The sequence below is a fragment of the Vibrio sp. JZG10 genome, from assembly GCF_054064075.1.
Genome location: NZ_JBSUGE010000012.1, coordinates 173,014 through 221,610 on the forward strand (window position 1 = coordinate 173,014; position 48,597 = coordinate 221,610).

The 48,597-nt window shown below is 44.6% G+C and carries 44 protein-coding genes and 1 pseudogene (1 of these 45 only partly in view); 26 read left to right on the forward strand and 19 right to left on the reverse strand.

Going from position 1 to position 48,597, the window contains the following annotated elements:
• The 6 genes from ACWYVB_RS14635 to ACWYVB_RS14660 all read right to left on the reverse strand — a co-directional run.
• Window positions 1–569, reverse strand: partial view of a sigma-54-dependent transcriptional regulator gene (locus ACWYVB_RS14635; RefSeq protein ID WP_161445568.1) — the beginning only. 955 nt of this gene lie to the left of the window's left edge; 569 of the gene's 1,524 nt are visible here — the first part of the coding sequence; the start codon lies at window positions 567–569; its stop codon lies off the left edge, out of view.
• A 276-nt stretch (window positions 570–845) separates the two neighbouring features.
• Window positions 846–1,226 (reverse strand): Hpt domain-containing protein, encoded by a 381-nt coding sequence (locus ACWYVB_RS14640; protein WP_457529313.1) that lies wholly within the window; start codon window positions 1,224–1,226, stop codon window positions 846–848.
• An 11-nt stretch (window positions 1,227–1,237) separates the two neighbouring features.
• Window positions 1,238–1,924 carry an AAA family ATPase gene (locus ACWYVB_RS14645; protein ID WP_457529315.1) on the reverse strand — a complete coding sequence of 229 codons (687 nt, stop codon included), beginning with the start codon at window positions 1,922–1,924 and terminating at the stop codon, window positions 1,238–1,240.
• Window positions 1,924–4,026, reverse strand: coding sequence for an SLBB domain-containing protein (locus tag ACWYVB_RS14650; RefSeq protein ID WP_048626371.1), 2,103 nt, complete (start codon window positions 4,024–4,026; stop codon window positions 1,924–1,926). Before ACWYVB_RS14650 ends, ACWYVB_RS14645 begins: the two co-directional genes overlap by 1 nt.
• Complete coding sequence (locus ACWYVB_RS14655) at window positions 4,023–4,889, reverse strand: OmpA family protein (protein ID WP_046875254.1); 867 nt, start codon at window positions 4,887–4,889, stop codon at window positions 4,023–4,025. The genes ACWYVB_RS14650 and ACWYVB_RS14655 overlap by 4 nt, the downstream gene beginning before the upstream one ends.
• Before the next feature lie 26 nt (window positions 4,890–4,915).
• Window positions 4,916–5,236, reverse strand: a complete 321-nt coding sequence (locus ACWYVB_RS14660; protein ID WP_005394270.1) for an STAS domain-containing protein — start codon at window positions 5,234–5,236, stop codon at window positions 4,916–4,918.
• 424 nt (window positions 5,237–5,660) lie between these two features.
• Between ACWYVB_RS14660 and ACWYVB_RS14665 the strand changes: the two genes are divergently transcribed.
• Window positions 5,661–6,506, forward strand: a complete 846-nt coding sequence (locus ACWYVB_RS14665; protein WP_046875255.1) for a DNA ligase — start codon at window positions 5,661–5,663, stop codon at window positions 6,504–6,506.
• A gap of 12 nt (window positions 6,507–6,518) precedes the next feature.
• Here the strand turns inward: ACWYVB_RS14665 and ACWYVB_RS14670 are convergent, their stop codons facing one another.
• Together ACWYVB_RS14670 and ACWYVB_RS14675 are read right to left on the reverse strand one after the other, a co-directional pair.
• Entirely contained in the window at window positions 6,519–7,520 is a 1,002-nt protein-coding gene (locus ACWYVB_RS14670) for a DUF3080 domain-containing protein (protein ID WP_457529318.1), read from the reverse strand.
• Between the two features lie 133 nt (window positions 7,521–7,653).
• Window positions 7,654–9,024: an MATE family efflux transporter gene (locus ACWYVB_RS14675; RefSeq protein WP_005396222.1), complete on the reverse strand. Its 1,371-nt coding sequence runs from the start codon at window positions 9,022–9,024 to the stop codon at window positions 7,654–7,656.
• Window positions 9,025–9,418: 394 nt separating this feature from the next.
• Between ACWYVB_RS14675 and ACWYVB_RS14680 the strand changes: the two genes are divergently transcribed.
• On the forward strand, window positions 9,419–10,030 hold the full coding sequence (locus ACWYVB_RS14680; protein WP_054867079.1) for a riboflavin synthase: 612 nt from the start codon (window positions 9,419–9,421) through the stop codon (window positions 10,028–10,030).
• A 75-nt stretch (window positions 10,031–10,105) separates the two neighbouring features.
• Here the strand turns inward: ACWYVB_RS14680 and ACWYVB_RS14685 are convergent, their stop codons facing one another.
• Together ACWYVB_RS14685 and ACWYVB_RS14690 are read right to left on the reverse strand one after the other, a co-directional pair.
• On the reverse strand, window positions 10,106–10,300 hold the full coding sequence (locus ACWYVB_RS14685; protein ID WP_005396219.1) for a CPXCG motif-containing cysteine-rich protein: 195 nt from the start codon (window positions 10,298–10,300) through the stop codon (window positions 10,106–10,108).
• Window positions 10,301–10,553: 253 nt separating this feature from the next.
• Entirely contained in the window at window positions 10,554–11,420 is an 867-nt protein-coding gene (locus ACWYVB_RS14690) for a fructosamine kinase family protein (RefSeq protein WP_005396217.1), read from the reverse strand.
• A 224-nt stretch (window positions 11,421–11,644) separates the two neighbouring features.
• Here ACWYVB_RS14690 and ACWYVB_RS14695 point away from each other — a divergent pair, with 224 nt between their 5' ends.
• The 3 genes from ACWYVB_RS14695 to ACWYVB_RS14705 all read left to right on the forward strand — a co-directional run bounded on the left by ACWYVB_RS14695 (window position 11,645) and on the right by ACWYVB_RS14705 (window position 14,116).
• Window positions 11,645–12,619 carry a response regulator gene (locus ACWYVB_RS14695; RefSeq protein ID WP_457529322.1) on the forward strand — a complete coding sequence of 325 codons (975 nt, stop codon included), beginning with the start codon at window positions 11,645–11,647 and terminating at the stop codon, window positions 12,617–12,619.
• Window positions 12,619–13,581, forward strand: coding sequence for a GGDEF domain-containing protein (locus ACWYVB_RS14700; protein ID WP_005396213.1), 963 nt, complete (start codon window positions 12,619–12,621; stop codon window positions 13,579–13,581). The genes ACWYVB_RS14695 and ACWYVB_RS14700 overlap by 1 nt, the downstream gene beginning before the upstream one ends.
• Before the next feature lie 190 nt (window positions 13,582–13,771).
• A complete protein-coding gene (locus ACWYVB_RS14705; RefSeq protein WP_005396212.1) occupies window positions 13,772–14,116 on the forward strand; it encodes a DUF3802 family protein in 345 nt (114 codons plus the stop codon).
• A 44-nt stretch (window positions 14,117–14,160) separates the two neighbouring features.
• On the opposite strand, the gene ACWYVB_RS14710 is transcribed toward ACWYVB_RS14705, so the two are convergent.
• Window positions 14,161–14,655, reverse strand: coding sequence for an NlpC/P60 family protein (locus ACWYVB_RS14710; RefSeq protein WP_005396208.1), 495 nt, complete (start codon window positions 14,653–14,655; stop codon window positions 14,161–14,163).
• A 134-nt stretch (window positions 14,656–14,789) separates the two neighbouring features.
• Here ACWYVB_RS14710 and ACWYVB_RS14715 point away from each other — a divergent pair, with 134 nt between their 5' ends.
• The 4 genes from ACWYVB_RS14715 to ACWYVB_RS14730 all read left to right on the forward strand — a co-directional run bounded on the left by ACWYVB_RS14715 (window position 14,790) and on the right by ACWYVB_RS14730 (window position 18,362).
• The gene (locus ACWYVB_RS14715) at window positions 14,790–16,808 is read left to right on the forward strand and encodes a methyl-accepting chemotaxis protein (RefSeq protein WP_457529324.1); all 2,019 of its coding nucleotides are present in this window, start codon (window positions 14,790–14,792) and stop codon (window positions 16,806–16,808) included.
• A gap of 280 nt (window positions 16,809–17,088) precedes the next feature.
• Entirely contained in the window at window positions 17,089–17,502 is a 414-nt protein-coding gene (locus ACWYVB_RS14720; RefSeq protein WP_457529326.1) for an NUDIX hydrolase, read from the forward strand.
• 201 nt (window positions 17,503–17,703) lie between these two features.
• On the forward strand, window positions 17,704–18,084 hold the full coding sequence (locus tag ACWYVB_RS14725; protein ID WP_457529328.1) for a hypothetical protein: 381 nt from the start codon (window positions 17,704–17,706) through the stop codon (window positions 18,082–18,084).
• 47 nt (window positions 18,085–18,131) lie between these two features.
• Window positions 18,132–18,362, forward strand: coding sequence for a hypothetical protein (locus ACWYVB_RS14730; RefSeq protein ID WP_005396201.1), 231 nt, complete (start codon window positions 18,132–18,134; stop codon window positions 18,360–18,362).
• Window positions 18,363–18,452: 90 nt separating this feature from the next.
• Here the strand turns inward: ACWYVB_RS14730 and ACWYVB_RS14735 are convergent, their stop codons facing one another.
• Window positions 18,453–19,274, reverse strand: a complete 822-nt coding sequence (locus tag ACWYVB_RS14735) for a sterol desaturase family protein (protein ID WP_457529330.1) — start codon at window positions 19,272–19,274, stop codon at window positions 18,453–18,455.
• Window positions 19,275–19,423: 149 nt separating this feature from the next.
• Here ACWYVB_RS14735 and ACWYVB_RS14740 point away from each other — a divergent pair, with 149 nt between their 5' ends.
• Window positions 19,424–20,173 carry a tRNA-uridine aminocarboxypropyltransferase gene (locus tag ACWYVB_RS14740; RefSeq protein ID WP_041853036.1) on the forward strand — a complete coding sequence of 250 codons (750 nt, stop codon included), beginning with the start codon at window positions 19,424–19,426 and terminating at the stop codon, window positions 20,171–20,173.
• Window positions 20,174–20,346: 173 nt separating this feature from the next.
• On the forward strand, window positions 20,347–21,255 hold the full coding sequence (nagK, locus tag ACWYVB_RS14745; protein WP_006742573.1) for an N-acetylglucosamine kinase: 909 nt from the start codon (window positions 20,347–20,349) through the stop codon (window positions 21,253–21,255).
• A gap of 205 nt (window positions 21,256–21,460) precedes the next feature.
• Here nagK and ACWYVB_RS14750 read toward each other — a convergent pair whose 3' ends face one another.
• The 6 genes from ACWYVB_RS14750 to ACWYVB_RS14775 all read right to left on the reverse strand — a co-directional run bounded on the left by ACWYVB_RS14750 (window position 21,461) and on the right by ACWYVB_RS14775 (window position 26,435).
• Complete coding sequence (locus ACWYVB_RS14750) at window positions 21,461–21,727, reverse strand: DUF2960 domain-containing protein (protein WP_005377584.1); 267 nt, start codon at window positions 21,725–21,727, stop codon at window positions 21,461–21,463.
• Between the two features lie 74 nt (window positions 21,728–21,801).
• Window positions 21,802–23,580 carry a bifunctional molybdopterin-guanine dinucleotide biosynthesis adaptor protein MobB/molybdopterin molybdotransferase MoeA gene (locus ACWYVB_RS14755; RefSeq protein ID WP_457529334.1) on the reverse strand — a complete coding sequence of 593 codons (1,779 nt, stop codon included), beginning with the start codon at window positions 23,578–23,580 and terminating at the stop codon, window positions 21,802–21,804.
• A complete protein-coding gene (gene mobA / locus ACWYVB_RS14760) occupies window positions 23,577–24,164 on the reverse strand; it encodes a molybdenum cofactor guanylyltransferase MobA (RefSeq protein ID WP_025534433.1) in 588 nt (195 codons plus the stop codon). Before mobA ends, ACWYVB_RS14755 begins: the two co-directional genes overlap by 4 nt.
• On the reverse strand, window positions 24,142–24,861 hold the full coding sequence (locus ACWYVB_RS14765; RefSeq protein WP_005396189.1) for an energy-coupling factor ABC transporter ATP-binding protein: 720 nt from the start codon (window positions 24,859–24,861) through the stop codon (window positions 24,142–24,144). The genes mobA and ACWYVB_RS14765 overlap by 23 nt, the downstream gene beginning before the upstream one ends.
• A 50-nt stretch (window positions 24,862–24,911) precedes the next feature.
• Entirely contained in the window at window positions 24,912–25,610 is a 699-nt protein-coding gene (locus tag ACWYVB_RS14770; RefSeq protein WP_005396188.1) for an ABC transporter permease, read from the reverse strand.
• Window positions 25,611–25,616: 6 nt separating this feature from the next.
• Window positions 25,617–26,435: a substrate-binding domain-containing protein gene (locus tag ACWYVB_RS14775; protein WP_054867071.1), complete on the reverse strand. Its 819-nt coding sequence runs from the start codon at window positions 26,433–26,435 to the stop codon at window positions 25,617–25,619.
• Between the two features lie 333 nt (window positions 26,436–26,768).
• Between ACWYVB_RS14775 and ACWYVB_RS14780 the strand changes: the two genes are divergently transcribed.
• The 3 genes from ACWYVB_RS14780 (at window position 26,769) to ACWYVB_RS14790 (ending at window position 32,059) form a co-directional block, all read left to right on the forward strand.
• Window positions 26,769–28,220, forward strand: a complete 1,452-nt coding sequence (locus ACWYVB_RS14780; RefSeq protein ID WP_005396186.1) for a sigma-54-dependent transcriptional regulator — start codon at window positions 26,769–26,771, stop codon at window positions 28,218–28,220.
• Window positions 28,210–30,249 (forward strand): sensor histidine kinase, encoded by a 2,040-nt coding sequence (locus tag ACWYVB_RS14785; RefSeq protein ID WP_432596220.1) that lies wholly within the window; start codon window positions 28,210–28,212, stop codon window positions 30,247–30,249. The genes ACWYVB_RS14780 and ACWYVB_RS14785 overlap by 11 nt, the downstream gene beginning before the upstream one ends.
• A 217-nt stretch (window positions 30,250–30,466) precedes the next feature.
• A complete protein-coding gene (locus ACWYVB_RS14790) occupies window positions 30,467–32,059 on the forward strand; it encodes an ABC-F family ATPase (RefSeq protein ID WP_012841837.1) in 1,593 nt (530 codons plus the stop codon).
• A gap of 361 nt (window positions 32,060–32,420) precedes the next feature.
• Here the strand turns inward: ACWYVB_RS14790 and ACWYVB_RS14795 are convergent, their stop codons facing one another.
• Complete coding sequence (locus ACWYVB_RS14795) at window positions 32,421–33,254, reverse strand: formate dehydrogenase accessory sulfurtransferase FdhD (protein ID WP_085344530.1); 834 nt, start codon at window positions 33,252–33,254, stop codon at window positions 32,421–32,423.
• Window positions 33,255–33,568: 314 nt separating this feature from the next.
• Here ACWYVB_RS14795 and ACWYVB_RS14800 point away from each other — a divergent pair, with 314 nt between their 5' ends.
• From ACWYVB_RS14800 to ACWYVB_RS14855, 12 genes and pseudogenes are all read left to right on the forward strand, one after another.
• On the forward strand, window positions 33,569–34,033 hold the full coding sequence (locus ACWYVB_RS14800) for a DUF3305 domain-containing protein (protein WP_005396177.1): 465 nt from the start codon (window positions 33,569–33,571) through the stop codon (window positions 34,031–34,033).
• Window positions 34,023–34,652 carry a DUF3306 domain-containing protein gene (locus ACWYVB_RS14805; RefSeq protein ID WP_457529339.1) on the forward strand — a complete coding sequence of 210 codons (630 nt, stop codon included), beginning with the start codon at window positions 34,023–34,025 and terminating at the stop codon, window positions 34,650–34,652. Before ACWYVB_RS14800 ends, ACWYVB_RS14805 begins: the two co-directional genes overlap by 11 nt.
• 308 nt (window positions 34,653–34,960) lie before the next feature.
• On the forward strand, window positions 34,961–36,622 hold the full coding sequence (locus ACWYVB_RS14810; RefSeq protein WP_074191457.1) for a 4Fe-4S dicluster domain-containing protein: 1,662 nt from the start codon (window positions 34,961–34,963) through the stop codon (window positions 36,620–36,622).
• A 9-nt stretch (window positions 36,623–36,631) separates the two neighbouring features.
• On the forward strand, window positions 36,632–37,258 hold the full coding sequence (locus ACWYVB_RS14815) for a TorD/DmsD family molecular chaperone (protein ID WP_025522121.1): 627 nt from the start codon (window positions 36,632–36,634) through the stop codon (window positions 37,256–37,258).
• 73 nt (window positions 37,259–37,331) lie between these two features.
• Window positions 37,332–37,532, forward strand: coding sequence for a twin-arginine translocation signal domain-containing protein (locus ACWYVB_RS14820; RefSeq protein WP_005396171.1), 201 nt, complete (start codon window positions 37,332–37,334; stop codon window positions 37,530–37,532).
• A gap of 10 nt (window positions 37,533–37,542) precedes the next feature.
• Window positions 37,543–40,398, forward strand: a complete 2,856-nt coding sequence (locus ACWYVB_RS14825; protein ID WP_005396169.1) for a formate dehydrogenase subunit alpha — start codon at window positions 37,543–37,545, stop codon at window positions 40,396–40,398.
• 11 nt (window positions 40,399–40,409) lie between these two features.
• Window positions 40,410–41,018, forward strand: coding sequence for a formate dehydrogenase FDH3 subunit beta (gene fdh3B / locus ACWYVB_RS14830; protein WP_005377536.1), 609 nt, complete (start codon window positions 40,410–40,412; stop codon window positions 41,016–41,018).
• A 14-nt stretch (window positions 41,019–41,032) separates the two neighbouring features.
• On the forward strand, window positions 41,033–42,085 hold the full coding sequence (locus ACWYVB_RS14835; protein ID WP_047008778.1) for a formate dehydrogenase subunit gamma: 1,053 nt from the start codon (window positions 41,033–41,035) through the stop codon (window positions 42,083–42,085).
• Window positions 42,069–42,485 (forward strand): hypothetical protein, encoded by a 417-nt coding sequence (locus tag ACWYVB_RS14840; RefSeq protein ID WP_005396167.1) that lies wholly within the window; start codon window positions 42,069–42,071, stop codon window positions 42,483–42,485. The genes ACWYVB_RS14835 and ACWYVB_RS14840 overlap by 17 nt, the downstream gene beginning before the upstream one ends.
• A gap of 424 nt (window positions 42,486–42,909) precedes the next feature.
• Window positions 42,910–47,307: an RHS repeat-associated core domain-containing protein gene (locus ACWYVB_RS14845; protein WP_457529342.1), complete on the forward strand. Its 4,398-nt coding sequence runs from the start codon at window positions 42,910–42,912 to the stop codon at window positions 47,305–47,307.
• Entirely contained in the window at window positions 47,300–48,202 is a 903-nt protein-coding gene (locus ACWYVB_RS14850; RefSeq protein WP_053350543.1) for an immunity 49 family protein, read from the forward strand. The genes ACWYVB_RS14845 and ACWYVB_RS14850 overlap by 8 nt, the downstream gene beginning before the upstream one ends.
• 66 nt (window positions 48,203–48,268) lie before the next feature.
• Window positions 48,269–48,597, forward strand: a pseudogene (locus ACWYVB_RS14855) (hypothetical protein); the annotation flags it as partial.

Consider the following 48,597-nt stretch of genomic DNA (forward strand, 5'->3'; position numbering starts at 1 on the left):
TTACGGTCGCTCTGACGGTGCACGGCTTCAGCACAGACTTCTTTACCTGTGCCGCTTTCACCCACAATAAAGACACTGGCAGATGTTGGAGCAACGGCATCAATAGTTTTATATACCGCCTGCATTGGGAGACTTGAACCGATAAATCCGTGATAGTTATGGCGATCAAACTTGGACTGAATGTTTTCTACTAAATCTTCCAATTTGGCGCGTTTGAGGTGTAATGCAACAGAAGTTTTTAGGCGATCGGCGTTAATAGGTTTTTCTAAGAAATCTTCCGCACCTTTTTGAATTAGGTTAACGGCTAAGTCTACGCTGCCGTGCGCTGTAGCAATAATAACTGAGGTAGGAATGTCATTCTGGTTTATCCAATCCAATACGTCTTCACCAGACATATCGGGCAGTTTCAAATCGAGAATGATGAGTTGAGGTTTGCTTCTTTCAATAAATTGAATTGCTTCGCGACCTGTTTCAACATGAAAAATGTCATAAGGTTCGTCTTTGACATACTGCTTATAAAGTATGGCTAGTGAAGTAGAGTCTTCTACCAGTAACACCCTTGGTCTCATAGTCCTATCCCAACGTAGTTCGTTTCACTTTTATGATTTTTGTCAGCACTATTATTTGTATTTGGCGTGATGAGCGAGTTATATGACTTAGTGCTCTCTAGTGCTGAATATTCTCAATTTGAGAAAAGCGTTATCTAAGTATTAGCACAAGGTGGGAAATTTGCGAAAAATCCATACTTTTTAATTGATTAAGTTAAATTGTAAATGTCTTAGATGATATCGGCATCGCACTTTAATAAGTGCGATGATTCATAAGATAATTTATCATTGAAACTGTTACTCGAACCCTTGATCTTTTCGCTTTTCTAGCGCGTCAAACGATTCATTGGCCAGCTGGGAGAGAGACTCACAGAGAGCCAATGCTTCTAGTGTTTTTCCTTCCACACAATATTTCTCAATCATTCTTGCTTGTCTGGAAAGCGTTCGGTTACCTAAAGCAAGGGCAGAGCTGCCGAGTGTATGAACTTCGAACTCTAATGTTTGGAGGTCTCTCGCGCTTAATGCTTGCTCTATTTTCTCCATGCGCTCTCGTGACTCTTCAATATAGTGTTCAATCAGCGTAGGGATGATTTCGGCGCACGTATCTTTGATCATTTGCTGGAGAATGTGTTCATCCACCAATTCTTGTTCGACAGTCGGTGTGTTATTTGCAGTCATATTGGCGCTCCCTATAACATAAACAGTTCACTTTTCTTAATTTGTTGAGATATCTTTTCTTTCCACTTTTTGGGTAAAAAGCGTAGCTTGGAAACTTGGCGGATCAACTCATCTTTCAGGCTAGGTGTATGCTTCATATTCAGCACGGAACCAATCAAATTCGCATCGCTAGCATCAAGTAGTTTTTTGGCTTGTTCGAGTTGGGTTGCCGTCGTAGAGCCATAATGTGCGACTAATAAGGTGGCATCACATACGCCCGCAATCACTTGAGGGGCAATATTGCTTCGGTTGACACTCAGAAGTGGAGATGTGTCTATCACGACGCGCTCGTATTGCGTTAACCACTCTGCAATATTGCGCTTCATCATTGTCGGGTCTCGGTACGCCAATTGAGTGCTGGCGAGAGATGGAGCAGGGAGACCGACTAAGGTTTGATGCGTATTTTCTCTTGTGATCAGGTGGCCAACTTTTTCGGCATCATCAAACTCGTGAATGGTGCGATAAGCGGGCTTGAACAGGTTAAGATCCACATACAAAGTATTGTGCCCAGCTAAAACCAGACGCTCTGCTAGAGATGAAGCCACGGAAGTGACGCCGTCTTCAGACTTACAACCCACAACACAAATCGTTTTGTGGCCTTTCTGTTCACTCTGGAGATAAATTTGCTCAATCTCAGCGTGAGTGGCTGGAATAGTCATTACAACGCTCCTATTAACACGATGGTTGTGGTGATTTGTAGAATATCTCTTAATCCGGCTCTCGCTTTTTCAGCAAAGCTTTCGTCTTTATGTGGAATGTAAATAGTGTCGCCTGCACGGATGACTGGTAAATCATAAATGTTGGCGGTTTTGCTAAAGTTCACCAAATCAAATGTTCGAGCTTGGCCCTGACAGCAAGACATGTTGACCACACTGATTTTTTCAAGATACGCATTGTTTGTCGGGCCTCCTGCTTCGGCCAGCAAGTCAAGTACCGTCATGTTGTCATTAAATACATAGCGCCCAGGGTCTCTTACTTCACCTAATACACGCACGGTGGATTCTTTGGAGCGATCCAACCAGTTTTTGTTTTTTTCCGGAATGTAAATGGTATCGCCGGGACGAACGTGGGGCAGAATAGACTCATCGCCCGTTTCAAAGTACATCGACAAATTCAATTTACTCACTTTGGCATAGCCTAGGCCACGGTGCGTCACACGAATATTGTGAATATCGGCATCCATTGTTGGTCCATCGGCGGCAGATAAAATATCCAGAAAGTGCATCTCTTCGGTAAAGCGATAGCGGCCTGGGGCATTGATTTGACCGAAAACATATATCGAGGCATCAGAGCTCTGGCTTACCCATTGCGATTTGTTGTCTGATGGATCGTCAGGTAATGCATGGACTCTTACTACCGTGCCAGCAGAAACTCGGGGCAGATTCGATGTTGGTGAGCCATCTAAAATGTATTGATCTAAATCGAACTGTGTCATTTGACCATTATTGGCGACTTCAATTTTGGTGGTGTCAGCTCTACGTGTTGGGCCGCCAACATGCGCAAGCAGATCAATTAAATCCATTTCGTCTGACCATTCAATACGTCCCGGGCGCACGACTTCTCCCATCACAGCGACCGCTCGACTTGGCGCCACTTTTAGCCATGACTTCTCGTTGAAATCGGTTTTCTCAGGGACGAAAATCGCGTCGCCAGGTCCGACATTCGGTGGTCTAACCGAAGACAGCCCCTCGGTATGCGCGGTTAGGTCGAATTTGATGACCTTACCATCGGCTTTTATGACACGAATTTGGCGAGATTCTGCATAGCGAGTAGGCCCGCCTGCATTGGCGAGAATATCCATGAAGCTAGCGTCTTGCTTTCCTTCATACGCGCCAGGGTGGGCAACTTCACCCATGACATAAACCACATTTGCACCCGCTTTGATTTCTTCTTCCTGTTTTGGAACAAAGATGGTGGCACCCGGTAGGATTTCTGGTAGTAAGCTTTGATCACCCGTATCCAGATACTTTTTTAGATTAAACATGGTTGGGTTGTTATTTGTGATCACGCGAATTTGCTCAACACTAGCATATCGTGTTACGCCGCCAGCTCTCATCACGACATCAACGAGCGTGGTGTTCGGTTTGTAAGAGAATGAGCCGGGAGCATTAACTTCACCAAAGACTTTGATGGCACGAGCGGAGTCTGCGCTATCGCCTGAGTTCGCGAGTTTTGCTGCATCAAATTCTTGCTCAATATTCCCAACGAGTGGAGATGCTGGAACAAACAGTACGTCCAGCGATTCCAATTTCGGGAGCTGGCTATTATCACCAGTATCAAGGAAACGTTTGTAGTCAAACTCGATGTTTTTGTCGCCGCGTTTAACGATCATTTTATCGAGCTGAGCACCAGCGCGAAGGCCGCCAGCTTCGTATACAAACATTTGAATGTTGGAACCTGAAGGTAAGGTATATTCCCCGGGTTTGACCACGTAGCCTTGGACTGACACTAATAACTGTTGTTGTTTGATAAAGACTCGAGCGTTGTTTACGTCACGATACACGGTTTTTAGCGTTTCGATAATCACGTCTTGGAGCTGTTGTTCATTATATCCAGCAACAAATACAGGGCCGACTTCCGGTAAGTTAATACGCCCACGGCGATCGACTTGAAACCCTTTATTTAAAGACGCTTCTCCAGGTAGGTTAATCTGAATTAAATCGCCAACCTTAACAGTATTGTTTCCATCTGCTGACGAAGTAGGTACCCAAGCAACCAAGCACAAAAGAACTAAGGTGATAAATGGTTTCATCGTGTTCATAGCGCACCTCCTACAGATAGATTGCGATTTACTGAGGTATCGCTATCTGAATTAGGGCTAATAACCTCGATGCTTACGCGGCGATTGGTTAAACGCACGGCAGGTGTTTCACCCTCGTAAAGCGGCAGGCTATCTCCCACAGATTTGGTGGTTACGCGTTCTGAAGTGATGCCAAATACAGTCAGGTAACGCTTCACTTGTTCTGCACGCGCTTGAGCGAGTTTCTGGTTGTAATCTGGTGAGCCAGTGACATCGGCATGCCCAGTCACCACAAGAGTTAGGTTAGGGTGGTCACGTAAAATGTAGGCAGCTTCTGCCAAATGTCCCATGTACTTTGGATTAATTTCTGCTGAATCGACAGCAAATTGATTATCAATATTGAGGAGTGCATAAATTTCAGCGACGACGTTCAAATCGCTACGCAATGCTTCAATATCATCGGGTGGCGTACAAGTGGTTTGGCTTAATACATAGTCGAGTTGCTGTTCAAGTTGGTTTAAACGTCGACGCTGAATCACCAGGTCGTTAGCAGCATCGAGTAGAAGTCCGCCTTCTAACTCACGTGCGATTCTGTTTTGCTTCTCAAGTGCTTGCACGACTGCTGCAGGAAAGCACCAGCGTGCGCCTTCTTGAATCAACGCGTCTAGGTGCAGCTTGGTGAGTTGCCAATCAAACCTCAACCCATGCTCTGGACCTAACGGTTCATCGGGCATGACTGGGGAAAACTGATAATTTTCAATTGAGATATCTTGATAGTTTTCCGCCAAGCCACCTTTTCCGTGGTCTGGGTAGTCAAACGACGAACAACCAAACATGCCGACAACAAGACCGCTTACTACATATCGTCGTATAAGATTTACCATGCCAACCTCCGTTTAAACCGGTATTTTTAGTGTCCTTTTGAGTTAACGGGAATAGCATGGTTAATACGAAGCAAGCTCATGATTTCTAAAGGTTGGCCTGATACGTTTTCAATACTCATGCTTCTTTCACGTTCAACTAGACGCTTATATAAGTAAACAATGGCACCAATCCCTGAAGAATCAAGAAATTGGACGTGCTGTAGGTTAATTTCGACTTCTTTGTGATGATTGTCGTGAATTACTTCATCAATGTGATGTTGTGCTTGTCGACAGCCACTTGCGTCTAAGTCACCAAAAAATTCAATGGCTAATTTGTCTTGATTAATTTCTAGTTTGCGTAATTCCATGACTCTATCTCCGTTTGTTTTCTCTACTTGGGTATAGAGCAGGTAACGTGCCAAATTTAAATGCAAATAAAATCAAATGGTTATGATTTTTTGATAATGTCATTCAAATTGAGAAGGAATAGGTTCTCAATTTGAGAATCAAAAACGCATAGACAAACGGCTTGGTTCAGGAGAGATGTCGAATTAATATCGAGCGCTAAAGCAAGAGTCTCATCGAGATTAGGTTGTGACTTGATTTGAGACTCCCCCATCTTATTGTGAACAATGTGTAAATATTAAATGCAAAATCTGTCTAAAGTTTATGATTGTCCTTGCAAATCATTACTTAAGTTGATTGTTCTGAGTCGAAGAATGACTAGTAACAAATAGGTCATCGAGAGGAGTTACGGTTCAATAAAGGCGCTTTTTTGTACAAGGTCTTCTTATGCCATTAAAAATGACATTAATCGCGCTGGCTGTTATGACAGCGTCTTCGCAGCTTCAAGCTGATACTTCTCTCACACCTCCAGTTTCTCTTGCGCAAAGCTATCAAGATGGTATCGATGTATCTGAATACTGGTATAGCGAAAAACTCGACGGCATTCGCGCCTATTGGACCGGACAACATCTCGTGACGAGAAATGGTAACCGAATCTACGCTCCAGATTGGTTTATAGATTCACTACCTGACTATCCGTTAGATGGTGAGCTATGGGCGGGACGAGGCAATTTTCATCTCGTACAACAAACGGTTTTGGATAAAACGCCTGTGGAGTCAGCTTGGCGAAACATTGATTTTATGATCTTTGATATGCCGTATTCTGCTGGTGATTACCGGAAGCGTTATTACAACATCAAAGACTTAGTGCTCGAAGTAGACCAACCTCATATCAAATATGTCGAACACCGAGCGATCCAAAATGAAGCTCACCTGTTTGCGCAATTGGATAAGATTTCAATATCCGATGGTGAAGGGGTGATGCTACGTAAGGTATCAAGTCGTTATCAAGCTGGACGTGGTAGTGATTTACTTAAACTGAAACGATACGCGGATGATGAAGCGCTAGTCGTGGGCTATAAGCCAGGCACGGGGCGTTTATTGGGTATGATGGGGGCGATGTTAGTTCGCTTACCCGATGGTACAGAGTTTTACATTGGTAGTGGGTTTACCGATGAAGTGCGTCGTCAGCCTCCGAAAATAGGTTCAACCGTCACGTTCAGGTACAACGGTTTTACTCATACCGGTAAACCACGTTTTGCCCGATTCTTGCGTGAGAGGCTGAAGGAATAGAGCGCTCTGCACTTACTCGCTGCCAACGGTTACGCCGCACCGCTTGAAGAGACCCTGCCAAAACTGAACGTGGTTTAGGGTTTCTTGTCTAAAGGTTTTGTGTGCTTCTTTTATGCCATATTGATGACCATGAAGTTGCATACGCTTTTCTATCAAGGTGGCACCATCATGAAGTTGCTGATAGGTACTGTCTAAATAGGCTAAGTAAGGTTGCACTTCTTCAACGTAAATAGATTGGAAGACATTTCTTAGGTAGCGGAACTGGGTCACGTCTCGGTTTGGCCCGCACAAAACATTATTCTGATGTTGTTCAAGTAACTGAGTCGTAGCTTTGAGCCAGTGAGAAGCGTTTATCATCGAATAGTAAAGTCGTCCGATTAAACGAGATTTCTCTAGCTCTTCTTGATACTGCACAATCTCAATATCGGGCAGACGTGAAATGGCGCGATGAGGTAAGCCGTACATTTCACTGAAAAGGCGATAGACGTCGTTAATACGTGCAACATCATTTGGTGTTTCTTGAGATAGCCAATCCGACGCCGTTAGCTGCTTTTGCATTGCATCACTCGCGAGTAGCAAGTTGTCAAGATGAGTACCTAAATGCTGCCACTTAGTCGAATAAAGCTCTGTCAATGTAGCGCGTTCTTCATCGCTAAGCGGAAATTCGGATAGACATCGATTCATGACTCGTAACAGTGAAGTTTGGTAATCAAAATCATGAAATGCATCCTGCACCTTACCAAGCTGTGAGTTTTTTTCGGCAAGTAGATTGAATAATCCACACTGGCGTAATTGGTAGCTTTCTAGTAAACCAATCGATAGCCTTGGAAGTGGCTCGAATAAGTCACGTTTTGCAGGTATGGTCACCGTAGGTTGTGATTCGATTGGAAGAGTAGGAGCGTCCAACACATTGGCGACACGTTGGTGATACTTGTCAAACATTGCTCTTTCTGGGTTGAACCAGTTATCGCAACCGTTAAGAAACAAGACTAAAAACAATAAAATAGACCGCACAAATATCCTTTTTATAACTTCGTATTCGTCACCAAAAGAGCAGGCTGAACTGGCTCACAAGCTTGTTATAAGTATACTCAACAGCGTTATTATTCGATCAAAAAAGCCAGCGTGTGCTGGCTTTTTCTTATTATCACTGAACTGAAAAGTTCAATTGCACCTCTGGTTCTTGGCGGTGCATCCAGCGCATTCTTACCCCTAACATAAGTGCGGCAGAAGAAAGGCCGATGATAAAGCCTAGCCAGAAACCTTGCGCTCCCATTGGCTCGACGATCCAGTCTGTGCGGCCAAGGACGTAACCCATTGGTAAACCAAGAATCCAGTAGGCGATAAACGTACGGTTGAAGATGGCTCGCATATCTTTATAGCCACGCAGTGCACCTGCCGCGATTACCTGAACTGCGTCCGTACATTGATAAACAGCAGCAAATACGAGCAGTTGCATCGCTAGAGTGATGACCTCTGGGTTGCTAGTGTAAAGTTCGGCGATCCATTCACGAGACAATACGGTTAATATCGCTGTAAGAACAGATAAACCTAGACCAACCATTATGCCCACTCGTGAAGCAACGCGAGCGCCATCTACGTTTTCTTCGCCAAGTCGATGGCCGACACGAATGCTCACTGCGGCACCGATACTCATTGGAAGCATAAATACCAACGAAGAGAAGTTAATCGCAACCTGATGCGCAGCAACGATGATTGGTCCTAATGGTGATACCAATAATGCAACGACAGCAAATAGTGTCACTTCAAAGAACAGCGCTGCTGCAACAGGAAAGCCGAGTCTGAACAGACGAACTTGCGCTTTCCATTGTGGTCGATGCCATTCACCAAATAAGTTGATGCTTTTAAGTCGATCTGATGTCATCACATAAAGCAATAGTAGGGCAAACATGACCCAGTAAACAATCGTGGTTGCGACACCACAGCCAACACCGCCTAATTCAGGTGCGCCAAACTTGCCATACACGAAAATCCAGTTTAGAGGAATGTTGAGCAGTAAACCGATAAAGCCAATGACCATTGCTGGTTTCGTCAATGACATACCATCCGTAAAGCTTCTAAGCGTTTGAAAAAGCAAGAAAGCAGGCACTGCTAAGATAACAGCATGAATGTATCCCACTGTTTTTTCTGCCATCAGCGTTTCAACATCCATAAATCCGAGAATAAATTGGGTTTGAAGCAGCACTGCAATAATCGGCACACTGATCAACAATGCCAAAACGACGCCTTGTTGAATTTCAAACGGGATTTTTACTCGACGACCAGAGCCATTTAACTGTGCGACAACAGGGACTAACGCCATTAACAAACCCACACCAAATAAAATGGATGGAAGCCAAATACTTGAAGCGACAGAAACCGCAGCCATGTCGGTGGCACTAACGCCTCCGGCCATAACGGTATCAACAAACCCCATACCAGTTTGAGCAACAGATGCGATCAATACCGGGGTCGCCAATTTGATGAGACTTGATGCTTCTTCTTTATAGCGATGCACGAAAAATACTCCAGAGCGGAACAATAAGTTGAAAGAATGAGAGCGCTCGAGGACAAAAGATGTGGTGAACTGATCTGATGGTTGATTTTAGTCACGATAAGGTGAAAAAATGCCTCGGAGAAACTCCGCGCAAATGATAAACAATTGTATGTTTATATTCCATAGTTAGGTTGCGAATAGTGGATAACACTAACTTAATGCTCGCTAAGCTAAGGATACGCTAATACTGAGAGCTGTAATAAATCATGTTAATGTTAGAAGCGTGTATGAGAACAAGGCTCCATTTTTCAATAGGTCGTTGCTCTATAATCTACAGGTTTGATCTCGATACACAGTGCTGTGCTTAAGGCTCTGTCATCGATTGCAGCTTGTATGAAATCAATAGGTAAAAAGAATGTTTACAGGAATAGTTCAGGGTACGGCTAAGGTCGTTAAAATTGATAAAAAAGAACGCTTTCAAACGCATGTTGTCGAGTTAAGCGATGAGCTTTGTAAAGGATTAGAAATAGGGGCATCTGTCGCTCACAATGGCTGCTGCCTGACCGTGACCAATATTAATGGCAACCTTATCAGCTTTGATTTAATGCAAGCGACATTGGCTCTCACCAACTTAGGCGAGCTAGTTGAAGGTGACAGCGTAAACATTGAGCGAGCTGCCAAGTTTGGTGATGAAATTGGCGGACACAGCATGTCTGGCCATATTAGTTTGATGGCTGATATTGTCGAGATCATCGATACGCCTAATAACCGCACGATTTGGTTCCAACTGCCGCAAGAATCAATGAAATATGTGTTAGCGAAAGGCTATATCGGCTTGGATGGTTGTTCTTTGACGATTGGTGAGGTTGAAGCGTGTCGTTTTTCAGTACATCTAATTCCAGAAACCTTGCAACGAACACTCTTTGGAGTAAGACAAGTAGGGGACCGCGTTAATATCGAGTTTGACCCTCAGACTCAGGCCATAGTTGATACTGTTGAGCGAGTTCTCGCAGCAAAACAGCTTTAGAATGATAAAAAGGAGCCAAGCGCTCCTTTTTAATTCAAGTGACTTTGTGTTTCCAACGCTTACATGCTCGAGTTGTTATTCGTAATTGTCATCAATAAACAGTTCGACTTTATCTTGCAGCTCATCTACTCGCATATTTAAGTGAATGGCATGGCAACAAGCTGGGCAATCATCATAAAACTCTTGGTCACCATTACTTGCATCTAGTGTAATGCCGATTGAATGTCCACAATGGGGGCATTTGACATGCCTTTCGGTATAATTTTTCATACAACAACTCCTAATATCGCAGGGCTTTTAAACACTCTATTCTTTAAGGAAGTACAGCCCTTCACTTACTTTGCCTACAAGGAAAATAGGCACAATCCAAAGTTAAGTCTCCTTTGATATTAGGTGGAGTTGTTGCTAATTGAGTCGAAATAAGTATAAAACTTGACCTCAAACTCAACCTTGAGCTTAGGGTCATTTTCTGTAGTGATGTGCCTCGAGGTTTTACATCTTGAAATATGCAGTGGCTTCCAAATTAATAAGAAATAATTTTATTAATAACTTGTTGAGCCTGCTCCAAGTAATGGCCGCCAAATAAATTGCAATGGTTGAGAACATGGTAAAGGTTATAGATATCTTTACGCTCTTGATAACCAGCAGAAAGTGGCATAACAGATTCATAACCTTGATAAAATTCCGGTTGAAATCCACCAAAAAGCTCAGTCATCGCAATATCACACTCCCTGTCACCCCAGTAGCAGGCGGGGTCGTAACAGATAGGGCCACATGCCGTGAGAGCCGCATTCCCATTCCATAAATCGCCATGCAGCAAGGAAGGCTCTGGAGCATGGTTTGCTAGCAGTTGTTTTACGACATCTATAAAGTCGTCGATATCAACTAAAGTGACGCCTTTTTCTTTGAGGAGCTGTAATTGCCATCCTATGCGTTGTTCAGCAAAGAAGACACACCACTTCTTGTGCCACTTATTGGGTTGTAGAGTGGACCCGAGATAGTTATCCGTATCAAAACCAAATTCCTTTTGCTCGCCCCATTGATGAAGGTGAGCTAATTGCTGTCCTAATTTAAAGCTGTTTGGGCCATCTTCTAATGGCTTTGTTGGAAGGTAGTTAAGAATTAGGAATGAGGCATTTTTGGTTTTACCAACCAACACAACCTCTGGAACAAATAGGGTAGATGTCTCACGCAAAAGATGCAGACTTTCTGCCTCAACTTCAAACTTAGACAAAAACTCGCGATCGTTAATTTTCACGAAATAGCGCTGTTCGCCGTCATTGATCATGTAGCTTTCACTGATATCCCCACCAGACAGTCTTACTTTTTCCGTGATCTGGTACTCGAATAATAAAGTATCAGAAAGCTGTTGCGATATTGCTTGCCACATACAAAACCTCGCGAATCTATTTGACCACCAACAGTTTAGGATAAAAAGCAAGGTGTTGGCGCTACGTTGAGCATACTTCGTAAAGAAACCTTCCTCTCAGTGTAGTCAATTTGTATAAATGTGAATCAAATCGCTTATAAGCCTCTGATTTGTCGGCATAGCATATGGAGATGAACGTATACAACAGGTATTATTATTTTTTTGACGTTAGTTCCATTGGTGACATGAAAATACTGATATGTGATGACTCAGCGGTTGCAAGAAAGCTCATTGCGCGCTCCATCGTACAAGATACATCATTGCACCTGATCGAAGCTCAAGATGGGTATGAGGCGCTAAATATTCTTGCGGAGCAAAATATCGATATTTTGTTTCTCGATTTAACGATGCCGATCATGGACGGTTTTGAAGTCCTTGAGTCATTACCTGTTAGTCATTACCAGACTAAAATCGTCATTATTTCTGGAGATGTTCAACAAGAGGCAAAACAGCGCTGCATAGAGCTAGGTGCTCAAGCTTTTATCGCTAAGCCTCTGACAGAAGAGCAGGTGATACCGCTCTATGAACAATTGGGGCTGCACTATGCGTTCAAGCCTAGCCATTCGATTGAGCCTAAAAGCCAGATTTGCGAGGAGTTCTCCTCATTAGCTAAATTCCGCGAGATTGCAAACATTGCACTTGGTAAAGGGGCTGCGATTATGGCAGACCACTTACACGAGTTCATCCAACTTCCTGTTCCACATGTTGGTCCGTTATCCTATGGCGAACTTCATATGACGCTTGTCGACGTTGTTGGGCGTGATGGCTCCGTCGCGGTTGCGCAGAGGTTTGTTGGTGGCGGTATTCATGGTGAAGCTCTGGTGTGTTTACGTGGTAGAGACATCAATCAAATTGGTGAGAAGTTAGGCTATCTGCTTGAGTTTACACCTCATAATGAAATCATTTTGAATATCTCGAACTTACTGGTTTCTTCATTTCTCACATCGTTAGGGGATCAGCTCGACAAGCAATTCTCACTTCGTCAGCCAGGCATTGTGGATACGTTAACGCCTTACTGTGAAGAGCAGGGTGAATTAGGTGAGCTGTTTACTATCGAATACACCTACATGGCAGAAGCGCTCGATTTTGAGTGTGAGGTACTGTTTTTAATTGATAAACCATCCGTAGAAATTATTTATGAAATCATGGAGCTAATCTAATGTCCGATATTACGCTGGACATAGCAGACTTTCATTGGGTCACACAAATTCTCGATACGATGGACTCAGGGCTTATCGTGTTGGATCAAGAGTATAAGGTCTGTGTGTGGAACAGTTTTATGCAGTCATACAGTGGCGTTCTGTCACAAGAAATCCTTGGCCAATGTTTATTTGATCATTTTGAAGAGCTGCCAAAAACTTGGCTAGAAACCAAGATAAAAACCGCCGCCGATCTGGAAACTCGTTCCTTCTCTAGCTGGGAAAATCGGCCGTACCTTTTTAAATTCAACAATTTTTCTCCGGTTTCAAACAGCAGTGATTTCATGTATCAAGACATCGTAATCACCCCGTTAATTGGGCTCTCAGGAGAGGTCAGTCACATTGCTATTCAAGTGAATGATGTCTCTGAAACGGCAAGAAATCGCATTCATTTGAAAGAAACAAATCAACATTTGTCTGAAATCAGTCGCAAAGATGGTTTAACAGGTTTATTTAATCGTGCTTATTGGGAGCAATCGCTGAAAGAAGAGTTTGCTCACCTAAAAGTTATCGACGGACCATGCTCATTAGTAATATTTGATATCGACCACTTTAAAAAAGTGAATGATACCTATGGTCACCCGACGGGAGATGAAGTCATTCGTCGTACTTCTTCGTTATTAAGAAAGACAGCAAGAAGCAGTGATGTGTGCGGTCGTTTTGGCGGAGAAGAGTTTACGGTATTGCTTCCTCATACGAATCAAGAACAAGCTTGCTATTTCGCGGAGCGTTTACGTAAAAGAATTGAGCAAGAGATCGTGAAAGTGGAAGATTTTTTGATTAATTACACGATAAGTATTGGTGTTTGCGAGTATAAACCTTATTTTGAAACTCACACTCAATGGTTAAAGAGTGCCGATGCTGCGTTGTATCGTGCAAAAGAAAACGGTCGTAACCAAACTTGTTTGCATGAAAATGACTGAAATACAAAAAGGTTTGAAGAAACCCTGTATCCGAACGCAGTGAGGCAAAGCGCAATTGTTTGAAAAACATCCAGTTGGTTCGTGAATGTTTGTTAATATGAAATAAGTTAATGAAATTTTCTCGGCATGTCTTACTATTGAAACTATTCCGCTTTCAGCTTCGAAGGCTTGCAATAAACGGAGAAAAACAGTGGTTTTAGAAACCGATGGATATCTCGCTCTTATCGAGCACTTGTCGCTAAATCTAGATATTTTCACGACTGAAATTGGCGACACTGGATCCGAAAGCATCGAAGATGTCGTCACCGATATGGTGGCTTCAAACATCATGGCGATCTTTGAGCAAAACCCAGAGCTTCACTCAAGCGTACGCTTCAAATTACTAAAAGAGGCGGATGCGGTTGTTGAAGATCTTGGTGAGATATTGGCTGGTGTATGGCATAAAAAAGCGACTAATGAACAGATCACGTTCCTTGATGAATACATCGCTTTGGTTAAAAACCTATTCGATACTGCCGTTGCTACTTACGATTGATATTGTTTGATACCAGTCATCTCCAACTCTAAAAGTAAGAAGAGTTACATTGTAACTCTTCTTACTTGCCAAAACTTAGATGCCCAGTATGGGTTGTCGATTCTTGAAATGATCACACCTTTAGACGTTGACGCATGCATGAACTGCTTGTTACCCAAGTAAATCCCTACATGATAGGTCGTCCGTCTTGTCTTAAAAAACACCAAATCTCCTTGTTTGGCGTCCGTCCAATTTAATTCCACACCTTGTTTCGATTGTTGTCTCGTTGTCCTGGGTAACGATAGTTGATAAGCCTCGACAAAGGCTTTTTGCACAAATGCCGAGCAATCAATACCAGATTTTTGTGTGCCGCCTAAGCGATAAGGTGTGCCATGCCATTCTGTATAAAACTGGAACAAGTCAGGGTTATTGTCCAATAACTGATTTGTAGGTGTTGTCACTTGCACTTGCTCGCTAGGTTCAGGCCCCGAAGAGCAGGCGCTTAGTAGCACACTGATTATCAAAGGAAAATATACTCGACGCAAATCACCACCTGTCATCTCTACGACTCACAACTGAAATATTAGTGTCATAACCAATCCATAGTATGGGCTGCAAATCACGGTTTTGTCTCACAAATGTGACGGAATCACTGCAAAACCGATTCAACCTTAAGAAAGAATAAAAATTGATTATGGCAAAGCGAAAACGCTCACGCACATCACTTTCACTGATTCAGGCTGTTAGTGCAACATTTTTAACTATCATAGCTCTTGTTATAGCCCTTTCTGTCTCAAGTTTCAAAGGAATGGAACAGGTAGGAGAGCAATTTGAAGACTTGTCGCAAAAAGCGTTACCAATCGCGATGGCGAACGCAAAGTTAACCAGGAATGTATTGGAGATAGTTAAGCTACTCAACCATGGTATGCAAATTACTGAGCCAAAAGAGTTGTCTCTAATAAAAGAGCAAATCGATTCACTTGCGACTCAAAGTAAAAGTTTGGTTGGAGAAGCTTCTGGTGTTGCTGAGCAACTCTCTAAGGAGTTAGATACAAATTTAGCGCGTTTACATAACATCACGCAGTCCATTTTACTGAAGCAATCTTCAGTGATAAAAATTCAAATGGATATTGATGCAGGGGTTGGTGGGTTCCGCTATGGGCTCAGCTCTATCGGCCCGGAAATGAATCGAATCAGCTCGTTTCTTAGTGCCGAAAATCCTGAATCGAGTGATGCCGCCAACCGATTTATTGCCTCAGCGAGCTCAATGGAAAGCACGTTCTTAGTAATGATGATGCATTCTGAACTGAGCAAAGCCGAAAAAGAATACCGAGAAATGCGTAACCGTATTGCAGGTATTAATCTCGCCTATGAAGATTTCCAGTCTTTACATCCAGAAGTAAGCGAATACGCAAGCCTAACGGCACCGTACGAGATGGTGAAGCAAGGCTTTAGTGAAAAGGGCGTGCTGCGTTTGATCCTCGCCAAACTAGAACAAGGGGAATTGCAACGTTCAGAGTTTAAACAGGCTTCGATTCTTGCGGATGAAACCATGCGGTTGCTTGATCAAATATCACAAGCTGCTGGTGAGTTGATTGCGGATAAAGAGAGTGTGGTCAATGAGACCATTGAGTCAGTGAGTGTTATGATCGTTTTTGCAGCGTGTGTGATTTCTTTCATTATTCTGATCACTTGGTTCAGTCTGAAGTCATGGACAAACCGAGGGTTAAGAAATGTACTAACGCGTCTTTCCGCACTTACCGAACATGACTTCCGTGACAATGCACAAGAGGTTGGTCCTTATGAGCTGAAAGAAGTAGCAAGAAAACTAAACCAAGTGATTGATTCAACAAACAACTCTATCCAAACAGTTACACGTAACTGTGAGACGCTTTATCAGACAGCCGAAGTAAGCCACAGCGCAGCTGAACAAACGAGCGATGGGTTGACGACACAAAATGAAGCGTTGGCGAGCATGATCACGACCATTACGCAACTTGAAGCCTCCATTCGTGAAATAGCAACAGTGACAAATGCCTCGTCACAGGACTCGATGCTTGCTACCCAGCACACTGAAAAAGGCGTTCACGTTGTGGAACAAAACCGTGAACGTTTGGAATCACTTGAAAGCTCTTTGGATATGAATGAGCGATCTATGTTAGAACTAGACCAGCGTGTTAAGCAGATTCGTGAAATGGTCGACATGATCAGTGGTATTGCTGACAACACAAACTTGCTTGCTCTCAACGCAGCAATAGAAGCCGCTCGAGCTGGTGAACAAGGGCGTGGGTTTGCTGTTGTCGCGGATGAAGTCCGCAAACTAGCAAGTGATACTTCTCAACAAACAACGAACATCCGAGCAATGATGAGCGAGCTTATTACTGCCGCAGAGCGTTCGCGCCAAGCAGTCAATGATTCAAGAGAAGAAATGGCCCACGCACTGCAGTCCAGCAATGAAGTGAAATCGACATTCTCTGATATCAACCTCGCGGTTAAGCACATTCAAGAGCGTGTTGAGCAGATCTCTGTTGCCACGGAAGAGCAAGAACGTGCGACGGCAGATGTATCTCAATCCATTACCCATATTTCTGACCTTGGCGAACGTACAAAGCTGCAGCTTGAGTCTATGGTTGAGAGTTCTGAGCAAGTGGCGGAAATTGCAGGGCATCAACAAGCGATGTTGCATAAATACGAGCTACATCAGTCCGCATAAGTGACATGTTTTCATCTTCTAAAAGCAGAACTTCGGTTCTGCTTTTTTGTTGCTTCTACGCCCCCTCTGATTGCTATTCAAATCGCAAAAGTGAGTTATATCGCATCTTGCTCATTTCTTAAGGGCTGAGTTATCACTACGTGGTGTTAATGGTATCTCGGTGAAACAAGATGGCTAGAATGTTGTCCGAGTTCAAAGGAATTGATAATGCAACTTCATGCGATTCCTTTATATCCAGAACAAGCCAAAGCTTTCTGCTTAAACAACGAGGAGTGGTTTTGTGATCGATAAAGTTTGTCCCGTCGTTCTGCGTAAGCAAAATCAAGAGTTCTTACTTTTTAAACATCCGTTGGCGGGTATTCAGCTCGTCAAGGGCACTATTGAGACGTTTGATGAAAGTTACATCACGGCTGCAAAGCGGGAGCTCGCTGAAGAATCTGGAATTACGCACGTTATCTCCGCTCGGTATTTATGCTCATGGGACAGTGGCTTTCAAAATCAAGTATGGCATTTTGTTTTGTGCGAGTGTGCTGACCTAGCGGATTCATGGACGTTTCGTACACAAGACGATGGCGGACATGATTTTGCGTTCTTTTGGCACGATATAGGGAGCGATATTTCCTCACAAGCGCATACCGTTTTTCAGAACGCACTGGAAAAAGTTCGAAAACTGATAGACCAAGGAGCGGTTTGAATGAGACTTCTGTTCTAACATTGGTGTATTTGAGCGAAATGCCAAAGCTAACACTATGCTTCTATCAGGAGCGAATAAATTTATTTCGCACGCCTCACGTACTGTTTAAAGGCACTGTCGATCTCAAAAATGGCTATGAGATTACAAATGTTTAACTGACTTCTATATGCTTTGCGCATTCATTCAGATAAGGAAACGATAATGGATAAATTCGTCGTGTTTCTCTTATGCCTTTTTATGACAGTTGGCGGTGTGGTTCATCTTTATGACAACATTGCTAACGGTTTTTTGCCTTATGATTTTGCGCCACGCTGGTTGAATATTTATTGGAGCGCATTGGGGCTGTTAGACTTACTAGCGGTATATCTATTGGTGAAGCACCGTCGTTCCGGATTAGTGCTTATGCTATTGATTCTGACGACCAATGTTATTTTTAGCTCGCACGCTCACTATACATTAGAAATATTGGAAAACAATGCCGCACTTCAAATGAAAACACTCTTTTTAGGTTTTTCATTCGGCGTATCTATCTGGTTATGGAACGCGCGTAAACATCGACAATCACGCCAGATATTTCGTTAACTTTCACTTTTCATCACTCAATTAAGGATAGTAAACAGGGATTCGTTATGAACGATTTTAAAGACTTGGCCAGTTTCGCTGGTTTCAGCGTACTGACAGGTTTAAGCTTTGGTACCACTTTCTTCAGTCTGGCTTTTCTATACAGCTCAATAGAAGCACAACAAGCAATGAATACTAATGCTTTGGTGTGCACGGTGCTTGGTGTGGTTGGTTTATTTGTTGGTATTACTCAGTTAAACAAAAAACGTCAACTAACGGAGAGTGAATCCATTAGCTAGCATCGTGAGGATGAAGTGGTGTTTAACTGGTTGGTGTTTAGGTTTAGTCTATTCGCTTTGTTTACGCACTTCATCCACAAAAACTTTTCTTCAACTGTTGCGTCTTCTTCGGTTATAGCGAAAAGGTTGCGTTAACAGCTTGTCTAATCGTTGTTCTGCTTCATTCCTAATTTCCGGTATACCAATTACGACATCATCATGGCCAAGCTCAGGCTGAGCTCGATATGTCCCAAAAAGTCGATCCCAAACAGAAAGGAAGAAACCGAAATTCGAGTTGGTTTCTTTTGCTATCACGGAATGATGAACGCGATGCATGTCTGGCGTCACTATGACGTTTCGCAGTTTCTGATCCGCTGATAAAGCCAGTTTTGCATTACTGTGATTAAACATCGCACTGGCATTGAGCACTATTTCGAATACCACGATAGCGATAGGAGAAACGCCTAAGATAAATACAGTGGCAATTTTGACACCCATCGAGATGATGATTTCGATAGGATGAAAACGTGCGCCAGTGGTGACATCAATGTCGAGATCGGCATGGTGCATTCGATGAAGCTTCCACAGTGGCTTTACATAGTGAAAGACCACATGCTGAACGTAAATGACGAAATCAAGCAGAATAACCGCTAGAAGCACGTTTAACCAAGCGGGTAGGGAGAGCAAATTAAATAGTCCCCATTGTTGCTCCTGAGCGATAATTGCAGCTTGAAAGGCGGCGATAGGCATGACTAACGCAACAATCAAGCTATTCACAGCAATCAGTGATAAGTTGTTGACCCAGCGAAACCCGCGTGAAGCGGTAAGTGTTTTTCTCGGCAGTTTGTTTTCCCAAAGGGCACAAAGTAATAATACGCCGAGAAAAAAGCCTAATCTTATCCACGAGGGATCTTGAAACGTCGTTTCTGTCACTGTCATTTCCTTATTTATTACTTTATCTATGACCGAGATAAGGGTGAAATTATTTCAACAAACAGTAAGGTGCTTTGAAGGGCTTATCTTGAGGCGAAACCATAATATCAGTAGAATCGCGCTCTACTTTTTACTTGGCATTACTTACCATGAGAATTCACGCTTTCCACCGTTTATATCAGTACCGACAATCTATCTCAACCAAGCCTTTCAACGCGCGTGGATGTAAAGTGGTTCGTTGCCAATATTGCCAGGTTTCTGAGCAACACTGTTTGTGCGATCTTCAGCCAAACATCAAGGCTAATATTGCATGTATGTTGATTGTTTCTGAAAACGAAGTATTTAAGCCAAGTAATACCGGTCGTCTAATTGCTGATACGATTCAAGAGACTTACGTGTATCAATGGAACCGAACAGAACCGTCTGAGGAGATGCTGGAGCTACTACAGGATGACAACTACCAACCAGTGATTGTATTTCCTGCAGACTATGTGGATGACCCATCTCGTTTAATTGAAGATCTGGAGCCTGCGCGATTAGTAAACGAAGAGGCTCAGAACAAAAAATGGTTGCTGATCTTTATTGATGGTAGCTGGCGTGAGGCACGAAAGATATTCCGTCGTTCTGACTTTCTTAAATCTTTGCCTGTGCTTTCTATTGAGCCAGAATCTCTGTCTGAATACATCATGCGCCGTTCTGAGAATGAGCAGCATCTTTCAACCGCCGAAGTCGCGACGTTAGTTTTGAAACAAGCCGGTGAGAATAAAGCATCGGAATGCCTTCAGTTGTGGTTTGAAGCCTTTAGAGAAACCTACATGTTGACCAAGACCCGAGTCAAAAACGATCCCAACCGACCGCATTTAAAACGTTTCAAAGAGTGGGTGAAAACCGAGAGCTGACTCTAAGGAATGAACTTTTGTTGATGGCATGTTGTTCAACTGGCTGCGGTGAGGGGATAAATCTGCATTCGGTCACGGTTTGCAGGCGTACAGATATGGATAATGCCACTAGTTTATACTTTTGACTCCAGCTATTTTTGGAGTCGTTTAAGCATTTTTTAGGAGAGAAATACATGTATTACGGCTTTGATGTCGGTGGCACTAAAATTGAATTTGGTGCATTTAACGAGAAGCTTGAGCGTGTAGCGACGGAACGTGTACCTACACCAACAGACAACTACGAGCTGCTGGTTGATACCATTGCGGAATTGGTTAACAAATACGATGCAGAGTTTGGTTGCGAAGGCACAATTGGTCTTGGCCTACCAGGCATGGAAGACGCAGACGATGCAACGGTATTAACGGTTAACGTTCCTGCGGCGAAAGGCAAACCGCTGCGCGCGGATCTTGAAGCGAAAATCGGTCGCAGCGTAAAGATTGAAAACGATGCGAACTGTTTTGCGCTATCAGAAGCATGGGACGAAGAGCTTCAAGATGAGCCTTCTGTTCTTGGTTTGATCCTAGGTACTGGCTTTGGTGGCGGTTTTATCTACGATGGTAAAGTTTTCTCTGGCCGTAACCACGTAGCAGGTGAGGTGGGCCATACTCGTTTACCTATCGATGCTTGGTTCCACTTAGGCGAAAACGCACCTCTGTTGGGCTGTGGTTGTGACAAAAAGGGGTGTTTAGACAGTTACCTTTCTGGTCGAGGCTTCGAGCTTCTGTATGCCCATTACTACGGTGAAGAGAAGAAAGCGATCGACATTATTAAAGCGCACGCAGAAGGTGAAGCGAAAGCCGTCGAGCACGTTGAGCGTTTTATGGAGTTGCTGGCTATCTGTTTTGCAAACATCTTTACAGCGACTGACCCACATGTTGTTGTGCTGGGTGGTGGTCTTTCAAACTTCGAATTGATTTATGAAGAGATGCCAAAACGCATCCCTAAACACTTATTGTCTGTGGCTAAGTGTCCTAAGATCATCAAAGCAAAACACGGTGATTCAGGCGGTGTACGCGGTGCTGCGTTCCTAAACATCAAGTAGTGACTGAAACCTTACTCGATATAAAGTAAGAAGAAATCTAAAGCCCCGTTTAGACCATCAAGGTAAAAACGGGGCTTTTTACTTATATATAGAAGTAACTCATATACCCAAGTAACTTCTATATGCTTGGGTATAGAGCACGAACAAAAATAGCATGCATAAAAAAACTCGCGACGAATCGCGAGTTTTCTGTTTACAGCTAAGCTTATTTGTTCTTTTTGCCTACGCCTAGGTTTTCTTTTTGAGCTAGGGTAATTTTGCTAAAGCCTAATTTTCTGAAGTAGTTATCGCGGTAGTTGCGCACCGCTTTAGTGTCAGACACTGCTTCGATTTGTTGCTCCATCTTTAGGAACTCAGTGATATCGATACCTTCTGCTTCGGCAACCGCTTCTTGAATGTTGCGGTGCTGCTGGTATGAGAACGTCAGTTCTTTGTCTTGGTCTTTGTAAGTGTAAAGAATGGTGCGAGCCATAGCTGTCTCTCTGAAAAGGTTTCTGTATTAAACAAAAAGGCCAGACTCGCTGACCTTTGAATTTCTAGTTTGGGCTAGATTCTGCCTTGAAGTGGGATAATTGTCACGCTTTCTCCCGCTTTTACTGTATCAATAGCTGGGGAGATTTCGATCAAACAGTTTGCCTCACTCATTGAGCGCAAAATACCAGAGCCTTGCTTGCCTGTTGTTCGAACGGTTAAACGGCCAGTGTTATCCAGTTCATAGATGCCACGACTAAACTCGGTACGACCTTGTCGAGAGCGAAGATTCTCAATCGCGATGGCATTCACTTTCAGAGGCTTCCAGCCTTGTTCGCCTTGCATCTTACGCAGTGCAGGCTCGACAAAGTTAATGAAAGAGACCATCACGGCAACAGGGTTGCCCGGCAGACCAAAGAACGGCTTGTTGTTGATTTGACCAAACGCTAGTGGACGTCCCGGACGCATGTTGATTCGCCAAAAATCGATTTGACCAAGTTTATCCAAGGCAAGTTTGATGTAATCCGCATCACCAACGGATACGCCACCAGAAGTCATAACCACGTCCGCTTGCGCCGATGCGTTTTCCAACGCTTCAATCATTAACTGTTCGTTGTCTTCCAGAATACCGAAATCCAAGATCTCGCAGCCGAGCTTTTCAAGCACGCCCATGATGGTAAAACGGTTGGAATCGTAGATAGAATTCGCTTTTTGCTCTGTTCCCGGCGCTTGTACTTCGTCACCGGTGGAGAACACGGCAACTTTCAATTTGCGGAACACATTCGCTTCACCAAAACCGAGAGAAGCGATCATGCCCATTTCTGGAGAGGCTAGGCGAGTGCCTGCGGTAAAGACGTCACTGCCGATAGCGAGATCTTCACCTGCTTGACGAACGTTTTGGCCTGCTTTGATATTCGCACCATTAAAGGTGACCTTGTCACCTTCTTGAGAGGCTTGCTCACGCATGACCACTGTGTCGCCGTTAAGTGGTGTTGGTGCGCCGGTCATGATCTTCACCGCTTGACCAACTTCTAGAGACTGATCGTAAGCATGGCCCGCCATCACTTCAGCAACCACTTGGTAGCTATCGCGCTCAATATCATCACTGCGGATGGCATAACCGTCCATCGCGGAGTTGGTGTACTGCGGCACGTTTACTGGTGAAATGATATGTTCCGCGAGAATGCGGCCATAGGCGTTTTCAATCTTGCATGCTTCTATTTCCGAAACCGTGTTCACTAAAGAAAGGATTTTTTCTTGGCCTTGAACCACAGAAAGGAAAGCCGGAGAAAGTGTGTCGCAACATGCGGCGTCTTTCTCTTTAGATTTTGGTGCTTTTGCATCTTGAACGTATTGAAGAACAAATTGAGCGATGGCATCCAAATCATTGATGTTCATTTGTGGCAGCTCAGAGTTCAACTCGCCGCTGTCTGACGCGATAGCGATGATGTTTTCATCGTGAGGGTAAAGCCAAGGTTTACCCACTTCTTCACGGTGCAATTCAATTTTAGGAAACGCGATGTTTTTACAGCCTTCGACCAAAACTACATCGAGCTTGTCTTCATCAAAACGTGTTAATAGGTATTCAAACTCTGCTTCGGCCTCTGGCGTTTCTGTCATTAACGCAAAACGGTTGCGAGAAGCAATCAGCATTTGAGACGCGCCAGCTTTGCGTAAACGGTAGCTGTCTTTACCTGGCTTATCGACATCGAAGTTGTGATGAGCATGTTTTAGCATGCCAATGCGTAAACCTGCTTCAGTCAGCTTTGGCAATAGGGCTTCAAGTAGCGTGGTTTTGCCTGTGCCTGAATAAGCTGCAAAACCAAGTATAGGGATGTTTAGCGTGTGTTTCATGATTCTAATTGTCCAAATTGCGCCAGTTCTTCCGGAGTGTTCAAGTTGACGAAACAGTTTGGTGAGTCGCTAAAGTCAACGTAACTGGTGTTGCACTCTTTGTAGAGCAGAATGATTTTGCGGTCGCCACGTTCTAAAAATGCGGTGAGTTTTGGCAGTACGCGCTTGTGGTAGAGCGTGAAAACAGGTTGCTGATGGTCACCATCATGAGCGACCAAAATATCACTGTCTTCTTTGGCGGCTTGGCAGAAACGCTCGACAAGGTCGGTGTTAATTTGTGGGCTATCGCAAGGTACAAATCCAACCCAGTCAGTTTCAGCATGCATCAAACCCGCGTGAATACCGCCCATAGGTCCAGGGAAATCTTTGAATTGGTCACTAAATACGAAACCAAATTTGCTGTACGCATCTTGGTTTCGGTTGGCATTAATTAAAATGCGTGGTGTTTGTGGAGATAAACGTTCAATAACGTGTTCGATGAGTGGCTTCTGATTTAATTCAATCAGACCTTTATCTTTTCCACCCATACGGCTGGCTTGGCCACCAGCCAAAATGACCCAACTAGTTTGTGTTGGTTGAAGCATATGCATTCTCTTGGGATGTTTCTTTTGGTATGACATACAACAGAGGAGACTCTATCAAAGTCTTGTCTTTAATCCACCACTGTTTTTTACATAAGTCGGTCAGTGCGTTGGTTTGATGGCTTGTCACCACAATACTGGAACCACGATCCAAAAGATCTTTCGCCATCACCACCAACCGTTCAATGGATTCTTGGTCTAAAGACGCACTTGGCTCATCCATCAATAAAATCGACGGTTTTAAGATCCAAGCCCTTGCCATGGCAACGCGCTGTTTTTCACCGCCGGACAACACGGAAATATGTTCGTCCGCTAAGGTTTCTAAACCTACCATGCGTAGTGCGTGAATAACTTGAGCTCGCTTATCTTTTGGTGTGTCTTGTTGATATTTCACGCCATAGACTACGTTCTCATAAACAGTGCCGTCAAAAAGGTAAGGAGACTGATGAAGATAAATCACATCGACACGACCATTGCGACGCGTCAGTCTTTTCAGCCACGTATCTTTTGGCGCAACAACGTCGCCAGTAGAGGGTTTGAGCAAGCCAGCAAGGATTTTGAGTAGGGTAGTTTTGCCCACACCATTGTCACCCTTGAGATAAATGGCATCATTTGGGCCGATGGCTAACTCAGGGATGTGGAAAAGCACACGCTCTTTAAAGCGCATGGATAACTGCTCGGCGGTGATTTTTATAGTCATAATGCGCCTCTACATGGGGTTAATGGTGAGTCGTTTGTTTGCTTCATGTTCTATGTTCTGAGGTAGCCTTTGCCTCTCATGCTTGATAAGAAGAAGTTTAGTGCCAACGCTAAAGATAGTAATACAATTCCTAATGCAACTCCTTGCGCAAAAGCACCTTTGCTGCTTTCCATTGCGATAGCGGTCGGAATATTGCGCGTTACGCCCATAATGTTTCCGCCTACCATCATTGAGCAGCCCACCTCGGTTACGATACGTGAGAACCCTGCAATGATAGCTGCGAGTAGAGGAAAGCGGGTTTCCCAAATCATCGTAGCTGCCACGCGCGGAATGGAGACGCCTAGCGTGATGGCAGTTTCCACAGCGCGACGGTCGCTAGATTGCAATGCACCATGCATCATCGATACCAAAACAGGGAAACAGATCACCATTTGGCCGAAGATCATCGCCTTCTGAGTGAACAGCATTTGCCAATCTCCCCAAGGGCCTGCGCGTGATAGCAACATATACAGCAAAAGGCCAATCACGACTGTAGGAACCGCTTGTAGCGTATTCACGATCGACAGCAAAAACCATTTGCCGCGAAAATCGGTATACGCCAGCACAAAGGACATCAAAATAGCCGGCAATACCACTAAAGATATTGCCGTGATAGAAACACTAAAGGAGACCGCAACGATCTCCCATAGGTCTGCATCAAAATTCACCAGTAAGCGAAGCGCTTCCAGTGTTGTATCAGCAAGATTCATATTGCGTTATTTGCTCTCAGCATTCGCAACAAACAGTTGTTTACCGTTTAGGCGGAAACCATTGATAAGTTCCTGTCCGCGAGGGTTCACCAACCAATCACTGAATGCTTTCGCGCCTTGGTAGTTGATTGTTGGGTAACGCTCAGGATTAACAAGAATAACTTGGTACGGGTTAAACAGTTTTTCATCGCCTTGGAACAGAATTTCTAGATCCAATTTGTTTTGATAAGCCAACCATGTGCCGCGGTCTGTCATGGTGTAGCCTTGCATTTCAGACGCCATGTTCAGAGTTGGGCCCATACCTTGACCTACGCTGCGGTAACCGCCAAAGTTTGGTTCGATTTTAGTTTGAGCCCAGAAGCCCATTTCTTTTTTGTGCGTACCAGAATCATCGCCGCGAGAGATGAACGTTGCGTTTTTGTTTGCGATCTCTTTGAATACATCTAACACGCCTTCGTCATTTTTGATTTTTGCTGGGTCAGCTTTCGGGCCAACAATTACAAAGTCGTTATACATCAGTTTACGAGGTAGAACGCCGTAGCCTTTCTCAACGAATGCGCCTTCGGCTTTTGGTGCGTGTGTCATCACCAAATCTACGTCACCGTTTTCGCCCATTTTTAAGGCCTTGCCAGTACCCGCAGCGATAACATCGACTTTGTAGCCCGTGTCTTTCTCAAATTGTGGAAGCAGGTAATCAAGTAACCCTGAATGGTAAGTACTGGTAGTGGTTGCTAGGCGAACGTGCTCGCCATCTTGAGCGGAAAACGCAGAGTAACTTACAAGCGTGATTGACGTCGCAGCCAGAGTTAGCGCAATTTTTTTCATTTTTATGTGTTCCTTTCCAATGATTCTTTGGCTTTTCTCCCGATGCATTGGGAGAGGCCTCTTGGGCGAGAGCGATTAGTTCAAAGTGCAAGTTGTCTTAGGGTGTTGGAATAACAAACACCAACATCCTGAGATCACTTGAATACGCCCTGTAGCCACCTTATAGCAAACAAGATGCCAACCTTTTACAAGCGAAAAGTGCTCGATTTATGCACTAAATCATGGGGTTATTTGCACAAAAGTTTGCGTTGGTACAAAATGTCGCACTTTTTGTAGGGTATCTCTGTTTAAACTTGGTACACTCTGTCCCATCCGAAGCCATCTGGGGTAAATATGTCTACTCAATCCCATATTAGTACAAACCAACAATATAACGCCTTTTCCGTACTGGTCGTTGATGATGAATTGGGCATGCAAGCCATTTTGAAAAAGGCATTGGGGAAGCTTTTCTCACATGTCGACACTGCTGGCAGCATCGAAGAAGCAGAGCAACTGCGTAATTCTCGACATTATGATCTGATTTTACTGGATATTAATCTGCCGGGGCGCTCTGGGATTGAGTGGGAAGAAGCGTTTGAAGATGACGACAAACGTGCCGATGTGATCTTCATGACGGGCTATGCGGATTTAGAGATTGCTATTCGCGCACTTCAACTTGGTGCTTCTGACTTTATCCTCAAGCCCTTCAACCTTGAGCAGATGCTAAAAGCGGTCAGCCGCTGTATGGATCGCCGTTTGAACGAGCGCATGCAGTACGCCATGAAGCGCGATTACCAACGTCACAATACCTCCGAGATCATCGGTGGTTCAGAAAAAACGCGTCAGCTTAAGCAGCTTATTAACCAGTTTGCACCGTCGCGTGCTTCTGTTTTGGTCGAAGGTGAGTCGGGTACGGGTAAAGAGCTGGTTGCGCGAGGTATTCACCAAGCGAGTGGGCGAACGGGCCCATTTGTGCCAATCAACTGTGGCGCCATTGCGCCAGAGCTACTTGAAAGTGAGTTATTTGGTCATACATCGGGCGCGTTTACCGGTGCAAAAAAATCTCGTGAGGGTTTGTTCCGCGTAGCAAATGGCGGCACCTTGTTCCTCGATGAAATTGGGGAAATGCCACTTGCAATGCAGGCATCATTATTGCGTGTGTTAGAGCAGCGTACTATCCGCCCTGTTGGTTCAGAAAAAGAAATCAGCATTGATGTCCGTATCGTTGCTGCCACCAACCGAAACCTGCAAGAAGAGGTCAACCAAGGCAACTTCCGCAGTGACCTGTATTACCGTTTGAATGTGCTCAAAATCGAAGTGTGTCCGCTGCGAGAGCGCAAAACCGACTTATTTGAGTTAGTGCCATTTTTCAGCAACATGCTGACGCGGGAGCTTGGTATGCCTGCGCCAAAATGGGCGCACGAAGATATGGAAGCGATGAGCGAGTACGATTGGCCAGGCAATATTCGTGAACTGAAAAACTTGATTGAGCGATGCATTTTGCTTGGCAAACCGCCTGCGCATTATTGGCGGGAGCTGAATGGTGGACACTCATTGCCTAATGTGTCGATTACCGTTTCTCATTCTGCTGAACTACCGACGTTTAAAGAAGGTAGAGAGTTCACTGGTGAGGGGTATCCAAACAACTGGACACTTAAAGAAGTCGAAAAAGCACATATAAAACAGGTCGTTAACTTGCACGAAGGCAACAAATCAGCCGCTGCTCGTGACTTAGGCGTGGCGCGTAAGACCTTAGAACGTAAGTATAAAGAATGGGATTCTGAGGATGAGGAATATGCCGACTAACGGCCCACAGCACAAAGGATTGTCGAAATGGACGCACCGTTTTAAAACCATGGTGCGTTATCGCTTATTATTTTTAACCTCCGCACCTATCTTCCTCACTTTGATAGCCCTGATCGGGATTACCATTTATTGGTCCATCCATTATACGTGGCAAAATGCACTGCTTGATGTTTCTGAGCGTCTTGGTGTTGCGAATAACAGCGTAACGTTGTTACAGCAAAAGCAATCGAATTACGTACGTGCGTTTGCTGACTCATACGATTTTCGTATTCGCATCAATCAAGGGATACCGCAAGATGAGCTGCAAAAGTGGGTCACTGAGCAGAAGAAAAGATATGCTTTAGATTTTCTCTCTTTCCAACGCGTCAACTCGATGGAAAACAAATTCCGCTTTATGGATCTCACTAAGCGAGAATCGTTTTTTGATGTACTCAATAAAGATGAACTCGAACGCCTCGATCCTGAACTCGCTAAACGAGCGGAAGTGCCTATTCTTGCTGATGGTGGCATGGAAGCGCGTGGGTTAGTCAGTCGAACCGTGATTCCTGTACATAGCCAAACGAATGATTTGATCGGCTTTCTTGATGGTGGTTTGCTTCTCAATAACAGCACTGTATTGGTAGATCAAATTCGCGACTTAATCTATCTCAGCGATAATGATCGCCTTCGTCCGGTTGGCACGTTGACGGTATTTCTTGATGATTTGCGTGTAAGTACCAACGTTCCTCTAGACAGCGAGCATAGGCTAGGGCGCGCCATAGGCACTCGCGTGAGCGCAGAAGTGTATAACCAAGTACTTTCAAAAGGTGAGCAGTGGGTTGACCGAGCCTATGTGTATGACGCTTGGTATATTACGGCGTATCAACCGATCAAAGACCAATACGACAACGTCATTGGTATGCTTTATACCGGTTACCTAATGTGGCCATTCGTTAAAGCCTACATGACCAACATTGCCGAAATTAGCTTGATTACGGTTATGTTATTGCTGGTTTCCGGCGTGATGGTATATCGCGGTTCTTATGATCTGTTTCGACCGATCGAACGCATCCATAAAGTGGTGAAGCAGGTCCAACAAGGAAAAGAAAAACGGATTGGTCCGTTGGGATTGGATGCCGATCATGAACTCGCACAATTAGCCAGACAGTTTGATGATATGTTAGACGCGCTAGAAGAGCGCAAAATTGAACTGAAGAACTCCGCAGCGCAACTTGAATGCAAAGTTCAAGAGCGCACAGCAAGCCTTAGAGAAAAAACCCAAGATTTAGAGCTGCATATTCAACTGCTCAACCAAACTCGCGACAAACTCGTTGTTCATGAAAAACTGGCAGCACTGGGAGAACTCACCGCGGGGATTGCTCACGAAATTAATAACCCAACCGCCGTGATCCTTGGCAACGTGGAGTTGATCCACTTTGAGTTGGGTGACGATGCAAGTCGAGTACAAGAAGAGATTGATGCTATTCACGCGCAAATCGATCGTATTCGCAATATCACGCGCAGTTTATTGCAATACAGTCGCCAGGGCGGTGTTCAAGATGAAATCACTTGGCAACATGTCAATCCTATCATTGATGAAAGCATCACCTTGGTTAAAACGGGCACCAAGAAACGCGACGTCGAGTTTGTGACTGATCTACAAGCGCATACGTCCGTTGAGATAAACCGTCACCACTTGCTACAAATCTTAGTTAATTTGCAAATGAATGCCATTCACGCAATGAACGGCAAAGGCACGTTAACCGTAGTCAGTGAAGACTGGATTGACGAGGGCGAAGTGAAAGGAGCCGCGATTCATGTTATTGACGAGGGTTGCGGTATTAAGCCAGAAAACTTGAATCGAATCTTCTCACCATTTTACACGACGAAGCGAGAGGGTACTGGATTGGGACTGTCGGTCTCTCAAAGTATCCTCAGCCAAACGGGTGGTGAGCTAAAAGCCGAGTCGGAATGGGGAAAGGGCAGTAAATTCAGTATTTATTTACCTAAAAAAGCCGAGCTGATCCTAGAGGTGACGAATATCGCTTAGTCACTTGTTGTAAGCATTACGGAAGAAAGAGCCAGTTATAATACTGGCTCTTTTTTGTATTCAATGACGCATTTGTGCTTGAGCTTTTTGCTTTGAAGAAGCACTGCGATGGTTTCACTAGCGATGAATTAATAAAAACAACACTTGCAGTATGTAGCATGAACAAGTACCGTTGCCCGGTTTTTCTAAATACACCCCAATTGCTAAGGTAAAGGTTTTGATCTCCACAGCGAATATTACTCAACAATTCGGCGCTAAGCCGCTATTCGAAAACATTTCAGTTAAGTTCGGCGAAGGTAATCGCTACGGCTTAATTGGAGCTAACGGTTGTGGTAAATCAACCTTTATGAAGATCCTCAGCGGCGAGCTTGAGCAAACCAGCGGTAACGTGAGTTACGATCCAAACGAGCGCGTTGCAAAACTAAACCAGGACCAGTTCGCTTACGAAGAATTTACGGTAATCGATACCGTTATCATGGGTCATAAAGAGCTATGGGAAGTGAAGAAAGAGCGTGACCGTATCTACTCACTTGCTGAAATGAGTGAAGAAGACGGCATGAAAGTGGCTGACCTAGAAGTTCAGTTTGCGGAAATGGACGGCTACATGGCAGAAGCCAAAGCGGGCGAGCTTCTTCTTGCGGTGGGTATTCCAATGGAGCAGCACTTCGGCCTAATGAGCGAAGTGGCGCCGGGCTGGAAACTTCGTGTGCTTCTAGCGCAAGTTCTATTCGCAGACCCAGACGTTATGCTGCTTGACGAACCTACCAACAACTTGGACATGGATACGATCCGTTGGTTGGAAGACACGCTAAACGCGCGTAACTGCACGATGATCATCATCTCGCACGACCGCCACTTCCTAAACTCAGTATGTACGCACATGGCTGACTTGGATTACGGTGAACTGCGCATTTACCCAGGTAACTACGATGAGTACATGACAGCAGCTTCTCAAGCTCGTGAACGTCTATTAAACGACAATGCGAAGAAGAAAGCACAAATTGCAGAGCTACAAACGTTCGTTGCACGTTTCTCAGCAAACGCATCGAAAGCAAAACAAGCGACATCTCGTGCTAAGCAAATCGACAAGATCAAACTGGATGAAGTTAAAGCGTCTAGCCGTCAAAACCCATTCATTCGTTTCGAACAGTCGAAAGAGCTGTTCCGTAACGCTCTGATTGTTGAAAACCTAAGCCAAGGTTTCGAAGAGGACTTGTTCTCAGACTTCAATGCAATTTTTGAAGTGGGTGAGCGCGTTGCGATCATCGGTGAGAACGGTGTGGGTAAAACAACACTTCTAAACACGCTTGCTGGTGTGCTTGAACCGCGCGCGGGTGAGTACAAATGGTCTGAAAACTCAAATATCGGTTACTACGCGCAAGACCACGCGCATGACTTTGCAGAAGACATGAACCTAACGGATTGGATGGGTCAATGGCGTCAAGAAGGTGATGACGAGCAAGTCGTTCGTGGTTTCCTTGGTCGTATGCTGTTTGGTCAAGACGACATTAAGAAGTCAGTAAAAGTACTGTCTGGTGGTGAGCAAGGTCGTATGCTGCTTGGTAAGCTGATGATGCACAAGCCAAACATGCTGCTAATGGACGAACCTACCAACCACATGGATATGGAATCGATTGAATCTTTGAACACCGCGCTTGAGCAATACAAAGGCACGTTGTTCTTCGTCTCTCACGACCGTGTATTCGTAGACTCGCTAGCAACGCGTATTATCGAAATCCGCGATGGCAAGATCACGGACTTCAAAGGCACGTACTCTGAGTTCCTAAAATCTCGTGGCGTTGACGCGTAATTACTCGCGAAGCGTTTAAAAAGCAAAAGCCTCGCTATTTAGCGAGGCTTTTTATATTGGTCTTAATCCTTAAATTGACCGGTTATATACGCATATATGCCGACGACACCAAATGTAATGATCATTGAGAGCATGATGCCACTGGGCGTGAGCAAAAAATTCCACAGTTGGTCATTGTCCATAGTTCACATCCTTTGTGAATGAGCTGTAGTTAGCATCAATTAAAGCAAGCGTTGTATTGCTACAACACATGTTGCTATTTCTGACTTATATCGTTTAATTAAGCCTTCATAACGTGATGATTTACTTATCCCAATTGTTATAAGTTTACACGAATCGACGGTTTTGTATTATTTTCTCGTTAACGAGATGCACTTTCGCCTTTCACATCAAACTCAATCTTGTCGGCTCCGGTAAATACTTGGAAGCGTAAACCTTTTGCTCGCGCAATCGTCGTAATGCCAAATTGTTTCGCAAGATCTAACCCCATTTGAGTAACGCCAGAGCGAGAAAGCAGAACAGGAATGCCCATTTGGGCCACTTTAATCACCATCTCTGAAGTAAGGCGACCAGTTGTGTAGAAAATTTTATCTTCACCTGTTTCTTCTTTGAGCCACATCTCACCTGCAAGCGTATCTACTGCGTTGTGACGGCCGACATCTTCCACAAATGACAATACCTCATTGCCTTTGCAAACCGCACAGCCATGCACCGCGCCCGCTTTTTTGTAGGTGTCGTTGTAATGAGTCAACGCTTCTAGTGCGGAGTAGATTTCTGATTGCTTAAGCGGAACTTGAGGCACTTGGTAGCTTTCAAGCTGCTTCATCACGTTGCCATACATGGTGCCTTGACCACAGCCAGATGTGACGGTTTTCTTTTTCAGAGCGCCTTCTAAATGTTCGGTATTTTCTTTAGTAATCACTGCTGCGGAATGCGTTTCCCAGTCAATAATGACGGATTCAATCGCTGCTGGATCAGACAGGAAGCTTTGGTTTTTCAAATAACCTAGTACTAACGCTTCTGGACGCGAACCTAGCGTCATGAGCGTGACCACTTCTTTCCAGTTCAGCATGACCGTAAGAGGGCGCTCGCATGCGATTTGCTTTGTCAGTTTTTCGCCGTACTCGTCGTACACGTCGACTTCAATGGTTTGCAGGGGATTTTCACTGGTTTTAATAATATTTGGTTTCAGCACAGTCGTGTCCTAGTGATTAAGAGCGTTAGGTTGCTACGCATTTAGCTTGCTAAGTGGTTAGCAAAGCAAATCTTGTTCCAAAATAGCGGTTCCCATAAAAATTGCGAGGTTTTATGTCAACAATGCATTAAAACTGCGATATCGCAGTAATGACACATCAATAAATTTGAGTTTCAACTACTTTGGTACTTGAGTATAGCGCTGTGTATAGGATTGATTTGGCGCGGTTATTGCTTTGTAGCGATGAAATGGTTAAAGCCAAGGTCAAAATGTCCTGTGAGTTTTCAGACCAAAATAGAAAAACTGGGTGAGTTATGTCGGATAAGAAAGATTTCGAGAACAATTACGAGAAGACTGAAGACGCATGGCCAATTGGCGTAGAGCTTGTTGAGCATGAGATCAGTACAGGGATTTGGGTGACAACCCAATGGCAGTTGACGGGATTTGCGCTAAATCCGACGGAAGAGACTCCAGATGTTTGTCTGTTGCAATTGCACAAAGACGAGCGTACAGACTACCGCTTTAACTTAAGCTCTCAGCAACCTAAACTTTTTTTAGTGATGGATAACGTTGAGTCTGGTGAAAAACCAGCGATACAGCTACTAACGGCTTCACAATCTGTCGCGGCGCAATATATGGATGGCGACAACCTTGTACTATCCAACGATATGCCGTTAGCCGTTCAGGCTTGGATGGAAGCCTTCATCGGTCGCCACGGTGAGTTGTTAGAAGTAAGACGTAAGAAACGCAAAGGAGCGGGCAGAGCAAATGGCAACTAGTTTTTTAAGCCGTTGGTCGAAACGTAAATTAGAAGAACCTTCCCAACATGATGAAGAGATCACGCCGATAGCAGAGACGGAGCAATCCGAAGATTGTGTCACAGCGCTTTCAAACGCTGACGAAAGCTCAGACGCTTTGAACATCAACGAGGTTAGTCAGTCACCAGACATTACCGCGAGTGTAGAGACTGAAAAGCCCGAAGAAATGTCTGTGGCGCAACTGCTGGTTTCTGAAGCTTCAGAAAGTGTTAAGAAAGCCGCGCTGCGCAAAATGTTCTTGTCCGAAGAATTTAACGTGCGTGATGGCCTAGACGATTACGATGATGATTACAGTAACTTAAAGTCACTTTCTAAAGACGTCGCAGAGACGCTGCGTGATTGGATTAAAGAAAAAGTGGAAGAAGAACCAGACGCTGAAACGGCGCAAGGATCTGAACTTAACGCTGACGATATCGCATCTGAGGTGGTTGAAGACTCAGAACTAAACGCCGGAAAAAGTGCCGGAATTACCCAAGATGAAAATGAACTGTATATAAATACAGTATCTAGTGAAAGTGATACTTTTGCTGAGGAATCACCGCCTAAAGAGGTGAGACAAAATATACCACACAAAGAATAGGTACATTTTGACTAAACACTCAATGAACCGGCTGGGACAAAATGTCTCAACCGGTTTTTTTATCCATACTATTTGTCGGTAAAACATCTAAGTGATTGAATTTTAGTTGATATTTTATTGGCATGACATTTGCTATTTGTTGCTCAATACCAATCTGGTTGAAGTTAGTACGGACGCACTGCGTAGTATTCATCGCCTATAGATGGCGGAATAAGAATGCTCATTGATAAGTTAATCAGCAGAATCTCCGGCGCTAACTACACTAAGAGATGGAAAAGACTATCCATGTTCATAAATGGAATTGAGCAATGCTGAAACAATTATTAGAACAAGCAACTTCCAATAACGGTAAAGCGAGGCTGTACGCTTTCGAAAATACCGTAGAGTTGACCAATCTTATTCCACCAACCGTAAGCTATGAAAGCGGCGGTAATACTTTGATTGTGGGTCCAACGGCAATCATCGAAAGTGCGGCAGCGCAATTGTCGCAAATGAACAGCCTAACGCTGCTTTCTACCGATGGCGAAAAGGGAACAAATCCCGAGCTTTACTACGCCAATTCGGTTCAGGTTTCAGGGTTCTTAGGTACGTTTGAAGTTCTCATTGAAAATCATGGTTCGACCAACAATCTTGCCAAGGTCGCGATCAATAGCGATTGTTTCGATATCGTACTCGATCTTTGCCTAAACAGCTGCATGTCGGAAGAAGTACCAGTACCGGGCTACTACCCAGTTGGTCGTGGCTATCCGAAACTGGCTGAGGCGTTGGAAGAAATTCCAACCTTGATGGGGACGTTCGATAAACCGAAATTCTTCCGTTTAGATACCGATCTATGTGCACACAGCTCTCGTGGCGTAAAAGGTTGCGAACGTTGTGTGGATGCTTGTCCGGCAGGGGCACTATCGAGTGAAGGCAGCGACAAAACGGGCCATCGCATCGAGATCAACCCATACCTATGTCAAGGCGTGGGTACTTGTGCTACAGCGTGTCCGACAGAAGCTATTCATTACGCATTGCCAAACCCCGAAGATACGCAAAAGTTTATTGAACGTACGCTAGCCAACTATGAGCAAGCGGGTGGTTTAGATCCTATCGTATTGATTTGTAGTTCTCGCCACGAGAGTTACAACGTGATGGCACTAAAAGCACTGCCAGATAATGTGATTCCAATTGTGGTGGAAGAACTGCCTTCGGTTGGTATAGATACTTGGTTCGCCGCGCTTGTGAACGGTGCTACTCAGGTGCTATTTGCGGCTTCGCGTTTTATGCCTCAAACCATTATTCGTGTGCTTAATAGCGAAGTAGGTATTGCTCAAGAGTTGCTCGACCAGCTTGGTATCGCCAAAGAAACCATCGACATTCTGTATCTAGAATCACTACGTGAAGGTGCTCCGACACTTTGTACCGAGTCTTTTGATTTGGCATTAGGTGATTTGCAAGGTAACAAACGTCAGCGTCTATTTACGGCGTTGGATGCGTTGTCATCATCGCGTATTCCAGTTGAGAACATTGTTGAACTGCCAGCAAACGCACCTTACGGCACGGTCTCTTGTGAAAGCAAAGATTGTACGTTGTGCATGAGCTGTGTGGCGGTGTGTCCAACACGTGCATTGCATACGGATGGTCAATCTCCGTCGCTTAAATTCGTCGAGCAAGACTGCATTCAATGTGGGCTGTGCGAGAAAGCGTGTCCAGAGAAAGTGCTGACGCTTACTCCTCGTATGAACTGGGTGAAAGAAGAACGCCAGAAAGCGGTTGTGATTCATGAAGAAAAGGCAGCCGAGTGCATTCGCTGTCACAAGCCTTTTGCTCCGCAATCGATGATCGACATGCTGCAAAACAAGCTTCGTGGTCATTCTCATTTCTCTGATGAAGCTGCCATTAATCGCATCGCCATGTGTGAAGACTGTCGTGTGATCGACATGTTTGAATCGATGGCTGCAGATCCAATGAATCAATTGAAATACTAGGAGCTCGCAGTGGATACACAACAAGAACAAACACTGAGAACAGACATTTATCTCGTTCTATCCGCACTTTTTCGTAGTGCGCCAAGTGATGAAATGCTGGCGTTCCTGAAATCGCTAGAAATTGAACCGTCTGAGAGCGCGATGCAAAAAGCTTGGCTCGCACTGCAACAAGCCGCGAACGAAGCGCAACGAGAAGCGTTAGACGAAGAATATCAAGATCTGTTTATTGGCATCGGCCGTGGTGAAGTCGTGCCATTCGGATCTTGGCATCGTACGGGCTCGATGATGGAAAAACCATTAGCGGAAATTCGTCGCGATTTGGAACTTTTAGGCATCGAACGAGAAGAGAACGTGAAAGAGCCTGAAGACCATATTTCTGCACTGTGCGAAGTGATGGCAATGCTGACGGGTGAAGAGGAAGAACTTCAACAAGCGGTGTTTAACAAACACATCGCCCCTTGGTTCCAATCTTTTACGCGCCAACTAGAGAACGCAGAAAGCGTGAACTTCTACAAGCCGGCTGCACAGCTTTGCGATGCATTTTTAACGTTAGAGCAAGTGCGCTTTAGCGTGAACACCAAAAGCAGTAAGAGCAAATTAAAAATTGATGTGAAAAACGTCACTGATTACGAGTAATCGAGCAGTACTTGGTCATATCGATAGAGAGGCATGAGTCTCCAAAGATCTACCGTAAGGTAAGGAAGCAATGATGAAAGATAATAAAGAAATAAACACAAGCCGTAGGGATCTCCTAAAAGGCTTCACAACCGCTGCCGTTGCTGGTGCTGTTGTTGCGGGAACCACAAAAGTGGCCGTTGCTTCAGAAACGGTTGAGCCTTCTGAAAAAGACGTGAAGAAGAAAGGGTATCGTGAAACTCAACACATTCGCGATTACTACGACACACTTTAGGAGATAACGGATGAAACTTGTCAAACGCTCCGACAGTGTGAGCAAAGAAACGAACCAGCTTGGCGTATCTCGTCGTGCATTCATGAAAAACACTTCGCTTGCCGCTGGTGGCGCAGTGGTTGGTGCTAGTCTATTCGCACCGGGAATGATGAAAAAAGCGCAAGCAAAATCAGTCGATCCAGAAGCGAAAACAGAAGTAAAACGTACTATCTGTTCTCACTGTTCAGTGGGTTGTGGTATTTACGCAGAAGTTCAAAATGGTGTTTGGACGGGTCAAGAGCCTGCATTCGACCACCCATTTAACGCCGGTGGTCACTGTGCAAAAGGCGCAGCACTACGTGAACATGGCCACGGTGAGCGCCGTCTTAAATACCCAATGAAGCTTGAAAACGGTAAGTGGAAAAAGCTTTCTTGGGATCAAGCGATCGAAGAAATCGGTAACAAGGTGATGGACATCCGCAAAGAGTCTGGCCCTGATTCGGTTTACTTCTTGGGAAGCGCAAAGCACAGCAACGAACAAGCGTACTTGTTCCGCAAAATGGCATCACTTTGGGGCACTAACAACGTTGACCACCAAGCGCGTATTTGTCACTCAACAACAGTGGCGGGTGTAGCGAACACTTGGGGTTACGGTGCGATGACCAACTCTTTCAATGACATGCACAACTGTAAGTCGATGTTGTTCATTGGTTCAAACCCAGCTGAAGCTCACCCAGTCGCGATGCAGCACATTCTGATCGCGAAGGAGAAGAACAACTGTAAGATCGTCGTAGCGGATCCTCGTCGTACACGTACGGCAGCAAAATCGGATCACTATGTATCACTTCGTCCTGGTTCTGACGTAGCATTCATTTGGGGTGTGTTGTGGCACATCTTCGAAAACCAATGGGAAGATAAAGAGTTCATCCGTCAACGTGTATTCGGTATGGATGAAATCCGTGCTGAAGTAGCGAAGTGGACGCCAGCAGAAGTTGAGCGTGTAACAGGCGTAAGCGAAGAAGACGTTTACCAAACAGCAAAACTGCTTTCTGAAAATCGCCCAGGCTGTATCGTTTGGTGTATGGGTGGTACTCAGCATACTACCGGTAACAACAACACACGTGCTTACTGTGTGCTTGAGCTAGCACTTGGTAACATTGGTAAATCAGGCGGCGGCGCAAACATCTTCCGTGGTCACGATAACGTACAAGGCGCAACCGACCTTGGCGTACTTTCTGACACGCTACCGGGCTACTACGGCCTTTCTGAAGGCGCTTGGCGTCATTGGTCAAAAGTGTGGGAAATCGATTACGAATGGATTAAAGGTCGTTTCGATGACAACGCTTATAGCGGTCAGAAACCAATGCACAGTGCAGGTATTCCTGTATCCCGTTGGGTTGATGGTGTACTGGAAAACAAAGACAACATTCGTCAACGCGAAAACATCCGTGCAATGTTCTACTGGGGACACGCAGTGAACTCTCAAACACGTGGTGTTGAGATGAAAAAAGCGATGCAGAAGCTGGACATGATGGTGATCGTGGACCCATACCCAACTGTTGCTGCGGTAATGAACGACCGTACCGACGGCGTTTACCTGCTTCCTGCAACAACGCAGTTTGAAACATACGGCAGTGTTACCGCTTCTAACCGCTCTCTACAATGGCGTGATCAGGTGATTGAACCTTTGTTCGAATCAAAACCAGACCACGAAATCATGTACCTGCTTTCGAAGAAACTGGGCTATTCAGATCTTCTGTTCAAAAACATCCGTGTTGAAAACAACCAGCCGGTGATTGAAGACCTAACGCGTGAATTCAACAAAGGCATGTGGACGATTGGTTACACAGGCCAAAGCCCAGAGCGTTTGAAAGCGCACCAACAAAACTGGCATACGTTCCACAAAACCACATTGGAAGCGGAAGGTGGCCCTGTCAACGGTGAAACCTACGGTCTACCTTGGCCATGTTGGGGTACACCGGAAATGAAACACCCAGGCACACATATTCTGTACGATACGTCTAAGACGGTTGCAGAAGGTGGCGGTAACTTCCGTACGCGCTTTGGTGTGGAATTCGAAGGCAAGAGCCTTCTTGCAGAAGACAGCTACTCGAAAGGCTGTGAAATCAAAGACGGTTACCCAGAATTCACTGACAAGTTGCTGAAACAACTTGGTTGGTGGGACGATCTAACTGCTGAAGAGAAAGCAGCAGCAGAGGGTAAAAACTGGAAGACTGACCTTTCTGGCGGTATTCAGCGTGTCGCGATCAAGCACGGTTGTATTCCATTTGGTAACGCGAAAGCGCGTGCGATTGTTTGGACGTTCCCAGACCGCGTACCACTGCATCGTGAACCACTGTACACACCACGTCGTGACCTTGTAACGGATTACCCAACTTGGGACGACAAAGATGCCATCTTCCGTGTTCCTACGTTGTATAAATCAATTCAAGAGCAAGACAAATCGGGCGAGTACCCAATCGTTCTGACTTCAGGTCGTCTGGTTGAATACGAAGGTGGCGGTGAAGAGACGCGTTCAAACCCTTGGCTTGCCGAGCTTCAACAAGAAATGTTTGTTGAAGTGAACCCGAAAGACGCGAACGATCTTGGCTTCAGAGATGGTGATGATGTTTGGGTTGAAGGTGCAGAGAAGGGACGAATCAAGGTGAAAGCGATGGTAACACGTCGTGTGAAACCTGGCTTGGCGTTCATTCCGTTCCACTTTGGCGGTAAGTTCGAAGGTGAAGACCTACGTCCTAAATACCCAGAAGGTACACAGCCTTACGTTGTTGGCGAATCGGCTAACACGGCAACCACTTACGGTTACGACCCGGTTACCTTGATGCAGGAAACCAAAGTAACCCTATGTAACATTCGTAAAGCGTAAGGAGTCTGACAATGGCACGAATGAAATTTCTATGTGACACCAAGCGCTGTATCGAGTGTAACGGCTGTGTTACTGCATGTAAGAACGAAAACGACGATGCGCTTGAATGGGGCATTCAGCGTCGCCGCGTGGTAACACTAAACGACGGTGAAGCTGGTGAAAACTCTATCTCTGTTGCTTGTATGCACTGTACCGATGCGCCTTGTATGGCAGTTTGTCCAGCTGATTGTTTCGAACATACCGAAGACGGCATCGTTCTTCACAATAAAGATCTGTGTATCGGTTGTGGTTACTGTTTGTTTGCTTGTCCGTTTGGCGCACCTCAGTTCCCTAAACAAGAAGCGTTTGGCGAACGTGGCAAAATGGATAAATGTACTTTCTGCGCGGGCGGCCCAGAAACAGAGCCAGGCTCTGAGGAAGAACGTCAAAAATACGGTGCGAACCGTATCGCAGAAGGCAAGTTACCGATGTGTGCATCGCTCTGTTCAACCAAAGCACTGCTTGCGGGTGACGCAGAGAAAGTCTCTGACATTTTCCGTCAACGTGTGGTAGAACGCGGCGCGAAAAACGCAGGTTGGACAGACGGAAACGATCTTTCTTACGATGCGACGAAAAGCTAAGTAAGGAGAGGCACATGTTAAACACGCTTAAACGTGCGTCTCTAGCAATGCTGTCAATGATGACAGCATTGCTGCTGACTTTCGCAATGCCTGCTTCAGCAGAGGAACAATCTTCTAAAGTTATTCAACAGGAGATCACGCAACTCGCCGGGGCAGACTATTGGCGCGAAGTCAGAGAGGGGCAAGAAGGCTACACCACGTCTCAATCGCCAGAACATGGCGTATTGATCAGTAAACCTGGTGAGACTTGGTACATTCTAAAAGAGAAATGGATGTCTCCCGCTGGTGCTGTCGCGATTTTCGGCAGTATTGCAATGGTAATCATGGCTTACGTACTCGTTGGCCCTTTAATGCTTAGCAAGCCGCGTACTGGCAGAAAGATGAAACGTTGGTCTCGTTTAGACCGCGCGCTTCACTGGAGTATGGCGTTTACATTCTTAACGTTGGCATTCAGTGGTTTGATGCTGGTTTACGGTAAGCACTTCTTAAAACCGTACGTTCCTACTGAGTTCTGGGGCTTTATCGTCATGTTGGCGAAGCAGTACCACAATTACATGGGACCATTGTTCTTCATTTTGCTGATGCTCGTGCTCTTTAAATGGTGGCGCAAGTCGATTCCAAACATGACTGATGTTCGTTGGTTCATGAAAATGGGCGGTATGGTTGGTAAACACAAAGGCACACATCCGTCAGCTGGTTTCTCAAACGGTGGCGAGAAGGCAATCTATTGGTTATTGATCTTCTTTGGTGCTATCGCGGCAGTGAGTGGCTTAGTTCTAGATTTTCCTATCTTTGGCCAAACTCGCCGTGACATGGAGCTTTCTAACTTAGTTCACGCGATTTCGGCACTGATTCTAATCTGTGGCTTTATCTTCCACATCTATATTGGTCTATTTGGTATGGAAGGTGCGTTAGAAGGCATGGTGACTGGTGAAGTTGACGAGACATGGGCGAAAGAACACCACGATCTTTGGTATGAAGAAGTGAAGTCCAAAGAAGCGATGGGCGAAACAGATACGGCACAAACGGAAGCAAAAGGAGCGAAAGCGAATGAACAAACCTCATAACGGGATTTGGGTTGCGTACATCCTGAGCTGTCTGACCCCGTTTACGTTTCTGATCTCAGGCGTTATCGCAATTATCTATGCTGGTTACCGATTAGATAAGGGAGAAGACAGCGACGTAGTGATTTCTCATTACTACGGTTTAATTCGTACCTTCTTTCTCTACCTGACGTTTTTTGTTGTGTTGATCGTCACCGTCGCGACTTCTAACGGTGTACTCGTTGGCGTGAGTGATTATTGGTTGCATAGTACTTTGCTTGAAACCATCGCTTACTTTATTCCTTGGATAGGGATGGTGTTTGCTGCATTAGCCATCTTGGTGTGGTTTATGCGAATGTTTCAAGGGATGCAACAACTGCGCAATAACCAACCACACAGACCATCGACAGGTCCAAACCTTTAATCAGTATTCTTTAAGCAAAACCGCCGTAATAGGCGGTTTTTTTTGTTGCTGTCATGTCTCAAATATGAAGCGCTGAGTCCCACAGGTGATACTTGATGCAACTTATTGAGTGAATTTACGTAACTGGGCAGAAAATCATAGTTAAGTAAGAAACATGTAAAAAAATCGCGTCGCGATGAGACATTAGTCTCACTCACGCTATTGTTCATTTACTCAGGATTCATCGTCCCGTTAAAGTACGCTGCGCTCAGAAATTCAAAGAGTTGCATACGTGAAAATTGCCATCAATACATTCAGTCTACGCATACAGAGGAATCTCTATCGGAGGATGTTTGATTAAGGCATCTTGCTCTCACAAATAAAAAGAGCGAAACGAGCATTAACTGATGCGGCAAGGTAAGAAAAGGACAAACACGTTACGGCTATGATCCCTCAATTCGTCATTCCTATCACGAATCGCTTTGGCGAAAGCTATCACTTCTCAGGTCAGTTACTTACTAGCGGCGAACCTAAAACATTCGTGACCAAACAAGAGGCAATAGAGTTTCTTGAGAGCTTTGGTGAGCTTGACCTTCGCTCTGTCGAAGACTTGTTCTATTTGATTGGTCAATTCAAGCCAAACATACCTGACGGTGAGCTTACTTCCCAACACTATAATTCAACGTTTGCCAATGCTTTGGTGAACGGTGACTTGCATGTCGCTCGAATTGTACCGACCGGAGAAAACTACGCACTCTCGTCAGCGGTTACGCCTCCACCGACTCAAAATACCGTCAATGCAAAACCATCGAAGGGAAAGGGGAAGTCGAATAAAAAGAGTGGAAGAAGTGCCGCATCTGCTAAGCCTCAACAACAAAGTAGCGAAAAACATGAGAAAGCCGGTGATCCTGTATCACTTGTGACGGGTGAAGAAATTCTCGAACTCTATGATATCGAGCTACAACAAGGTACTACTTGGCAGCGTACTTACCGCTCATCGCAGTCGGATGTAAATCATGGAATGGGCTTTGGTTGGCGACATGCATTTCAGTTTGAATTGCACGAGAAGACCGACGAGAAAGACAATGTTATCGCTTGGAAGTTTGTTGACGATAAGGCAGATATCACAGAATTTGAGCCAGTAGATATTGGAGCGACAAGTTACCAGATATACGCTGGTGCGAGCTGTTATTTCCTAAATTCAGCAACTCGGATCGTGACGCTCGCTAATGGGCATCAATATCGATTTGAACAGAAAGATGATCGTTGGCTTGTTAAACAAGTCAGAAATGGCACGTTTTCAACGTTTCAACTGCAGTATTCTCGAAACCATCGATTGATCGAGATTGCATATAACAAGCGTCCGGTTCTTGAATGTCAATATGATAAGCAAGGACGCCTTGTAGAGCTGCTTAATGCAAAGTCGCAAAAAGTTCTGACAACTTATACCTATGATGAGCACGATGATTTGGTCAGTGCAACCAATCATTTGGGCTTGAAGGAACAGTACCAATACCGCGGCCATTTAATTGTTAAGCGTGTACGACCAACTGGCTTTACTCATTATTTTGAATGGGATGGCGAAGGTGCTAACGCGAAATGCATCAGGAACGTTGGGGACGCAGGAATTTATGACTATCGCTTCCATTATCAGGGAAATCATTCTTCTTATTCTGACTCGTTAGATCATCAATGGTCTTTCTTGCATGACGAGCAGGGTAACTTGCTCGAGAAAATAAGCCCCACAGGTAAAACTTGGCGATGGCAATATGATGAATTAGGACGAAAAGCACAAGCTATCTATCCTGATCAGTCAACGGTCAATTATCAATATAATCAGCATGGTCAATTAGTTTCTAAGTTTCATTCCTCTGGCAAAGAAGTTCAATATGGTTATGACGGCTTAGGTAAGTTAGTTAAAACGGTTTCACCTGACGGGGATATCGAGAAGGCTTACTACAATAGCCTCGGTCAAAGAGTTTGGGATACCGATCAGTTCGGCTGTGTCACGGAATATGATTACGATAAACACGGTCAAGTCGTCAAAAAAGAGTCTGAAGATGGTAAGAAAAGTCAGTGGTGGTGGGATGAACAACAAAGACTTATCGCGAATGAAATAGACGGTACATTACTTCGTTACAGCTACAACGAAGAAGATCTAGTGAATGGCGTCGCTTATCCCGACGGGTGTATTGCTCAACTCGCTTATGATCAATTTGGCAGGCGTACATCAGTTCGTTATTTTAACGACGAAGACAAAGTCGGTTATAGCGAAGAATATTCTTACGATGAGCACAGCCGTGTTGCTCAGATTCGAACGCCAGCAGGCATTACCTCGTATCAGTGGGGAGCACTCGCGCAACAAGAAGCAGTCATCTTCCCCGATGGCAGCCATATTTCTTATGAATACGATCAACAACGTAACCTGACTAAATTAGTTCGGAGTGACGGCTTAGAATTCGAATTCCTGTATGACGATGAAGGCCAGCTATCAGGAACTGTCGGGTTTGATAATCTACACAGCCAATTTGATTATGACGATATGGGGCGGATCCATCGTAAGCAAGTCGCCGATAGGACTGTGCTGTACCGATATGACGCTGCGGGTTATCTCAAGCACGTCAAAGCAGGAAATGGTCGCAGTATTGTAGAGAACCACTTCAATTATACGTTTGGTGGGCGACTTACTTTCGCATCCAATCGCCATCAAACATTGCAATACCAATACTCTTCATTCGGGCATTTAACAAAGCGCATTCAAGGTCAGTTTGAGATAGCGCAGGAGTTTAACAGAGTTGGCCAACGCGTATCTCAGGTACTGCCAGATAATACGGAGCTGAACTTCTCTTACGATCGATATGGGCGTTTTTCAGCGATTCGGTTTGGAAACCTAGATTTACCTCAAATCAAATTTCATTACGATGAAATGGGACGAGTTTCCCAAATTGAAACGGCACATTTTAATGAGCGCATCATTTATGATGGTGTTGGTCGTTTGGTTGAACAACATTGGCCGGATAGAGAGAAAAAGTACGTTTACAATGCGCAAAACCGTATTTCATCAATCATTGATAATACGGCAGGAGCAACGCACTATCAGTACGATACCTTAGGGCAACTGAAACGAGTCAATGCTTCCGGAGAAGTGATTAAGTTTGAATACGATAGTTTTGGCAATCCTACTTTACCATCTTCAGAGGTATTCGCTGATCGTATTGAAGTACACGATAATGTCCGGTTCAAATATGACGCGCAAGGAAACCAGACAAAACGTGAAGGGCAAGGACACGTTCAGACTCGCGTATTTGATGCGTTAAATCAGCTCATTGAAGTTCACACCGACGATGGCATCAGTCAATATGAATATGATGCTCTAGGGCGCAGAACGAAGAAAATTACACAAAAAGGCGTTACAGAGTTCTTGTGGGAAGGAGAACGTTTAATTGGTGAACGCTCTTCAGGTGCTTTCCGCTGGTACCTATATCAACCAGAAACCTACACGCCAGTGGCACTGCTAGAAAATGACGTTATTTATTGGTACCAGTGCGAGCAAGTTGGTAAACCAGAGCGACTGATCGATTGCGAAGGGAATGTTGTATGGAGTGCCAGCTATGATGCTCACGGCTTTGCTCATGTACATATTGAAAAAGTAGTAAATCCATTGCGTTTTCAAGGACAGTACTTCGATCAAGAAACCAACTTACATTACAACCTCGCTCGGTATTACGACCCTAAGCTAGGACGTTTTATCCAACAAGATCCGATATCTATTGCTGGTGGTATTAATCATTACCAATATGCAGTCAACCCTATCCAGTGGATTGACCCAACAGGCTTCTTGTGTGAAGAAGGGCTAAAACGCTTACAACAAATGCTGGCTGAGTATCAGGCGCAAAACAACGTTCCCCAAGAGGTTTGCGATCAGATTTTAGAAGCAGCAAAAGAGTCATCTGTCGGAGAAGGTGGCGTTCGCTCGCAAGTCAAAATCCGAAAACCCAATGGTAAAAACAATATTCGATATGAATACGATTTAGACCATATTGATTGCGAGAAGAACGAGATTACTTTTTATCGCCACATTAATCATTCTGACGGAAGCAAACATGAAGTGCAGTACGTAGTCGGGATAGAAGAGTTTGTTAATGCTCACGTGTTTGATTCAGAGAAGGTCGGTGGCGATAAGACCTGCACCATCTTCACCGAGGACCTAGTGCTGAATAAAGCGGATTACAAGGATAACTCAGAATTCGAATTCAATATTAAGGATGAGGATGAGAAATACAAACTTTCTGAAGAATGCAAACAAAAGGTTGATGAGTGTTTAGCAGAACGTCAAAAGGCAATGGATGCGCGTAGCGGCGAAGAAGGGCATAACGCCCAAATTGCTAAAATTAACCAGCAGTCAGCAAAAATTGGTGAGTTGGTCGCGGATGACTTTGTTCGGAATATACGCCCTAATGCTAAGTTGATCCATCCCAAAGACCTTGCAACTTCGGGATCGAAACCAGGTGATTTCGATATGGTGTACCTCTCAGATGATCCTGAAGAAATCATCATCGTCGAGGCTAAGGGTGGCAGCAGCCCGCTCGGCAGTCGTAAAATTGGAAATATGGCATATCAGCAAGGGACAACTGAATATACAGCAGCAATTATTGGTGAGATGTCTAAGCAAGAACAAGGTACAACGGAAAAGATTGCTGCAAATCACATCAAATCCGCTATCAAAGATGATATTCCGATTCGTTATATTCATACACAAGCAGAAATATCTTCAGATGGTAAAGTCTCGAAAATTAAAGCGAAAGAATTTGATATAGACATGGGAGAATTTGGAAATGTTTGATGCCAAGGAATTAAAAAAGATTGAGCGATTGGCTCATATTAGTCTAACTCAAGCGGCAATAGATGCTTACAGAGAAGAAGTAAAAGAGAACTTAGATAAACGAAAAAGGCGCATTGCGATAAAAAGAGAAAACTTGGTTTATTTGAGTGATGATGTGTCTGAGCAAATTCGCCTGTATACATGGTTACCTCCATTAAATGATGATGAGAGAACCGGCACACTATGTCTATATGAAGCATCATTAATGCGTGCATTTTATCATCAGCTCGCCATGAGACCTGACGAGCCTCAAAGTATTCAATTACCTGGATACCCGGAAGTAACCTGGAAAGGTGAAGGTATTTTAAAAACGGGGTGTTTACACCCTAACCGATGGCTTGATGCTTATTTCACTTCGGTGATCGTGCGTGACAGGCCAAGTATGGACGTATTGGCGAGCTTTCCGATTTCTCTGATGAAACAAAGTTCTACGAAGGCTGGTGAGCTTTCTTACATGCTGGTGGATGTGATTCAGTCATTCCACAACCGCACATCGGATTACCCCGATAAGCTAGTCGCAGCAATGGACGCTGCAGTTGCTCAGGGTGATGACTGGGCATTAGAAATCGCCATGGGCATTTTAGAAACCTTTGCCGCCCTGACAACCGATATTGATTATGACTTTGAAGAGGTACTCATTAAGAACCTGCAGTTCCAGGAGCAATATCAAATGCGCTTGGATGCTCCTAAAAAATTGATTTCAATCGAAACCTTCATCTCTTTCCCTCTGCTTGGCATGGCTTGTATGTGGTACGACAAAGGTAACTGTTTATCTGTTGAAACCGGTTGGCTTCCTCCTTATCTCGTTGAAGGGCGTTGGCTAGAAGATGTAAAAGTAGGGAAGATCACACGATAAATTATCATTTATATAGAAATTCAGTATATAAGCCACCTTTCACGAGGTGGCTTATATGTTTACCGATATTCAATCAACCCCATCCAGTGGATTGACCCAACAGGTTTTCTTTGTGAAGAAGGGCTAAAACGCTTGCAGAAAATGCTGGCTGAGTATCAGGCGCAAAACAACGTTCCCCAAGAGGTTTGCGATCAGATTTTAGAAGCAGCAAAAGAGTCATCTGTCGGAGAAGATGGCGTTCGTTCGCAAGTCAAAATCCGAAAACCCAAAGGTAAAAACAATATTCGATATGAATACGATTTAGACCATATTGATTGTGAGAGAAACGAGATTACTTTTTATCGTCATATCAATCATTCAGATGGCAGCAGACACGAAGTGCAGTATGTTGTTGG

What these genes read in the sequence shown, in the direction of transcription:
- ACWYVB_RS14640 (WP_457529313.1), bottom strand. Translation starts at nt 1,226, where the DNA reads ATGACTGCAAATAACACACCGACTGTCGAACAAGAATTGGTGGATGAA.
- ACWYVB_RS14645 (WP_457529315.1), bottom strand. Translation starts at nt 1,924, where the DNA reads ATGACTATTCCAGCCACTCACGCTGAGATTGAGCAAATTTATCTCCAG.
- ACWYVB_RS14650 (WP_048626371.1), bottom strand. Translation starts at nt 4,026, where the DNA reads ATGAACACGATGAAACCATTTATCACCTTAGTTCTTTTGTGCTTGGTT.
- ACWYVB_RS14655 (WP_046875254.1), bottom strand. Translation starts at nt 4,889, where the DNA reads ATGGTAAATCTTATACGACGATATGTAGTAAGCGGTCTTGTTGTCGGC.
- ACWYVB_RS14660 (WP_005394270.1), bottom strand. Translation starts at nt 5,236, where the DNA reads ATGGAATTACGCAAACTAGAAATTAATCAAGACAAATTAGCCATTGAA.
- ACWYVB_RS14665 (WP_046875255.1), top strand. Translation starts at nt 5,661, where the DNA reads ATGCCATTAAAAATGACATTAATCGCGCTGGCTGTTATGACAGCGTCT.
- ACWYVB_RS14680 (WP_054867079.1), top strand. Translation starts at nt 9,419, where the DNA reads ATGTTTACAGGAATAGTTCAGGGTACGGCTAAGGTCGTTAAAATTGAT.
- ACWYVB_RS14685 (WP_005396219.1), bottom strand. Translation starts at nt 10,300, where the DNA reads ATGAAAAATTATACCGAAAGGCATGTCAAATGCCCCCATTGTGGACAT.
- ACWYVB_RS14690 (WP_005396217.1), bottom strand. Translation starts at nt 11,420, where the DNA reads ATGTGGCAAGCAATATCGCAACAGCTTTCTGATACTTTATTATTCGAG.
- ACWYVB_RS14695 (WP_457529322.1), top strand. Translation starts at nt 11,645, where the DNA reads ATGAAAATACTGATATGTGATGACTCAGCGGTTGCAAGAAAGCTCATT.
- ACWYVB_RS14700 (WP_005396213.1), top strand. Translation starts at nt 12,619, where the DNA reads ATGTCCGATATTACGCTGGACATAGCAGACTTTCATTGGGTCACACAA.
- ACWYVB_RS14710 (WP_005396208.1), bottom strand. Translation starts at nt 14,655, where the DNA reads ATGACAGGTGGTGATTTGCGTCGAGTATATTTTCCTTTGATAATCAGT.
- ACWYVB_RS14715 (WP_457529324.1), top strand. Translation starts at nt 14,790, where the DNA reads ATGGCAAAGCGAAAACGCTCACGCACATCACTTTCACTGATTCAGGCT.
- ACWYVB_RS14725 (WP_457529328.1), top strand. Translation starts at nt 17,704, where the DNA reads ATGGATAAATTCGTCGTGTTTCTCTTATGCCTTTTTATGACAGTTGGC.
- ACWYVB_RS14730 (WP_005396201.1), top strand. Translation starts at nt 18,132, where the DNA reads ATGAACGATTTTAAAGACTTGGCCAGTTTCGCTGGTTTCAGCGTACTG.
- ACWYVB_RS14740 (WP_041853036.1), top strand. Translation starts at nt 19,424, where the DNA reads ATGAGAATTCACGCTTTCCACCGTTTATATCAGTACCGACAATCTATC.
- nagK (WP_006742573.1), top strand. Translation starts at nt 20,347, where the DNA reads ATGTATTACGGCTTTGATGTCGGTGGCACTAAAATTGAATTTGGTGCA.
- ACWYVB_RS14750 (WP_005377584.1), bottom strand. Translation starts at nt 21,727, where the DNA reads ATGGCTCGCACCATTCTTTACACTTACAAAGACCAAGACAAAGAACTG.
- ACWYVB_RS14755 (WP_457529334.1), bottom strand. Translation starts at nt 23,580, where the DNA reads ATGAAACACACGCTAAACATCCCTATACTTGGTTTTGCAGCTTATTCA.
- mobA (WP_025534433.1), bottom strand. Translation starts at nt 24,164, where the DNA reads ATGCTTCAACCAACACAAACTAGTTGGGTCATTTTGGCTGGTGGCCAA.
- ACWYVB_RS14765 (WP_005396189.1), bottom strand. Translation starts at nt 24,861, where the DNA reads ATGACTATAAAAATCACCGCCGAGCAGTTATCCATGCGCTTTAAAGAG.
- ACWYVB_RS14770 (WP_005396188.1), bottom strand. Translation starts at nt 25,610, where the DNA reads ATGAATCTTGCTGATACAACACTGGAAGCGCTTCGCTTACTGGTGAAT.
- ACWYVB_RS14775 (WP_054867071.1), bottom strand. Translation starts at nt 26,435, where the DNA reads ATGAAAAAAATTGCGCTAACTCTGGCTGCGACGTCAATCACGCTTGTA.
- ACWYVB_RS14780 (WP_005396186.1), top strand. Translation starts at nt 26,769, where the DNA reads ATGTCTACTCAATCCCATATTAGTACAAACCAACAATATAACGCCTTT.
- ACWYVB_RS14785 (WP_432596220.1), top strand. Translation starts at nt 28,210, where the DNA reads ATGCCGACTAACGGCCCACAGCACAAAGGATTGTCGAAATGGACGCAC.
- ACWYVB_RS14800 (WP_005396177.1), top strand. Translation starts at nt 33,569, where the DNA reads ATGTCGGATAAGAAAGATTTCGAGAACAATTACGAGAAGACTGAAGAC.
- ACWYVB_RS14805 (WP_457529339.1), top strand. Translation starts at nt 34,023, where the DNA reads ATGGCAACTAGTTTTTTAAGCCGTTGGTCGAAACGTAAATTAGAAGAA.
- ACWYVB_RS14810 (WP_074191457.1), top strand. Translation starts at nt 34,961, where the DNA reads ATGCTGAAACAATTATTAGAACAAGCAACTTCCAATAACGGTAAAGCG.
- ACWYVB_RS14820 (WP_005396171.1), top strand. Translation starts at nt 37,332, where the DNA reads ATGAAAGATAATAAAGAAATAAACACAAGCCGTAGGGATCTCCTAAAA.
- ACWYVB_RS14825 (WP_005396169.1), top strand. Translation starts at nt 37,543, where the DNA reads ATGAAACTTGTCAAACGCTCCGACAGTGTGAGCAAAGAAACGAACCAG.
- fdh3B (WP_005377536.1), top strand. Translation starts at nt 40,410, where the DNA reads ATGGCACGAATGAAATTTCTATGTGACACCAAGCGCTGTATCGAGTGT.
- ACWYVB_RS14835 (WP_047008778.1), top strand. Translation starts at nt 41,033, where the DNA reads ATGTTAAACACGCTTAAACGTGCGTCTCTAGCAATGCTGTCAATGATG.
- ACWYVB_RS14840 (WP_005396167.1), top strand. Translation starts at nt 42,069, where the DNA reads ATGAACAAACCTCATAACGGGATTTGGGTTGCGTACATCCTGAGCTGT.
- ACWYVB_RS14845 (WP_457529342.1), top strand. Translation starts at nt 42,910, where the DNA reads ATGATCCCTCAATTCGTCATTCCTATCACGAATCGCTTTGGCGAAAGC.
- ACWYVB_RS14850 (WP_053350543.1), top strand. Translation starts at nt 47,300, where the DNA reads ATGTTTGATGCCAAGGAATTAAAAAAGATTGAGCGATTGGCTCATATT.